General features: G+C 65.3%; 55 protein-coding genes and 1 pseudogene (2 of these 56 cut by a window edge). 20 read left to right on the forward strand and 36 right to left on the reverse strand.

Going from position 1 to position 56,841, the window contains the following annotated elements:
- Positions 1–1,448: the 3' portion of an MFS transporter gene (locus N539_RS15475; RefSeq protein WP_231462881.1), read on the forward strand. Its footprint begins 82 nt before the window's first position; only the last 1,448 of its 1,530 coding nucleotides appear in the window; its start codon lies off the left edge, out of view; its stop codon occupies positions 1,446–1,448.
- Between the two features lie 21 nt (positions 1,449–1,469).
- Here the strand turns inward: N539_RS15475 and N539_RS0104785 are convergent, their stop codons facing one another.
- From N539_RS0104785 to N539_RS0104815, 7 genes are all read right to left on the reverse strand, one after another.
- Complete coding sequence (locus N539_RS0104785; protein WP_051531504.1) at positions 1,470–2,279, reverse strand: glycoside hydrolase family 16 protein; 810 nt, start codon at positions 2,277–2,279, stop codon at positions 1,470–1,472.
- Positions 2,280–2,301: 22 nt separating this feature from the next.
- Complete coding sequence (gluP, locus tag N539_RS0104790) at positions 2,302–3,582, reverse strand: glucose/galactose MFS transporter (protein ID WP_231462882.1); 1,281 nt, start codon at positions 3,580–3,582, stop codon at positions 2,302–2,304.
- Positions 3,579–5,003, reverse strand: coding sequence for a glycoside hydrolase family 30 protein (locus tag N539_RS15480; protein ID WP_051531394.1), 1,425 nt, complete (start codon positions 5,001–5,003; stop codon positions 3,579–3,581). The genes gluP and N539_RS15480 overlap by 4 nt, the downstream gene beginning before the upstream one ends.
- Positions 5,000–6,493, reverse strand: coding sequence for a tryptophan halogenase family protein (locus tag N539_RS0104800; RefSeq protein WP_028969350.1), 1,494 nt, complete (start codon positions 6,491–6,493; stop codon positions 5,000–5,002). Before N539_RS0104800 ends, N539_RS15480 begins: the two co-directional genes overlap by 4 nt.
- A gap of 9 nt (positions 6,494–6,502) precedes the next feature.
- Complete coding sequence (locus N539_RS0104805; RefSeq protein ID WP_197018342.1) at positions 6,503–8,299, reverse strand: glycoside hydrolase family 3 protein; 1,797 nt, start codon at positions 8,297–8,299, stop codon at positions 6,503–6,505.
- Between the two features lie 185 nt (positions 8,300–8,484).
- Entirely contained in the window at positions 8,485–11,307 is a 2,823-nt protein-coding gene (locus N539_RS15485) for a TonB-dependent receptor (protein ID WP_231462884.1), read from the reverse strand.
- Positions 11,308–11,476: 169 nt separating this feature from the next.
- Positions 11,477–12,517 (reverse strand): LacI family DNA-binding transcriptional regulator, encoded by a 1,041-nt coding sequence (locus N539_RS0104815; protein ID WP_028969352.1) that lies wholly within the window; start codon positions 12,515–12,517, stop codon positions 11,477–11,479.
- A gap of 90 nt (positions 12,518–12,607) precedes the next feature.
- On the opposite strand from N539_RS0104815, the gene N539_RS0104820 reads away from it, so the two are divergent.
- From N539_RS0104820 to N539_RS18110, 13 genes and pseudogenes are all read left to right on the forward strand, one after another.
- On the forward strand, positions 12,608–14,158 hold the full coding sequence (locus N539_RS0104820) for a beta-N-acetylhexosaminidase (protein ID WP_028969353.1): 1,551 nt from the start codon (positions 12,608–12,610) through the stop codon (positions 14,156–14,158).
- Positions 14,139–14,964, forward strand: a pseudogene (locus N539_RS19160) (cupin-like domain-containing protein). Before N539_RS0104820 ends, N539_RS19160 begins: the two are co-directional and overlap by 20 nt.
- A 44-nt stretch (positions 14,965–15,008) precedes the next feature.
- A complete protein-coding gene (locus N539_RS0104825) occupies positions 15,009–17,186 on the forward strand; it encodes a beta-glucosidase family protein (RefSeq protein ID WP_051531506.1) in 2,178 nt (725 codons plus the stop codon).
- Between the two features lie 50 nt (positions 17,187–17,236).
- A complete protein-coding gene (locus tag N539_RS0104830; RefSeq protein WP_156029763.1) occupies positions 17,237–17,611 on the forward strand; it encodes a hypothetical protein in 375 nt (124 codons plus the stop codon).
- Positions 17,612–17,624: 13 nt separating this feature from the next.
- On the forward strand, positions 17,625–19,514 hold the full coding sequence (locus N539_RS0104835) for a glycoside hydrolase family 15 protein (protein WP_051531398.1): 1,890 nt from the start codon (positions 17,625–17,627) through the stop codon (positions 19,512–19,514).
- A 60-nt stretch (positions 19,515–19,574) separates the two neighbouring features.
- A complete protein-coding gene (locus tag N539_RS0104840; RefSeq protein WP_231462886.1) occupies positions 19,575–21,482 on the forward strand; it encodes a PQQ-dependent dehydrogenase, methanol/ethanol family in 1,908 nt (635 codons plus the stop codon).
- Positions 21,460–22,008, forward strand: a complete 549-nt coding sequence (locus N539_RS15490; RefSeq protein ID WP_037552132.1) for a c-type cytochrome — start codon at positions 21,460–21,462, stop codon at positions 22,006–22,008. Before N539_RS0104840 ends, N539_RS15490 begins: the two co-directional genes overlap by 23 nt.
- Complete coding sequence (locus N539_RS0104850) at positions 22,005–23,015, forward strand: cytochrome c oxidase subunit II (protein ID WP_028969358.1); 1,011 nt, start codon at positions 22,005–22,007, stop codon at positions 23,013–23,015. Before N539_RS15490 ends, N539_RS0104850 begins: the two co-directional genes overlap by 4 nt.
- On the forward strand, positions 23,012–24,946 hold the full coding sequence (gene ctaD, locus N539_RS0104855) for a cytochrome c oxidase subunit I (protein ID WP_028969359.1): 1,935 nt from the start codon (positions 23,012–23,014) through the stop codon (positions 24,944–24,946). Before N539_RS0104850 ends, ctaD begins: the two co-directional genes overlap by 4 nt.
- Positions 24,943–25,560, forward strand: coding sequence for a cytochrome c oxidase subunit 3 (locus tag N539_RS0104860; RefSeq protein WP_028969360.1), 618 nt, complete (start codon positions 24,943–24,945; stop codon positions 25,558–25,560). The genes ctaD and N539_RS0104860 overlap by 4 nt, the downstream gene beginning before the upstream one ends.
- Entirely contained in the window at positions 25,557–25,892 is a 336-nt protein-coding gene (locus N539_RS0104865) for a hypothetical protein (protein ID WP_028969361.1), read from the forward strand. The genes N539_RS0104860 and N539_RS0104865 overlap by 4 nt, the downstream gene beginning before the upstream one ends.
- Before the next feature lie 32 nt (positions 25,893–25,924).
- Entirely contained in the window at positions 25,925–26,761 is an 837-nt protein-coding gene (locus N539_RS0104870; RefSeq protein WP_197018344.1) for a cytochrome c oxidase assembly protein, read from the forward strand.
- A gap of 10 nt (positions 26,762–26,771) precedes the next feature.
- Positions 26,772–27,158: a c-type cytochrome gene (locus N539_RS18110; RefSeq protein WP_028969363.1), complete on the forward strand. Its 387-nt coding sequence runs from the start codon at positions 26,772–26,774 to the stop codon at positions 27,156–27,158.
- Positions 27,159–27,308: 150 nt separating this feature from the next.
- On the opposite strand, the gene N539_RS0104885 is transcribed toward N539_RS18110, so the two are convergent.
- From N539_RS0104885 to N539_RS0104905, 5 genes are read right to left on the reverse strand one after another with little or no spacing between them, the layout of a single operon-like run.
- Positions 27,309–27,539: a PRC-barrel domain-containing protein gene (locus N539_RS0104885; protein WP_028969364.1), complete on the reverse strand. Its 231-nt coding sequence runs from the start codon at positions 27,537–27,539 to the stop codon at positions 27,309–27,311.
- Positions 27,539–27,883, reverse strand: coding sequence for a PRC-barrel domain-containing protein (locus N539_RS15495; RefSeq protein WP_037552135.1), 345 nt, complete (start codon positions 27,881–27,883; stop codon positions 27,539–27,541). Before N539_RS15495 ends, N539_RS0104885 begins: the two co-directional genes overlap by 1 nt.
- The gene (locus tag N539_RS0104895) at positions 27,880–29,085 is read right to left on the reverse strand and encodes an NRAMP family divalent metal transporter (RefSeq protein ID WP_037552137.1); all 1,206 of its coding nucleotides are present in this window, start codon (positions 29,083–29,085) and stop codon (positions 27,880–27,882) included. The genes N539_RS15495 and N539_RS0104895 overlap by 4 nt, the downstream gene beginning before the upstream one ends.
- Before the next feature lie 16 nt (positions 29,086–29,101).
- Positions 29,102–29,446: a hypothetical protein gene (locus N539_RS0104900; protein WP_028969366.1), complete on the reverse strand. Its 345-nt coding sequence runs from the start codon at positions 29,444–29,446 to the stop codon at positions 29,102–29,104.
- A gap of 59 nt (positions 29,447–29,505) precedes the next feature.
- A complete protein-coding gene (locus N539_RS0104905; RefSeq protein ID WP_028969367.1) occupies positions 29,506–29,955 on the reverse strand; it encodes a hypothetical protein in 450 nt (149 codons plus the stop codon).
- A gap of 221 nt (positions 29,956–30,176) precedes the next feature.
- On the opposite strand from N539_RS0104905, the gene N539_RS0104910 reads away from it, so the two are divergent.
- Together N539_RS0104910 and N539_RS0104915 are read left to right on the forward strand one after the other, a co-directional pair.
- On the forward strand, positions 30,177–31,379 hold the full coding sequence (locus tag N539_RS0104910) for a S53 family peptidase (RefSeq protein ID WP_028969368.1): 1,203 nt from the start codon (positions 30,177–30,179) through the stop codon (positions 31,377–31,379).
- An 85-nt stretch (positions 31,380–31,464) separates the two neighbouring features.
- On the forward strand, positions 31,465–33,108 hold the full coding sequence (locus N539_RS0104915) for a type II secretion system protein GspD (RefSeq protein ID WP_156029764.1): 1,644 nt from the start codon (positions 31,465–31,467) through the stop codon (positions 33,106–33,108).
- A 58-nt stretch (positions 33,109–33,166) separates the two neighbouring features.
- Here N539_RS0104915 and N539_RS0104920 read toward each other — a convergent pair whose 3' ends face one another.
- Both N539_RS0104920 and N539_RS15500 read right to left on the reverse strand, forming a co-directional pair.
- Positions 33,167–33,328 (reverse strand): Flp family type IVb pilin, encoded by a 162-nt coding sequence (locus tag N539_RS0104920; RefSeq protein WP_028969370.1) that lies wholly within the window; start codon positions 33,326–33,328, stop codon positions 33,167–33,169.
- Between the two features lie 146 nt (positions 33,329–33,474).
- Complete coding sequence (locus tag N539_RS15500) at positions 33,475–35,442, reverse strand: transglycosylase domain-containing protein (protein WP_051531406.1); 1,968 nt, start codon at positions 35,440–35,442, stop codon at positions 33,475–33,477.
- A gap of 105 nt (positions 35,443–35,547) precedes the next feature.
- On the opposite strand from N539_RS15500, the gene N539_RS15505 reads away from it, so the two are divergent.
- The gene (locus N539_RS15505) at positions 35,548–37,014 is read left to right on the forward strand and encodes an ABC transporter substrate-binding protein (RefSeq protein ID WP_037552139.1); all 1,467 of its coding nucleotides are present in this window, start codon (positions 35,548–35,550) and stop codon (positions 37,012–37,014) included.
- Between the two features lie 2 nt (positions 37,015–37,016).
- A complete protein-coding gene (locus N539_RS0104935; protein WP_028969371.1) occupies positions 37,017–37,445 on the forward strand; it encodes a DUF4112 domain-containing protein in 429 nt (142 codons plus the stop codon).
- Here the strand turns inward: N539_RS0104935 and N539_RS15510 are convergent.
- Positions 37,442–37,978 (reverse strand): CAP domain-containing protein, encoded by a 537-nt coding sequence (locus N539_RS15510; protein ID WP_037552141.1) that lies wholly within the window; start codon positions 37,976–37,978, stop codon positions 37,442–37,444. The genes N539_RS0104935 and N539_RS15510 overlap by 4 nt on opposite strands.
- Positions 37,979–38,035: 57 nt before the next feature.
- Here N539_RS15510 and N539_RS17645 point away from each other — a divergent pair, with 57 nt between their 5' ends.
- On the forward strand, positions 38,036–38,548 hold the full coding sequence (locus N539_RS17645; protein WP_051531408.1) for an MAPEG family protein: 513 nt from the start codon (positions 38,036–38,038) through the stop codon (positions 38,546–38,548).
- A gap of 1 nt (position 38,549) precedes the next feature.
- Here the strand turns inward: N539_RS17645 and N539_RS0104950 are convergent, their stop codons facing one another.
- The 9 genes from N539_RS0104950 to N539_RS0104990 form a co-directional block, all read right to left on the reverse strand.
- Positions 38,550–40,676: a prolyl oligopeptidase family serine peptidase gene (locus N539_RS0104950; protein WP_197018345.1), complete on the reverse strand. Its 2,127-nt coding sequence runs from the start codon at positions 40,674–40,676 to the stop codon at positions 38,550–38,552.
- Between the two features lie 89 nt (positions 40,677–40,765).
- A complete protein-coding gene (gene nadA, locus N539_RS0104955; RefSeq protein WP_028969373.1) occupies positions 40,766–41,797 on the reverse strand; it encodes a quinolinate synthase NadA in 1,032 nt (343 codons plus the stop codon).
- Positions 41,794–42,516: a DUF4230 domain-containing protein gene (locus tag N539_RS15520; protein WP_051531409.1), complete on the reverse strand. Its 723-nt coding sequence runs from the start codon at positions 42,514–42,516 to the stop codon at positions 41,794–41,796. Before N539_RS15520 ends, nadA begins: the two co-directional genes overlap by 4 nt.
- Complete coding sequence (locus N539_RS0104965) at positions 42,501–43,346, reverse strand: MBL fold metallo-hydrolase (RefSeq protein ID WP_028969374.1); 846 nt, start codon at positions 43,344–43,346, stop codon at positions 42,501–42,503. Before N539_RS0104965 ends, N539_RS15520 begins: the two co-directional genes overlap by 16 nt.
- Before the next feature lie 34 nt (positions 43,347–43,380).
- Positions 43,381–44,256, reverse strand: a complete 876-nt coding sequence (locus N539_RS0104970) for a hypothetical protein (RefSeq protein WP_028969375.1) — start codon at positions 44,254–44,256, stop codon at positions 43,381–43,383.
- Positions 44,257–44,326: 70 nt separating this feature from the next.
- Positions 44,327–45,565: a glycosyltransferase gene (locus tag N539_RS15525; RefSeq protein ID WP_051531411.1), complete on the reverse strand. Its 1,239-nt coding sequence runs from the start codon at positions 45,563–45,565 to the stop codon at positions 44,327–44,329.
- 239 nt (positions 45,566–45,804) lie between these two features.
- Positions 45,805–46,119 (reverse strand): Grx4 family monothiol glutaredoxin, encoded by a 315-nt coding sequence (grxD, locus tag N539_RS0104980; RefSeq protein WP_028969376.1) that lies wholly within the window; start codon positions 46,117–46,119, stop codon positions 45,805–45,807.
- Positions 46,112–46,363 carry a BolA family protein gene (locus N539_RS0104985; protein WP_028969377.1) on the reverse strand — a complete coding sequence of 84 codons (252 nt, stop codon included), beginning with the start codon at positions 46,361–46,363 and terminating at the stop codon, positions 46,112–46,114. Before N539_RS0104985 ends, grxD begins: the two co-directional genes overlap by 8 nt.
- Positions 46,363–46,692: a DUF1476 domain-containing protein gene (locus N539_RS0104990; RefSeq protein WP_028969378.1), complete on the reverse strand. Its 330-nt coding sequence runs from the start codon at positions 46,690–46,692 to the stop codon at positions 46,363–46,365. The genes N539_RS0104985 and N539_RS0104990 overlap by 1 nt, the downstream gene beginning before the upstream one ends.
- Before the next feature lie 114 nt (positions 46,693–46,806).
- Between N539_RS0104990 and N539_RS0104995 the strand changes: the two genes are divergently transcribed.
- Positions 46,807–47,670, forward strand: coding sequence for an alpha/beta hydrolase (locus N539_RS0104995; protein ID WP_037552145.1), 864 nt, complete (start codon positions 46,807–46,809; stop codon positions 47,668–47,670).
- Here N539_RS0104995 and N539_RS0105000 read toward each other — a convergent pair.
- The 12 genes from N539_RS0105000 to N539_RS15540 all read right to left on the reverse strand — a co-directional run.
- On the reverse strand, positions 47,655–48,227 hold the full coding sequence (locus tag N539_RS0105000) for a hypothetical protein (RefSeq protein WP_028969380.1): 573 nt from the start codon (positions 48,225–48,227) through the stop codon (positions 47,655–47,657). The genes N539_RS0104995 and N539_RS0105000 overlap by 16 nt on opposite strands.
- 12 nt (positions 48,228–48,239) lie before the next feature.
- On the reverse strand, positions 48,240–48,896 hold the full coding sequence (locus N539_RS0105005) for a CoA transferase subunit B (protein WP_028969381.1): 657 nt from the start codon (positions 48,894–48,896) through the stop codon (positions 48,240–48,242).
- Complete coding sequence (locus N539_RS0105010) at positions 48,893–49,327, reverse strand: hypothetical protein (RefSeq protein ID WP_028969382.1); 435 nt, start codon at positions 49,325–49,327, stop codon at positions 48,893–48,895. The genes N539_RS0105005 and N539_RS0105010 overlap by 4 nt, the downstream gene beginning before the upstream one ends.
- Before the next feature lie 49 nt (positions 49,328–49,376).
- On the reverse strand, positions 49,377–49,703 hold the full coding sequence (locus N539_RS0105015) for a DUF5076 domain-containing protein (RefSeq protein WP_028969383.1): 327 nt from the start codon (positions 49,701–49,703) through the stop codon (positions 49,377–49,379).
- Positions 49,703–50,410 (reverse strand): CoA transferase subunit A, encoded by a 708-nt coding sequence (locus tag N539_RS0105020; RefSeq protein WP_028969384.1) that lies wholly within the window; start codon positions 50,408–50,410, stop codon positions 49,703–49,705. Before N539_RS0105020 ends, N539_RS0105015 begins: the two co-directional genes overlap by 1 nt.
- A 31-nt stretch (positions 50,411–50,441) precedes the next feature.
- Complete coding sequence (locus tag N539_RS15530) at positions 50,442–50,918, reverse strand: GlcG/HbpS family heme-binding protein (RefSeq protein ID WP_051531413.1); 477 nt, start codon at positions 50,916–50,918, stop codon at positions 50,442–50,444.
- A gap of 87 nt (positions 50,919–51,005) precedes the next feature.
- Complete coding sequence (locus N539_RS0105030) at positions 51,006–53,060, reverse strand: M13-type metalloendopeptidase (RefSeq protein WP_197018346.1); 2,055 nt, start codon at positions 53,058–53,060, stop codon at positions 51,006–51,008.
- Positions 53,061–53,106: 46 nt separating this feature from the next.
- The gene (locus N539_RS18730) at positions 53,107–54,084 is read right to left on the reverse strand and encodes a DUF3108 domain-containing protein (protein WP_197018347.1); all 978 of its coding nucleotides are present in this window, start codon (positions 54,082–54,084) and stop codon (positions 53,107–53,109) included.
- On the reverse strand, positions 54,068–54,619 hold the full coding sequence (locus tag N539_RS17650) for a hypothetical protein (RefSeq protein ID WP_051531416.1): 552 nt from the start codon (positions 54,617–54,619) through the stop codon (positions 54,068–54,070). The genes N539_RS18730 and N539_RS17650 overlap by 17 nt, the downstream gene beginning before the upstream one ends.
- A gap of 114 nt (positions 54,620–54,733) precedes the next feature.
- Complete coding sequence (pdxR, locus tag N539_RS0105045) at positions 54,734–56,209, reverse strand: MocR-like pyridoxine biosynthesis transcription factor PdxR (RefSeq protein WP_051531418.1); 1,476 nt, start codon at positions 56,207–56,209, stop codon at positions 54,734–54,736.
- A 13-nt stretch (positions 56,210–56,222) separates the two neighbouring features.
- Positions 56,223–56,522, reverse strand: a complete 300-nt coding sequence (locus tag N539_RS0105050) for an SCP2 sterol-binding domain-containing protein (RefSeq protein ID WP_037552148.1) — start codon at positions 56,520–56,522, stop codon at positions 56,223–56,225.
- A 73-nt stretch (positions 56,523–56,595) separates the two neighbouring features.
- Positions 56,596–56,841, reverse strand: the final stretch of a protein-coding gene (locus tag N539_RS15540; RefSeq protein WP_231462888.1) for an alpha/beta fold hydrolase. 714 nt of this gene lie beyond the right edge of the window; 246 of the gene's 960 nt are visible here — the last part of the coding sequence; its start codon lies off the right edge, out of view; it ends in the stop codon at positions 56,596–56,598.

The following is a 56,841-nucleotide window of genomic DNA, read 5'->3' on the forward strand; positions in this document are numbered from 1 at the left end:
TGCCGATCGGACCGGACATGGTGACGGGGATGGTCGCCATCATCGGCGGCATCGGAATTGCCGCCTACGGATTGCTTCCGCGCAACATCTCGCAACAGCTGTCGGCGTCGCAGGAAATCGTCGTTTCGCCGCCCGAGGATGCCCCACTGACGGCCGCCCATTGGGGACTGATGGCGGTACTCGTCATCGCTCTCATCATCGACATTATGAAGCCGGCAAGCCTCGGCTTTACCATTCCCGGGATGATCAGCGAATATCATCAACCCAAGGCGAGCGTGTCGATGGTCCCTTTCTCCGCGCTGATCGGAACCGTGGTCGGTTCAATCGTCTGGGGAACGCTGGCCGACATCTATGGTCGCAAGGCCTCGATCCTGCTCTCGGCCGTGATGTTCGTTGGCACCTCGATCTGCGGGGCCATGCCCTCTTTGTGGTGGAACGTCGGCATGTGCTTCATGATGGGCGCCGCGGCGGGCGGGATGCTGCCCGTCACCTACGCGCTTTTGGCCGAGATGATTCCGAGCAAGCATCGGGGCTGGGCGCTGGTATTGGTTGGCGGCCTGGGCGCGGTCGGCGGCTATTTCGCGGCGAGCGGCCTGTCGGCGTTGCTCCAGCCGATTTTCAGCTGGAGAATCCTGTGGCTTCTCAACCTGCCGACAGGCCTCTCGCTCGTCCTCCTCGGGGCGTTCATTCCGGAATCCGCCAAGTTCTTGCTGGCCCGCGGTCGCCGCGAGGAAGCGAGAGCGATCATGCAGCGATTCGGCTCGACCGCACGCCACGCCCGCGCGGCCGAACAGCTCGCGCTGCAGAAAGGAGCAGCGGTCGCGCTCACCGGCCGAGCTTTCATCGGAAAACTGTCGGCACTCTCGCTCGCGGCGATCTGCTACGGGCTGATCAACTTCGGCTTGCTGCTCTGGCTTCCCGCGGATCTGGTGTCCCGGGGATATAGCGTTGAAATCACCAGCAAGCTCCTCGCCGAATCCGCCCTCATCGCGTTCCCGACCGTCTTTGTCGCTGCTTTCGCCTACAGCCGGCTCAGCTCGAAATGGTCGGTCGTGGGCGCGATCGCGGTGACGATCGTTGGCTTGCTCGGAGTGCTGCAGCTCGAATTCCTAGGCAGCGGGAGCCCGGTCGTTCCCGTGGCGCTTCTGATCGTCGGCACCAATGCGCTGATCGCCATGCTCCTCCCCTACACCGCCGAAAGTTTCCCGCTGCGCATCCGCGGCCGCACGACCGGCACCGTCGCGGCCTGCAGCAAGGCCGGCGGGGTGATCGCGCAGTTCTTCGCGATCCTCGCTCTGGTCCCGCCGCTTTTCCTCGTCTCGCTGATCATCGTCGTGCCGACCGTTGCTGCTCTGGCCTTGCTGGCATGGTTCGGCCGCGAAACACGCGGCCGCGATCTCCGCGACCTCGACCCCGACGGCCACACGTTCGCCGCAACCGGAATGTAGCGGCGTAAGCGAGACCGGCGATTACTGCGCTTGCCACACGCGTACGTAATCCACCTCCATCCGCTGCGGCATAGCGGCATCGTCGATCCCCTTCTGGCTCGCCCAATCGCCACCGATGGCAAGGTTCAGGATGAGGTCGAACGGGGCGTCGAACGGCCACTCCGCCTTTCCGTCCGCCGGTTGCCGGCGGTGACGGAGGATGCCGCGGCCATCGACGCCGATGGTGATCGAATCCGGGCGCCAGTCGAGCTGGTAGCGATGGAAAGCGCGGCAACTGCTCGGCACCAGCCGCTGCGCGCTCCGCTGCGTGCCGATCCGGTGGTTGTAGGCCAGGGTATGGAGTGTCGAGTAAATCAGGTTCGGCTCGGCCCCCACCTGCTCCATGATGTCGATCTCGCCATCGTCGGGCCATTTCGTCATCGGCTGGCGAAGCATCCAGATCGCCGGCCAGGTGCCCGGCGCGCACGGCAGCTTGGCGCGGATTTCGTAGAAGCCGTAGGTCCAGGCGCGCGTCGAGACGATCTTGGCGGACGTGTAATTTTGCCCGCCCCAGTCGGGGAATTGCCGGGGGGCTTCGTGGCGCGCTTCCATGATCATGGCGCCATGCCGGACCTGCAGGTTCCGGCCGGGCGAATAATATTGCTTCTCGTTGTTGAACCAGCCGCGTTTGTTGAAGGCGGTGTCATAGCGCCATCGGGTGAGCTCGAGCGTGCGGCCGTTGAACTCGTCTCGCCAGACGAGGCGCATGTTCGCCGGCCGGCGGACCGGTCCATCGTAGGTGGAGTTGGTTACGGTGAACGGCGACAAAGCGGCGAGCGCCAGGGCCGGCATCAAGATCACGTCGGTCTCCCCTTCATGGGATCGGCGAGCCCTGGGCGGGCAATAGCACGGCGGGACCGGCGCGCCCCTCACGCGCCGCCGCCGCGAACAGCGCGATGAATGCATAACCAACCAGCGGGACCGCGAAGGCAGCAGAGAGCCCGAAGCGGTCGGCGAGTGCTCCAACCGCCAGCGGCAACAGCGCGCCGCCGAAGATCGCCACGCACAACAGGCCCGAAGTCGCGCTCTGCGACACGCCGGACCGCTCCAGCGTGATGGTGAAGATGGTCGGGAACATGATGGAATTGAAAAAGCCGATCGCGAGCGCGGCATAGCCGGCGACGGGACCGTGGCCCGTAAGGACCGTCACACACAAGGCGGCAGCCACGACCCCGCACGTTCCCAGCAGTCGATCCGCACGCATTCGGGTTAGCAGCACCGTCCCGACGATCCGGCCGCACAGCGCCCCGCCCCAATAGAAATTGGCCAGGTACCCGCCGGCAACCTCGAACGGCAGGCCAAGCACCTGCGGCTGGTTGAGGAAGTTGATCATGATGCTTCCGATCGACACCTCGGCGCCGACGTAGAGACCGATCGCGACCGCGCCGAACACTGCCCAGCGCGACCGCAGCGCCTCGAACATCCCCGCCGGCGCGGGGCGCAGCTGATCGGGCGCGGCGCTCGAAAGGCGTTTTCGCAACATCGCGAACAACAGCAGCAGCGACATCAGCAGCGCCGCCATGATCACATAAGCGCGATCGACCGAGCTGAGGATCGTAGCGCGGTTCGGCATTCCACCCGCCTGTCGCGGAAAGCCGCCCAGCATCACGAGCGAGCCGAAATGGACCCCGAGCACAACGCCGAGCGAATTGAAGGCTTGCGCGAAGTTCAACCGGAAATGCCGACGGTGCGGCGGTCCGAGCTCGGCGGCGAGCGGGTTGGCCGCGACCTGCAGGCCGGTGAACCCCGCCGCCAGCACGAACAGTGCGGCGAGGATTGGCAGGAAGCTGTTGGTATCGGTGCTGAGCATCACCGCGAGGCAGCCGACAATCATCACCGCCAGCGAGCCGAGGATCGTGTCGATCGAACCGATCCGGCTGCACAGCCAGGCCGCGGGCAAGGACAGCAGCCCGTTGGCGAGGAACGAAACGATCTGGGTCAGCAGCGCCTCGGTATAATTGAGGCTGAAAGCGGCGCGCAAAGTGACGACCAGCGGATCGTTGTTCGAGGTGATGAAGCCCCATGCGAAGAACAAAGTGGTGACCGCCGAGAACGCGAGCAGCGACCGCCTGCTCTCTGGCGCGAGGCGCGTCACCGGCCGCCTATGCCGCCCCAGCGCAAGGTCGCGACCGATCCCACGGCGAGCGGCACGACATACCGGCTGCCGTCGATCGCCACGCTGACCGGACCCTCGCCCGAGTTGCGATGCAGGATGGCGACGCGGCTCCCGTCTCGATTGACGAACGCCGCCGCCTCGACCCCGGAGTCGCGCTTGGTGGCGGCGACGCGGTAGGCGCCGGGAAGCACGAAGCGGCTCGCGTGACCGAGCACATAATATTCGACGTTGCGCGTGATAGCGCCGGTCGCCGGGTCAATCGTGACGACGCCCCGGCAATCGGCGCAGCCGCCCTTGTGGGGCCCATGCGCGGGATCCAGCACAAGATTCCACAGCAGCACCCCGCGCGACCAATTGTTGGCGCCGCCGATGATCAGCTTGTCCGTCATCCAGCCAAGAGTCTCGTCGAACTTGGGCTGCCATTCGCCGCCCGAGCATTCGGTGAACCAGGTATCCTTGTCGGGAAAGGCGTCGTGGACCTGCGACTGGGCCGGGACATCGCCTTCGTAGCAATGCCAGGCGACGCCCGCGACATAGCGCCTGGCGACCGGGTCGGAGAGCACCGTCCACGGCATCTCCGGATTGTCCCAATTGTGATCGTAATCGAGGATCTGGGTTTTCAGCCTGCGCGCGCGCAGCGCCGGGCCGACGAAGCCGCCGATGATCTTGGCGCGATCGGGCGAATTGACCCGCATCCCGGGATAGGAATCGGGCTCGAAGTCGGGCTCGTTCTGGATGGTCAGCATCGCGACCGACACGCCTTCGCGCTCGAATCCCTCGACGGTGCGCGCGAGATAATTGGCGAATGCCGGATAATATTGCGGAAGCAACTGCCCTTGGATCAGGCTGCGCGTCGTCTTCATCCACGCCGGCGCGCTCCACGGGCTGATCATCACCTTGAGCTCGGGGTTGAGCGCCAATGCCTCGCGCACCCGCGGAAGCACATATTGGCGCGCCGGCGCGATCGAGAAATAGCGAAGCTCGGGATCGGGCGCGTTCCCGGGCGTATCGTCATAGCTGTAGTGGGTGCGCGAGAAGTCCGACGCTCCGACCGTCAGCCGAGTGAAGGACAGGCCGAGGCCGCCGTCTGCCCGCCCGAACAGCTCGGCCATGATCGCTTTGCGCTTGTCGTCCGGCAGGCGAGAGAAAAGCTCCGCCGACGCATCCGTCATCGCCGCGCCAAACCCCTGCATCCGCTGGAACCGGCGGGCGGCATCGATGGTGACGGTTTCGTCTCCCGTCGCGGGCCCGGTGGGCGCGACGATCGGTTGCGGCGCCAGCTTTTGCGACTGGTCGGCGGTCGTCAGCCACATTTCCGCGGGGGCTTGAGCCGGCGGCGCAATGGATGTGCAGCCGGCCGTTAGCACCAGGCCGAAGAGCGCGGCCGCGATGCGCTTCATGCGACCGGCTCGGCCGGGCAATATTTGCTCACATACTCGTCGTGCGAGGGCATGACGTCGAGGCACCGATCGATCGTCGCGGCGATATTGCCGAGGAATTGCTCGATCTCCAAATCGCCCTTGATCGCGACGAGCGGGTCGTAGCCGCGCGGAACGAGCCCCTGGCCGAGGAACACCTGGATCCAGCTTTCTTCGCCGAACAGCTCGTGGTTTTCGCGGAAGATGCGACCGTTGGAGCGCCAAACGTCGATCTTGTTCGTCAGCGTTTCGGGCAGCTCCATGTTGCGGCAATATTCCCAGAAGTCGCCGTCGCGCTGGTTCGCCCAATAATGAAGCACGATGAAGTCGCGCACGCGCTCCCATTCGAAATCCGATTGGCGGTTGAATTCGTCGATCGTAGCCTGGTCGGTCTTGCCGTCGGGGAACAGCCGAACGAGGCGGATCGCGGCGGATTGCACGAGGTGGATGCTGGTCGATTCGAGCGGCTCGAGGAACCCGGCGGCGAGGCCCAGCGCGACGCAATTGCGGTTCCACATCTTCTTGCGCTTGCCGCTGGTGAAGCGAAGGCGGTTGGGATTGGCGAGCTGCTCTCCGTCGAGGTTCGCGAGCAGCAGCTTTTCCGCCGAGTCGTCGTCGATATGTTTGCTGGAATAGACAAGGCCGTTGCCGGTGCGGTGCTGGAGCGGGATCCGCCATTGCCAACCCGGATCGCGCGCGGTCGATCGCGTGAACGGATGAAGCGGCTCGGTCCTCTTGCACGGAACGGCCATCGCACGGTCGCACGGCAGCCAGTGGCTCCAGTCCTCGTAGCCAGTCTTGAGAGTCTGCTCGATCAAGAGGCCGCGGAAGCCCGAGCAATCGATGAAGAAGTCGGCTTCGATGACCCGGCCGTCTTCCATGGTGATCGAGGCAAGGTCGCCATTCTCGGCGGTCTGAACGTCGACGATGCGACCCTCCGTCCGCTTGGCGCCATGCTGCTCGGCAAGCCCGCGCAGATATTTGGCATAGAGCGAGGCGTCGAAGTGGAAGGCATAGACGATATGGCCGATCGGGGATTCCGCCATCTCGATTCTGGGGTGCATGAACTTGTCCGCCCGGGCGGCAGCGGTGTTGATCGAAAAGTCGCCGAAATCGCGAGCCCGCCCAAGCTGATTGGCGCGAAGCCAATATTGATGGCAACGCAGCCATTCCCAGTCCTGCCCGATGATCCCGAACCCGTGCTGGTAGCGCTCGCCCTCCTTGAACCAGTCGACGAACTCGATCCCGAGCTTGAAGGTCGCCTGGGTCCGCTGCATGAACTCGACTTCGTTGAGATCGATCAGCTCATTATATTCCTTGATGACGGGGATGGTCGCTTCGCCCACGCCGACCGTGCCGATGGCCTCGCTCTCGACCAGCTCGATGTCCCACAGGCCGCGGAACAACCTGCCGAACAAAGCGGCGGCCATCCACCCGGCCGTGCCGCCCCCGACAATGAGAATCTTCTTCATCGGCCCGGATTACCGGCTTTCGGGCGGGCAAGCCATTGTCGGCGGCGATTCGGGCAACGGCCCGAGCCGCGCGGGACGAGTTAGCGATAGGCCATAGCCCCGCGGGAATCGGTACCCGCCCTGTTGCGGCAGGCAATCGCCCGCCGGCCAGTCGAACGACAGGCGGCCGGTGAAGTCATAGGCGGCACGCCCGTCCGGGGCCGCGAGCAACACGTCGGCAAGGCCCAGGCCCTCGGTGCCCGGAAGGAAGGCGGCGACGAAGGCATCGGAGCGATTCATGAGGTCGTTCGCCGCGACGGGCCGGCCGGAAAAGAGAAGCGTGACCACCGGCACACCCTTGCCGCTGACCCGGTCGAGAGCGGCCAGATCTTCCGGATAGCGGCTGGAGTGGCGCAGCGAGGCCGGGAAGACGATGTCTCCGGCAGTCTCGGCATAGGGCTTCTCGGCGGCGACCATGACGATCCCGCTGTAGCGGCTGACGTCGACGCCGGTGCCATCGGCGCTATAGTCCACATTCGTCGAACCAAGCGATTTGCGCAGCGCCGCTAGCAGGGAGTCGGCATTGGGAAAATCCGATGTCTTGGTATTGTCGCCCTGCCAGGTAAGCGACCATCCGCCGGACTGCATCGGCAGACTGTCCGCGCCCTTCCCGACCACCAGGATGCGGCCGCGCTTCAGCGGAAGCGCGCCATCATTCTTCAGCAGGACGAGCGATTTGCGGACGGCTTCGCGCGCGAGCTCGCGGACCGACGGCGACGACATGACCTCCGCGCCCGGATGCGGTCCAGCGGCGGGCGACCGATCGAACAAGCCGCTACGGAGCTTCACCGCGATGATCCGCGCCGCGGCCTCGTCGATCCGGCTCATCGGGATTCGGCGGGCCTGCACATCCTCGATGGTCCACGCGATGAATTTCTTCCAGTCGTCGGGGACCATGGCGAGGTCGATCCCGGCATTGATCGCCTGCGGGCAATGCCAGTTGGTGCAGCCCGGAACCTGGCCGATGCCGTTCCAGTCGCTCACCACCAACCCCTCGAAACCAAGGCGTCCCCTCAGCACGTCGGTGTTGAGATAGGCGTTGCCGTGCATCTTGCCCCAGGCGCGGCCCGTCGCGGTGTCGGTGAAGCTCGAATAGCTCACCATCACCGTCTGCACGTTGGCGGCGAGCGCGCCGTAATAGCCCGCTGCATGGGTGCGGTAAAGGTTCGCTTCCGTCGTCTGGGTTACGCCCTCGTTCTGGCCGTGAAAGGTGCCCCCGTCGCCGAGCCAATGCTTGGCTGTGGCAAGCACCGACGTTGCCGAGCCGAGCTGGCCTTGAAGACCGGCAACCATCGCTTCAGCATAAGCGCGAACTTCTGCCGGGTCGGAACTGTAGCTTTCGTAGGTCCGGCCCCAGCGCGGGTTCTGCACGACTGCGAGGGTGGGCGCGAAGGCCCAAGTGATACCGGTCGCGCGGATCTGCTCGGCAGTCGCGTGGCCGATTCGCGCCATCAGCGCCGGATCATGCGCCGCGCCAAGACCGATATTATGCGGGAAAAGCGTTGCCCCATAGACATTGTTGTGTCCGTGAACGGCATCGGTGCCCCAGATGACCGGCACCTTCACCGCCATGTCGGTCGACATCGACGCACGGTAATATTCGTCCGACAGCTTGAGCCAGTCGTCGACGCTCCCGTGCATGTTCATGCCCGGCCACGCGCCGCCGCCGTTGAGAATCGATCCGAGATAATATTTGCGCACATCGTCGGGCGTGACCGAGCGGATGTCGGCCTGGGTGATCTGACCGACCTTTTGCTCCAGTGTCATTCCGGCGACGATCTGGCGAGCGCGCGCGTCTATTGTGGCCTCGGACGGCAACGCTATCGGAGCGACAGCTCGCGGCCACAGCGCGGGAGCCGTCTCACACGATGCGAGCGCTGCGCCCAGCGCGCAAACGATCACGCGCGGGCGCATGCCCATCGCCTTTGTCAAAACCAACATTTTACGCAGTCCTAGAAGTGATAGCTCGCGCCGAGCAGCCACGATCGCCCGTATTCCTCGTACACGTTGAGCGTCTGGACCCCGCCGGTGGGGGAGAATTCGCGATAGGGCGAATTGAGGATGTTGCTGACCTGCAGCACAATACCGAGACCGTTGAAACGCGAGCCGGGCTGGAAGGTGTAGCCAATCTGTCCGTCCATTTGATCGTCAGCCCCGATGAATGGGAAGCCCAGGTTGGTGAACAACGAGACGACCTCGCCCTTGAAGGTGGACCGATGCCGGTAGGACAGGCGAGCCTGGACACCATTTTTCTCATAATAGCCTGTGGCGTCGTAGACCCACTTCGAGAAGCCGGGCAGGATCCGATCGGGGAGACTGTCCTGCGCCTCCTTCTTCAGCTTGTAGTCAGTGTAGGACACGCTCCCGGTCGCGCCGAAACCATCGAGCACCCTAGAAAGCCGGCCGAACTCGAACGCGCCACTTACTTCGACGCCGCCGATCCACCCGCCCTGGCCGTTGGCGGGTACGTCGATCTCGCCGATCGGACTGACGATGACGCCTGGCGGAATCTTGGCCAACTCGGTCGCCGGTGGCGTGAAACCTGAGAAGTCGGCCGTCAGCGCCTGGTTATAAATGTAATTGTCCAGCCACATGTAGAACCCGTGGACGGAGAAATAGCTCGCCTTCCCGCCATACCATTCATAGCCAACGTCGAGTTCCTTGGCGCGCCACGGCTCCAACTGTGGGTTGCCGCCACCGGCGGACCACGGGTGAACTTCCTGGCCCGCGACGCACGGCGGCTGCACATTTTGGCAAATTCCGCCATTGAACCCTGGCACGAGATTCGCGCGCATATCGTCCATCCGCGGTCGCGCCATGACCTTGGCCAAGGCGAAGCGGACGCGGTTCTGCCGGTTCAAGTCATAGTAAAGATTCAAGCTCGGCAGGATATCCGTGTACGATGCCCCAGCGCTCACGTCCTGGAGTTGAATTGCCGAGCCATCGCTGGGGGCAAAGATCCGAAGGCCGCTAGATGTTTGCTTCTGCCGGACAACCTGGACGCCGACATTGCCGTGCAACTCGCCAGAATCGATATTCGCCTTGGCCTTGAAGGTCGTGATGCCTTCCTTGATGTCCCATGCCTTGTCGAAATGGTTCGCATCCTCGAGCTGGACGACGTCGTAGTAATTTCCGCTGCCGACCAGCTTGTCGACATCGATCCCGAGTATGCTCAAGTCTCCCGCGAAGCCCAGCGACGTCGGATCGTTCAGGAACTGCGGATCGACCAATACCTGCTGACGATTATTCTTCAGGAACAGGTCTAGCTCGGTGACCGTCTTATCCTTGTGGCGGTGGGTATAATCCACGCCCGCTTCGACGCTGCTGATGAAGTTCCCAAGGGGCGACGCTTCGAAGTCCTGACGGATCGTCGCATCGCCCGACGCCAGCCTCTCGCGGATGTGTGGCGTCTTGATATGTCCTTCGGAGCCATATCCGCCCCAGCCGCCGCGATCGCCAAGCGACACCTTGCTGGCGTCGGCATAGTCGAATTGGCCATTCGACAGGGTGTTGAACCCGTCGAGCGGGATCAGGCGATCGAAACTGTCGAACACGCTCGCCAGGTGAGGACCGACCCCATAACCGCCGAAAATTTCCGTATCCTTATCGACGCGCTTGTTGGACGAATATGACAGGTCAGCGAGCAGATGCGTGCGCTCGGCCAGCCGGAAATCGTTGTTCAGGCCCGCCGAGAACAGATGGTCGGTCCGGTTGACCGCATTCCATCTAAGAATCGGAACGACGTTGTTGACGTGGTCGGCAACGGAGAACGTCAAACCACCCTTGTCCTGGGTTTCGCTAACGTTGAACGTCACGGGATCGCCGTTGAACGGCGTCGTCGAACCTTCCTCGCCCGTCGTGAGCGTCTTCTGTTTGAAACGCGAATAATAGAGATCGAGTATTGAATGGACCGCATCGCTCGGTTTCCATTCGATGGCGCCGGTAACGCCGTCGCGAATGTCGCGCGAATTGCTGGCGCGTATTTCGTCACCCTGCAGGACCTGGATGCCGTCGCCTAGATCGGAATAAAACCAGTTCTTGGTGTGGTTGACGTGGCTTGGCGAGTCGAGATGGGCATAGCTCACCATCCAGCCGAGCGTGCCGTCCTCATTCTGGTCGATGTAGCTGGCGCTGCCCCGCCAGCCGTATTTGGAAAAGTCCTTGTTCCGGCCGCCGCCCTGATCCCATTGCCCGCGCAGGTTCATCGCAACCGCGCGCTTGCCAAATTCGAGCGGGCGAATGGTCCGAAGATCGACCGTGCCGGCAAGTCCCATACCCGAGATACTCGCATCGGGAGTCTTGTAGACCACGACCGAGGCCATGAGCTCTGAAGGATATTGGTCGAACTCGACCGCTCGGTTGAAGCCCGAGCTCGCCTGCTGGCGACCGTTCAGCAGAACCGTCGTGAAGTCGGGCGAGAAGCCGCGGATCGACACAATCTCCGCACGCCCCTTGACGCGCTGTGCGGTGATGCCGGGGAGACGCGCGATCGACTCGGCGATCGAAACGTCGGGCAGCTTGCCGATTTCTTCGGCCGATACGGCCTCGACGGTGCCGCGCTCGCGGCGCTTGATGTTGATCGAATTCTGGAGGCTCCCACGGAAACCGGTAACGACAATCGCGCCGCTATCCGTCGGGGTAGCCGCCGGTTGTTGGGCATTGGGCTCGCCAGGCGTGGTAGCATCCGCCGGTGCCGGTGGCGGCGGCGCAGGCGCGTTCGGATCCGGCTGATCCGTGGTCGCCTGCGCCAATGCTGCCGATGGTAGCCCGAGCACCAGTAATGACGAGCAACAGCCTCCGGCCAAAAGCAAGGCACGGCGCGAGCGCGGCGAGTGGAACAAATTTTCTCTCCCCAGTTCGGCCACGTCCGCCCGAGCATTCACGGCCTCGCTTCCATACCTCTATGGAAGCGCTTCCATTTGGTGCTTGAAAGCCACGCCCCTGTCAAGCGGTCCGGAAAGGATTGGGGGCGGCGGTCGACTCCCGCACGATGAGCTCGTGCTCGACGCATTCGTAATGCGGCGCCGGATCGATCTCGAACAGCAAATGGACCGCGCGCTCGGCGAGAAATTTGATCGGTTGCCGAACCGTCGTCAGCGGCGGCCAGATCACCTCCGACATCGGGGTGTCGTCGAAGCCGGCGACCGACATCGCCGATGGGATTTCGAGGCCGGCGCGGTGAAGCGCCAGCATCGCCCCCGCCGCCATGTCGTCATTGGCGCATGCCAGCGCCGTGACCGATCCCTGCTCCCGCAGCAGCCGCTCCGCCGCCTCGACCCCCGAATGGAAGGTGAAATCGCCCGTCGCGGTCCATGGCTCATGATCGATCCCGGCAGCGCGAAGCGCATCGAGGAAGCCGTCGTAGCGAAGCCCCGCGGACTGGTGGTCCGGAGGTCCTTTGACAAAACCAAAGCGGCGGTGGCCAAGCGCCAGCAGATGGTCGCCAATCGTCCGCCCGGCCGCGCGGTCGTCGATGCCGACGGCCGGAACGATCGAGCGCCCGCGCTCGCCCGCCGAGATGGCGACCATCCGCACCCCGACGCGCTGGGCGCAGGCGAGAAGGTCGAAATCGTCCGACATCGGCGGCGATACGATGATGCCCGCCGGGCTCTCATGCTCGAGAATCGCCGCAAGAAGGCGCGACGGCTGCTGCTCGCCGGCCGGATCGATTGCGCGCGTAACGAGGTCGAAACCCAGCGACGAGCAAGCCCGCAACGCCCCGAGTTCCAGGCCGGCATTGTAAAAGCTGTTCGGCTCGCGCTCGGGGTTGTGCGCGTGGATGAGCATGATCTGCGTGCCCGATCCGCTGGCCAGCGCGCGCGCTTGGCGATTGACCGAATAACCGAGCTCTTCAACCGCGCGGCGAACCCGCTCGCGCGTTTCGGGGCGGACGTTCTGGACGTTGTTGAGAACCCGCGACACGGTGACCCGCGCGACGCGGGCCGCCTTGGCAACGTCGTCGATGGTCGAGTTCCGCCTGCTCATGCGCGTGAGCTTGGCAAGCCTTTCATCCGTTCGCAACGGCTGACGTGCGCGCTTGCCAGCAGCGGAAATGCCTCCTTAAAACGAGCACGAATGGAAGCGCTTTCATTTGCCCTGCCGAGGATGCCGTTCGCGCGAGGTCTTTTGATCTTTCTCGCGCTGTGCGTCCCCGCTTGCGCAGCTTCGGCGCGCCCGGCGCTGATTCCGCTGCCGGCGCAGATTGCCTGGCACGACGGAGCCGTTCGGATCAACGCCGACACGCGCGTTGAAGCCCGCGGCGAAGCCGCGTCGGTTGCAGCCAATCTGTCCAGCCAACTCGGCCTGAAGCAGGGTGCGCGAGGCGGTTCGCGAATCCGGCTTACGCTCGTCCCCGCCAGCGTCGTCGCCAGCCCCGAAGGCTATCGCCTGCGCGCGGCCGGCAAAGACATAGCGATCGAAGCCTCGGATCCGCGTGGCTTGTTCTACGGGGCCCAGACGCTCCTGCAGCTGGTGGAAAAAGGCCCGGGCGGAGAGCGGACCGTCCAGGCTGTGGAGATCGACGATGCTCCGCGCTTCCGCTGGCGGGGGCTGACGGTCGACGTGGCCCGGCACTTCTTCGGCAGGGAAGCGCTCATCAAGATCATCGACGAAATGGGCGCGTACAAGCTCAACGTCCTGAAACTGCATTTGACCGACTATGAGGGGTGGCGGTTCGAAGTCCCCGCCTACCCCAGGCTGACCGGCATCGGCGCGCTGGTCGACGGGCAGCCGCGATATTTCACCGCTGCGGATATCCGCGAGATCGTCGCTTACGCCGCCGACCACCACATCATCGTCGTCCCCGAGATCGAGATGCCGGGCCATGCCGGAGCTGCCGCCCGCGCCTATCCTAAATATTTCAACAAGGAAGGCTCGGCCTTCAATCCAGCGAATCCTGAGACCTACGACTTTGTCCGCAGCATCCTGACCGAGGCCGCCCGGCTGTTCCCGGCGCCCTACATCCACTTCGGCGGCGACGAGGTCGGGGACGAGGTGTGGAACGGGATGGCCGACGTCGAACGCCTCAAGGCCGAGCAGAACTTAAAGTCGACCGACGACGTCGAAGCCTATTTCGGTCGCAGGGTCGTGGCCATCATCGAGAGCCTCGGGAAGCGCCCGATGGCGTGGGACGAGCAGGTCGACGCCAATGCGCCAAAGAGCGTGGTGATCCAATGGTGGCGGCGGGACAAGCCGGAGGTCCGGGATGCAGCGGTCAGGAACGGCTACGACCTCGTCGCGTCGCCCGCCGACCAGCTTTATTTCGATTATCCCCAGGGGCCGGGCGAGCCCGGCGCTCCGTGGGAAGGAAACAAGGGCGGCCCGCAGTCCATCGGCAAAATGCTCGCCTGGGAACCGGTGCCGGATGGTTTCACCCCGGATGAGCAGGCGCACGTGATCGGCATCGAGGCGGCGGTGTGGACCGAATTCATCGCGACCGAGCGCTATCTCCAGTTCATGACCTTCCCGCGCGTGCTCGCGCTCGCGGAAATCGCGTGGCGGCCGAAGGGCCCCCGCGACGAAAGGGAATTTTCGGACCGGCTGGCCCCGCACATCGACGCCTTGCGCGCAAAAGGGATCAACGCCCGCCGGGGCGAAGGGGACGCCTATGAGTTCATCACCAACTGAAACGCTCGCGCCCATTGCGGAGCGGGCGGCGACGACCCCGAAGCAATTCCGCGCGGGGATCGTGGCTGGCGGCCAACCGGCCGTGCTGCGCGAGATCGCGCGCGACTGGCCGCTGGTCATCGCCGCGCGAGAGGGCGCGGACGAAGCCATGTCGCTGCTCGAGGCGAGCGCGAGCGCATCCGAGGCCAACGTCCTTCGAGCCGATCCGGCGCTGGAAGGCCGGTTCCACTATGCAAAACACGATTACTCGATGAACTTCATCCGCGGGCAGGGAAATGTTGCCGGGATCCTCGCGGGGCTCCGTGAGCAGGAGAAGAGCTATCGGCCGTTTGCGATTGCAGCGCAGGGCCTGGATGCAGAACGCTTCTTCCCCGGATTCGCCGCGGCACACCCGATGCCGTTGGTGCCTCCCGAGGCCGCGCCGCGCGTGTGGATCGGCAATGCCGCGAAGGTCGCAACCCACCACGATCCGATCGACAATGTGGCGGTGGTCGCTGCGGGCCGGCGGCGCTTCACGCTGTTCCCGCCGGAGGCCGAGCCGAACCTCTACAGGGCCGAACCATCCGACCCCCGCCGGGGCGGCGATCAGCATGGTGCACGTGACGGCGCCCGACCTCGATCGATTCCCGCGCTTCGCTTCGGCGCTGGAGGTCGCGCAAGTGGCGGAGCTTTCGCCGGGCGACGCAATCTTCATTCCTCGCGACTGGTTTCACCACGTCGAGGCGCTCGATCGTTTCAACGTGCTCGTGAACTATTGGTGGGACGCGCGCGAGGACTCCGCGCCGGCGCGGGAAGGAAGGTCATGAAAAAGGGGATCGCGGTGCTGCTGCCGGTGGCATTGTTGCTCGGCATGCCCGGCCAAGCGGCGCAGCCCACCCCTCCGGACCGGCCGTGGCTCAATCGGGACCTGCCGCCGGAGGCGCGAGCGCGCGCCGCCGTCGCCGCGATGACTCTCGACGAGAAACTGAGGCTGGTGTTCGGCTTTTCCGACCAGGCGCTGACCGAGGTCGCCAAGGTTCCCGACGACGTGGTTTCGCCCGAGCTGAAGACCTATGTCGTAGGCCACCTGGTCAAGGGATCGGCGGGCTTCGTCCCCGGCGTTCCCCGCCTCGGAATTCCCGATCAGACCCAGACCGATGCGTCGATGGGCGTGCGCAACAGCTTCATCCCAAGCACCGCTTTGCCGTCTTCGCTCGCCACCGCCGCAAGCTTCGATCCGGCGGTGCCGAGGGCGGGCGGCGCGATGATCGGCGCCGAAGCGCGCGCGACGGGTCACAACACCATGCTGTCCGGCGGGATCAACCTCGCCCGCGAACCGCGCAACGGCCGCAACTTCGAATATGCCGGCGAAGACCCGCTGCTCGCCGGCACGATGGTCGGCGCGCTCATCAACGGCATCCAGTCCAACCGGATCATCTCGACGATCAAACATTATGCCGTGAACGACCAGGAGACGCTGCGCACCTCGCTCGACGTCACGATCTCTGCCGCGGCCATGCGGCAGTCGGACCTGCTCGCCTTCGAGCTCGCGATCGAGAATAGCTCCCCCGGATCGGTGATGTGCTCCTACAATTTGATCAACGGCCGTTGGGGCTGCGAGAACGACTATCTGCTGAACACGGTGCTGAAGCACGATTGGGCCTACAAGGGCTTCGTCATGAGCGACTGGGGCGCGGTCCATTCGACCGTCGGCGCGGCGAACGGCGGGCTCGACCAATTCACCGGCTTCTGCTGCAAGGACGACAAGCCGTGGTTCGCGCCGCCGGCGATAAAGGCGGCGCTGCAATCGGGGGCGATTTCGCAAACGCGGCTCGATGACATGGTTGAGCGGATACTGTGGGCATTGTTTGCCAAGGGCCCGGTCGACGACCCGGTGAAGCCTATGCCGATCGACTACGCGGCCAACGCCGCGGTTTCGCAAAAGGCGGCGGAAGAGTCGCTGGTGCTGCTCAAGAACGACGGCGACCTGCTGCCTTTGCGCGGCGTCAAATCGATCGCGGTGATCGGCGGCAACGCCGACAAGGGCGTGCTCGCCGGCGCCGGATCGTCAGATGTGACCCCGGTCGGTGGCGCGGTGATGATCGACACCCACACCTACCTGCCGTCGCCGCCGCTCGACGCGCTGAAGCGCGAGTTGCCACGGGCGCGAATATCGTTCGATCCGGGCACCGACCTCGCGTCCGCCGCGGCGCTGGCTGCGCGGTCGGACGTCGTCATCGTCGTCGTCACCCGCCACAACAGCGAAGGGTCGGAGGCCAGCCTCGAGATGGTGGGCAACCAGGATGCGCTCGTCGCCGCAGTGGCAAAGGCCAACCCGAAGACCATCGTCGTCGCTGAAACGGGGGGTGCGATCTACATGCCGTGGGTCGGCCAGGTGCCGGCGATCCTCGAGGCCTTCTATCCGGGCATCCGCGGCGGCGACGCGATCGCGCGGATCCTCACCGGCAAGGTCAATCCATCCGGCCATCTGCCGATCAGCTTCCCCGCCTCACCCGGCCAGCTCGCGCGGCCGGAGATCGCCGGGCTCGGCCAGCCCGACGGGACGCCGGCCGAAGTGCTCTACGATGAAGGCGCCGCGATCGGCTACAAATGGTACGACGTGAAGCGCTACAAGCCACTATTCGCCTTCGGACGGGGGCTAAGTTACACGCGCTTCGCCTTGTCGGACCTGAGAGCGCAACCCGACGGCAAGGGGATCAAGGTCAGCTTCTCGATCCGCAATGTCGGCAAGCACGCCGGCAAGGGCGTCGCCCAGGTCTATGTTGCGCCCGCGGATTGGGTGAAGGCTGGCTGGGAGGCGCCCAAGCGACTTGGTGCGTTCGCAAAGGCGTCGTTGAAGCCGGGCAAGGCGACCCAGGTCGACCTGATGATCGATCCGCGCCTGCTCGGCACCTATGAAGCTGCGGGCAACAATTGGCACAGGAAGCCCGGAACATATCGAGTTCTGCTCGGGCAATCGTCCGATGATCAGATGCGAACGGCCGACATAGATCTGCCTGACAATCTTTGGAGCGCGTCCAAACAATAGGCGGCGGTTGGTGGTGGCGGGAGGGCAATCGGAACTCTATGGATACAATCATGCGAAGCCTTCTGCTGCTGGGACTCACCGTACTCGTTGGATGCAGCCGCCCGGTTGTCCCTCCTGGCGCCGATCTCGCGCAAACGCTCGCCGGCCGCGTTGCAGGTCCGCCGCAGAGCTGCGTGTCGACCCAGTCCGCGAGCAACCTGCGCGCGATCGACGCGGCAACGCTCGGCTACGGCTCTGGGTCGACAGTCTACGTCAACCGGCTTGGCGGCCCCTGCCCTGGACTCAGGGAGCTGAGCACGATCATCGTCGAGGTCCATGGCGGCCGCTATTGCCGCGGCGATCATTTTCGCGCGGTCGAATTGACCGGAGGCATCCCCGGACCGGTCTGCATCCTTGGCGACTGGGTGCCGTACCGAAAGCCGTAGCTCGATAATGCCAATGAATGCGCTCCGTCGGGTCATCAGAGGCGGAGTGCGCCTCATTGCGGCTGTCGGCCTCGGGCTTGCCTCGTGCGGACCCGCAGCAGCGTCTCATCTCGTCACTGGCAACGGATTCGGGTTCGCGGTCGTCGCGCCCGAGATTGGCGTGGCGACCAAATTCTATGCTCACCCGCATAGCTTCACCGTGCCCGACCCGGCCAATCCGCTGAGCGAAGGGATCGAGACGGCCAACTTCATCAAGGCGCTCGGCTACGGCCAGGCCGGGCAACGGCGCACCACCGACTATGTCGACGACACGCACGTCATCCGAATGCGTTCCGCCTCCGGCAACGCGGATTATTTCATGCCGTTCGGCCTTGCGCGCCCGGCGCTGATCATCAGCCTTGAAGCAGCGACGCCGTGGCGCGTCGAATGGAACCGGCCGATAAGGTCACAGCGTCGGCTGGCGTCCGGGACGATGCTGCTGCGTTTCGAGGGAATCGATGAACCGCTGCTGCTGGTCCCGCTGGCCGCGACGCGCAGTGCGCCAGCGAACCAGCAGCTGGCTGCCAGCTCTGCGTGGGCATTGATTGCACTCAAGGATGAAAGCGAAGCCGCTGCCGCCATTCGCGAGGTCGGTCGCTGGCGCGCAAACCTGTCCACTCGGGTCCTGGTCAAACGTGAGCTCGCGCAGTTCGAGCGGTGGCGGGCAAACCCGTCCGTAAGGTTCGTGAACGACAAGGAGCGCCATTTGTGGCGGCAGAGCGAGACGATGCTGCGCATCGCCCAAAGCCGCGAGCCGAACCGGCCGGGCCGCTATGGCAACGGCCTGATCGTCGCCGCCTTGCCCGATGTCTATGCGACGCCCTGGGTCCGCGACATGGCCTGGGCCACGGTGGCGTTGGCGAGGATGGGTCACCGCGCGGAGGCACGCGCCGCTTTGCTCGCGTATTTCAATGCACGCCCAACCGGCAAAATGCGCGCCGAGGTCCATGGCGCCGACTATCAGGTCTCGGTCGTGCGTTACTTCGGCAACGGCGAGGAGGAGCCTTTCTTCACCCAGGAGGGCGCGACCAACATCGAATATGACGACTGGGGCGAAGTCCTGTGGGTGCTCGGCGAGTATCTGCGCAGGTACGATGACCCGGCACTGCTGGAGACCGCGACCTATCGCGGACGGCTGTACGAAAGCGCGCGCGATTTCATCGTCCGGCCGCTCCTGGCCAACACCGAGCCCTATGGCGGGGGGCGGATCGTCGCCGCGGATACCTCGATCTGGGAGGAGCGGCAGAAGGACAGGAAGCACTTCGCCTTCTCCACCGCTTTGGCGATCGTCGGGCTGCACAATTTCGCCGAGGTCGCGCAGCGCGCCGGCGACCAGGCGGCAAGAAACAATGCGCTCGCCCAGGCAGCGCTGCTCGAGACGGGCTTTGCCGCCGCCTTCATCCGCGACGGCAAGCTTCGCGGAACGCTCGAGGACGGCGTGAAGAACGACATCGACGGCGCGTTGCTGCCGATCATCAATTTCGGCGTGGTGCGCGACGCGAACGTGATCCGCGACACGGTGGATCGGATGGAATTGCTGAAGGTCGCGTCAGGCGGCTACCGCCGCGTTCGAAGCACCTACACCGATCCGAAAATCTTCGAATATTGGTACGAGCGCCAAGAGTTCCTGTTCGTCGACCTGCACCTGGCGCAGCTGTACCACGCGCTCGGCCGCAAGAGCGACGCCGACGCGATGCTGCAGCGGATCGTGAACAAGGCCGCGGCCGACCATAACATCATCCCGGAAATGTATGTCGCCGTCCCCTGCGCGCTGTTTCCCGGCAAGATCGGCGATCCCACGGGGGCGTTGCCGATGGTCGGGTACGGCGCAGGTGCGTACGTTCTGCACCTGCTCGATCGGTAACCCTCAACTCACTATCATATATCAGAAGTCGGAACCCGCGCGCGTGCGGGAAACTTTCGCATGGCTATGGCCGTTTTGGTCAAGCGGGCGGTTGTCGGCGTGCGCGGAGTTTTAATGCGGCGAATCCTGGTTGGGGTCATCGCGGTCGTCATTCTCATTGCAGCGGTCGCTGCGGTGATCTGGACCCGCAAGCGGACCGCGACCGACGCGGACGAAGTTGCCCCCCCGGTAAACGCTGCCAAGGCCATCCCTGCCCCTTCGGCGTCACCCCCCGATGACGGCAATTGGGCGATGCCGGGCAAGGATTATGCGGCGACGCGGTTCAGCGGCCTGCATCAAATCACGCCGGCGAACATCGGCGCGCTGAAGGTCGAATTCACTGTTTCGACGGGCACCACCGAGGGCTTCGAAGCGCCGCCGCTGGTGGTCGACAACACCATGTACGTGGTGACGCCGTGGCCCAACAATATCTTCGCACTCGACCTCACCAAGCCGGGTGCGCCGGCGAAATGGGTGTACAAGCCCAACCCGGCCGCCGCCGCCAAGGGCGTCGCCTGCTGCGGGCCGGTCAATCGCGGCGCCTCCTACTGGAACGGGCGGCTGTTCCTGAACCTGCTCGACGGCAACACGGTCGCGGTTGATGCCGCGACCGGTAAGGAAGTCTGGCGGACCAAGCTCGGCGACATCCAGAAGGGCGAGACCATCACCATGGCGCCGCTCGTCGCCGAGGGTAAGGTCCTGGTCGGCAATTCGGGCGGGGAGATGGGCGTCCGCGGCTGGCTCGCCGCGCTCGATGCCGGCACCGGCAAGCTCGCGTGGAAGGCGTACAGCACAGGACCCGACAAGGACGTGCTGATCGGGTCCGGTTTCCGTGCGCCCTACGCGCAGGACCAGGGCCGCGACCTCGGTGTCAAAAGCTGGCCTCCGGACTATTGGAAGATCGGCGGCGGAACGGTGTGGGGCTGGCTCAGCTACGACCCGCAGCTCAAGACCATTTATTACGGGACGTCGAACCCGGGTCCGTGGAATGCCGAGCAGCGGCCGGGCGACAACAAATGGACCGCCGGGGTCTTCGCGCGCGATATCGGCACCGGCCAGGCGCGCTGGTTCTATCAAAGCACGCCGCATGACGTTTACGACCACGACGACATCAACGAGATCCTGCTGGTCGACTATCCGATTGGCGGCGGCCGGCGGATCCCGGCGCTGATCAGGCCGAGCCGGAACGGATTCTTCTACGTGCAGGATCGCCGCACCGGCCGCGTCCTGTCGGCCAGGCCGTACAGCTTCCTCAACGTCTATAAGGGCGTCGACTTGAAGACGGGCCGGATCATTCCCACGCTCGGCATGGAACCGGCGCATGGCCGCGCGGTCCGCAACATTTGCCCCGCCGCGCCGGGCGCCAAGGACTGGAACCCGTCGGCGTTCAGCCCGGTCACCGGCCTCGTCTATATCCCGCACCTCAACCTGTGCATGGACATGGGCGTCAAGAACGCCAACTACATCGCAGGCACCCCCTTCGTCGGCGCCGACGTGAAGATGTACGCCGGTCCCGGCGGCAATCGCGGCGTGTTCACCGCGTGGGACCCAGTCGCCCAGCGCAAGGTCTTCGAGATAAAGGAGGACCTGCCGCTGTGGAGCCCGGCCCTCGCAACGGCTGGCGGACTTGTCTTCTACGGCACCATGGACGGCTGGTTCAAAGCGATCGACGCGCGCACCGGCAAGCTGTTGTGGCAGTTCAAGACGGGCAGCGGAATCATCGGCCAGCCGATCAGCTACCGCGGGCCCGACGGGCGGCAGTATATCGCGGTCCCATCGGGCGTCGGCGGCTGGGCCGGCGCGATTGTGTCGGCGAAGCTCGACGCTCGTGATCCCACTGGAGCACTCGGTTTCAACAACGCCGTGAAAGACTTGCCGAAACGCGTTTCGGCAGGCGGAATGGTCTATGTGTTCGCGCTTCCGAAATAGCTTCGCCGCCATCGCGGCGCTCGCGCTGCTCGCCGGCTGCGATCGCGAGAACAGCGATCCGCGCGGCAAGCCGTTCGGCGAGACCGTGCCGAGCGCGAGCCCCGACACGGTGTTCCCGGGCGGTGGCAAGCCCGGCCCGCTCGATCCGCGGGCGGCGGCCTATGAGCGCAATGCCTTTGCCTTGTCCCAAGGGCAGCAGCTGTTCGGAGCGATGAACTGCGCCGGCTGTCACGCCCACGGCGGCGGCGGGATGGGCCCGGCGCTGATGGACGCCGAATGGCGTTACGGCGGTCGCATCGACCAGATCGCGACGAGCATCGCGCAGGGCCGGCCCAACGGCATGCCGGCGTGGGGCGGCAAGCTCACCGATCAGCAGATCTGGCAGTTGGCGGCTTACGTCCGAAGCCTGTCCGGCCAGGAGCCCAAGGACGCGGTCAGTGCCCGCGCCGACGAGCTGAGCAATACGCCGCCCCAAACGCAGACCAAGCGGGAGCCGGTCCTGCCATCGGATTCCGCGCAGCAATGACCCGCCGGGGGCTCAGCGTCGGCGGCGTCCTCGCGCCGTGCCTGATGGGCTGCTCCGGAATCCAGACCGCGCTCGGCGGGTCGGGCGCGGACGATGCGAGCTTCGTCCGCCTGTTCGCGATTTTCCTTGGCGTGTGCGCGGTGATGTACGTGTTGGTGATCGCCGCTCTGGGCGGAGCGCTCGCCAACCGCCGCGGGCTCCGGACGGTGGACAACGGGGCCCATCACGAGAGCGCGCCGTGGCTGCGCTCGGCGCTGATCGGGTGGATCGTGTTGATCGGGCTCGGCCTGATCGGACTGACCCTGGCGAGCTTCTTCGCCGACCGTTCGGCGGCCGCGCGCGCCAAGACCGCTCAGTTCACGGTCAAGATCGTCGCCAATCAATGGTGGTGGGACGTCATCTACATGACCCCTGACGTCTCTCAGATCGTCCACACCGCGAACGAACTTCACCTGCCCGTCGGCGTCGAAGCCGAGGTCCAGCTGGAATCGAACGACGTCATCCACAGCTTCTGGGTGCCGAACCTCGCCGGCAAGCAGGACCTGATTCCGGGGCGGATGACCGACATCCAGCTGCTTCCCCAGAAGATCGGCCTCTACCGCGCGCAATGCGCCGAGTTCTGCGGGATCCAGCACGCCAACATGGCGCTGGTCGTCACCGTCGAAAGCAAGCCCGACTTCCTGCGCTGGATGGCGCAGCAGCGACGCCCGGCGTTCGCACCGACAACGCCGCTCGAGCTAGCCGGCTACCGCTACTTCACAACCCGCGAGTGCAGCAGCTGCCACAATGTCGCGGGGACTCCGGCCAGCGGCCAGATCGGGCCCGATCTGACCCATCTCGCGAGCCGCCGCACGCTCGCCGCGGGCGCGCTGCCGATGAGCTCCGGCAATCTCTACGGCTGGGTTGCCGACCCGCAATCGCAGAAGCCCGGAAACAAGATGCCGACGATCGGGCTCGCGCCGAACGACCTGCACGCCGTCGTCGCTTATCTCGAGAGGCTGAAGTGAGCCGCCCCGCCAAGAAGCATCCGCGCGAAGTTCACGATGGGCCGAAGCTCACCGGCGCAGAGCTCGAGGCCCGTCTCACGGCGACCTGGGCTCGCCCCAAGGGCGTGATCGGCTGGCTCGCGACCGTCGACCACAAGGAGATCGGCCGCCGCTACATCGTCACCGCCCTCGCCTTCCTCGCTGCCGCCGGGCTGCTCGCCTTGCATATGCGGCTGCAGCTGATGCTGCCCGACAACGACCTGATGACTCCGGGTGAGTTCAACGAAGCCTTCACGATGCACGGAACGACGATGATGTTCCTGTTCGCGGTGCCGGTGATGCAGGGCGTGCAGATCTATCTGACGCCGATCATGGTCGGAACGCGGGCGATCGCGTTCCCGCGGCTGACCGCGTTCAGCTATTACATGTATTTGTTCGGCGGCCTGTTCCTGTGGGCCGCGCATTTCCTCCACTTCGGGCCGGACAACGGCTGGTTCAATTATGTGCCTTTGTCCGGCCCGCAATACGGCATCGGCAAGCGCTCGGACGCCTGGGCGCAGACCATCACCTTCACGGAGATCGCCGGGCTCGCGGTCGCGGTGACGCTGGTCGCGACGATCCTCAAGCAGCGGGCGCCGGGCATGACCCTGGCGCGGATGCCGATCTTCGTCTGGGCGACGCTGGTGACCTCGCTGATGGTCATCTTCTCGATGCCGTCGGTGGCCCTCGTCTCAGGCCTGCTGCTGTCCGACCGGCTCGTGGGCACGCAATTCTTCAACCCGGCCGAGCACGGCGACCCGCTGCTGTACCAGCACCTGTTCTGGTTCTTCGGCCACCCGGAGGTCTACATCATCTTCCTGCCCGCGACGGGCTTCGTCAGCGAAATCGTCTCGACCTTCTCGCGCCGTTCGATCTTCGGCTATCCGATCGTCGTCCTGTCGCTCGTCGCAACCGGGATCCTCGCCTTCGGCCTGTGGGTCCACCACATGTTCGCGACCGGCCTGCCGCGCGTCGGCTACAGCTTCTACACCGCGGCGAGCATGTCAGTGTCGATCCCCACGGGGCTGCAGATCTTCTGCTGGATCGCGACCATCTGGGAAGGCAGACCGCGACTGCAGGTCCCAATGCTTTACGTCATCGCATTCATCATCACCTTCGTCATCGGCGGGCTAAGCGGCGTGATGATTGCCGCCGTGCCGCTCGATCTCCAGGTCCACGACACCTACTTCATCGTCGCCCACTTCCATTATGTGCTGATCGGCGGCTCGGTCTTCCCGCTGCTCGGCGCGATTACGTACTGGTACCCGAAATTCACCGGGCGCCTGATGTCGGAGCGGTTGGGCAAGATCTCTTTCTGGACCATCTTCCTCGGCTTCCAGCTGGCCTTTTTCCCGATGCACATCGCGGGGCTGATGGGCATGCCGCGCCGGGTCTACACCTACCCGGCCGGCATGGGCCTGGAGCTGCCGAACATGCTGTCGACGATCGGGTCCGGGGTCGTTGCGATCGCCGTTTTGCTGTTCGTGATCAACATGGCGGTGTCGTTCTGGAACGGCCTGCGCGCCGGGCCCGACCCGTGGGATGCGCCATCGCTCGAATGGGCGACCGCGTCGCCGCCGCCGTGGTACAATTTCGCGCATATCCCGGTGGTCGACAGCCGGACTCCGCTGTGGGACGCGGGCGACAGCTTGCCCGTGGTTCACGGATTGCGCGTCGACGATCGCGAATTGCTGCTGACGACGGTTGTTTCCGCGGCCCCCGACCTGCGCGAGCCTAGCGCGACGCCGAGCATATGGCCGTTCGTTTCCGCGGTCGCTGTGGCTGTTTCGTTCATCGGCTCCGTCTTCAGTCCTTGGGCGCTGGTGTTCGGGGTTGTTCCGGTGGGCATCGCGCTGACCGCCTGGTTCTGGCCGAAAACGCCTGAGCCGTCTGCGGAGCCGATGATCACATGAACCGCCCGCCCGCCTTCAGCGAGGACGTCTCCGGCCTCCCAGATCACGCCTTCAGCTATCGCAGCCTGACCTGGTGGGGCGTGATCGACTTCATGATCATCGAGGGCCTGTTCTTCGCCCTTATGATCGCGGCTTACTTCTTCCTGATGAGCCACGAACAGCATTGGGCACCGGAACCGATCGACCCGCCGGGCCTGGTCGCCGGCAGCCTGTTCACTCTCGTCATGCTGTTGAGCGAAATTCCCAACACGATGGTCAAGCGCGCCGCGACGGAAATGGACATCGTTAAGGTCCGCCGCCTGCTATTATTGATGTCCGCGATCGGCGGAGCGTTGCTCGTCATTCGCGGCTTCGAGTTCAATTCGCTGCATGTGCTGTGGTATTCGAACGCCTACGGCTCGGTCCTGTGGGGCCTGCTCGTCCTGCATACGACCCACGTCGCCACCGACCTCGGCGACACGATCGTACTCGCGTTCCTCATGCGCACGGCCCACGGCGAGACCCCGCGCCGGTTCATCGATACCGACGAGAACGCGCTTTACTGGCGCTTCGTCTGGATAAGCTGGCTCCCGATCTACGCGCTCATTTACTGGGTGCCGAGGCTGTTCCGATGAAACGGTCGAGCGAGTTCGCCGACCTGATACTGCCCTGGGCCGGGCTGATTACCGGCGTCGTGTCGGCCGGGTTCGCGCACCAGTTCGGCTCGGAAGGCGTGTTCGACCGGTGCATGTCGTTCAGCCCCGGCCCAGTGCTCATTGTCTCGGTCATTACGATTGCGGCGACCGTCGCCGGCGCATTTGTTTCCTGGGGCGTGCTGCGCAAGGATTCGGAAACGCCGGCGCGCAAGGTCGTGGCAGCAATCTCGGTCGGCGCCTCGGCGCTGTTCGTCCTCGCGATGATCCTGCCGATGATCGCGGCCGTGGTGATCCCGCCATGCTTCGAATGATCCGTCCGCTGCTAGCCATAGTGGCGCTGGCCGTGGCCACCGCAGCGTCGGCGCACGGCGGTGAGCACGGCGAGCACGTCGGCTGGACCTTCGACCCGTGGGTGACGGTCCCGCTCGCCGTGCTTCTGCTGGTATTTCTAGTCGGCCGCGAGCGGCTTGGCCGGCGGTCGACCAAGTCCCCGCCGGGGCCGTGGGCCTTCCTAGGCGGCTGGACCGTCCTCACCTTGTCGTTGGTCTCGCCCCTGCACCAAGGCGGTGAGCAAAGCTTCACCCTGCACATGATCGAGCATGAGCTGATCATGCTCGTTGCCACACTCCTGCTCGCCGCATCGCATTCCGGCGGTATTTTGGCCTGGGGACTGCCCGCTCCCGCACGCCGCTGGCTCGGCGGCAGCTGGAAGGCGCCGCTCTCGACCCTCTGGCGCCGCCTCACCGATCCGATCACCGCGACCGTCGTGCAATCGATCGTGATGTGGGCGTGGCACGCGCCGGCGCTGTTCGATCGGGCGCTCGACAGCCGCGGCTGGCACATCGCGCAGCATATGAGCTTCATCATCGCCTCGCTGCTGTTCTGGTCGGCGATGCTCAATCCGCGGCGCGGCGGCTATTTGCTGTCGGCCGCCTGCCTGTTCGTGACATCGCTCGTCGAAGGCGCGCTCGGGGCGCTGATGGCGCTGTCGCAGAGCCCCTGGTACGCCGCTTATGCGGCGATGGGCATGAGCGGCATCGGCGTCGACCCGACCACCGATCAGCAGCTGGCCGGCCTGGTGATGTGGATTCCCGGCGGCGCGGTGCATGGCGCGGCGGCGGTATGGCTTCTCTATCGGTGGTTGAGCAGCGAGGGCGGCCGTGCCGTACGTTTCCGCTAGAGCCAGCTCCGTGGCACTCCTCGTCGTCGCGGCCGCGATCTTCGCGGCGGGCTTCTTGTACAACAAGGTCGACGATCGCCGCGATCTACGCGCGCACGCCGCGGCGACCGTCGACGGCGACCCCTCGCGCGGCGAGGCGATGTTCATCGACTATGGCTGCGGCTCCTGTCACAGGTTGAGCCATGTCCGCAAAGCAAGCGGGATGGTTGGGCCGACCCTCGACGGCATTGCCGAGCGCGCGATCGTCGCCGGCAAGCTGAACAATTCGCCGGAAAATCTGCAACGGTGGATTCGCGACCCGCAGGCGGTGACCCCGGGAACGGCGATGCCCGACCTCAACGTCGGGGCGCGCGACGCCCGCGACATCTCGGCCTTCCTCTACACGCGGACCGGGTAGCTGCTCACCAGATGTCGTTGATCGTTGCGGCGACCGTCAACAGGCTGGTCAGCACGACCGCGACCAGCGCCCACGTCGCCCAGCTGGGCCACAGAAGGTCGCTGGACGGATGTTTCATGCGTGTTCAAACGCGAACCGGCGCCGATCGTTTCAGCTAGGCGATCCATCGGAGATGACGACAGCGTCGTCGCCGATCCGGCGGACCTGCTCCCACGGCACGCGTCGGCCCCCGGTCCGCCCGGTCCACCGCTCGAGAAAGCTCGCCGGTCCGCACATCAGGGCGGTCACTCGGCCAGCGTCGCAGTGCACTTCGTGGACGTGGCCGAACGTCTTGCCGTCGGGCGAGCGCACGATTTTGTCGCGAAGGTCGGACAGGCGCATCAATATGCTCCCTTGCGGGGGATCCAGCGTGCGGCGCGCTCCTCGCTCCTCGAGAGGCCCAGCTCCTTCGCGGGAACCTTGAGCTGCACCGCCGGGCCGATCGTGCGGATGGCTCCGAACGGGACCTTGGTGAGGCGATCCCCGGCGACGAAACGGACCACTCCGGCCGCCCAGCCCGGCAGTCGGCCGGCATAAGCGCCGGGCCCGACCAGCAGCGCGGTCAGCTTCGCCGCCTTTCCGCTAAGCTCGACATCATCGACGATCCCGCAATACTTCCCGTCGCTGTCGATCAGCGGGAGGTCGAGCAGCTCGCTGACCAGCTTGATCCGGCCGTCGGGCTTCATCCGTTCCCTCCGGACGTCAGGAAGTAGAGGGGCAAGGCGGCCAACGCCGCGATCGTCACGATCCAGAAATAGAGCCAGCCCAGCGTCTTTGCGACGGCGCCGTTGGCATGCTGGCCCATGACCTTGCGGTCGCCCGACAGCAGCAGCAGCGGCAAATAGGTCAGTGGCAGCACCAGGATCGAGAAGAGCACGGCGAACTCGACCAGGGTCATCACATCCACGCCCGTCAGCACGATTCCGAGCGCGAGGACGAACAGCGCGATCCACGTGACGGTGAAGCGGGGCGCCTCCCACGGCTTCTTGTGGCGGCCCCATTTCCAGCCGAAGAACTGGGCGATGGAGTAGGCGTTGGCGAGGCACGTCTCGACCGCCGCCCCGGCGATGGCGAAGAACATTCCAAGGAGCGCCAGGATCAGGCCCCATTTGCCGAACGGGATCGCGGCCTCAAGCGCTGCGCTTCCCGGGATCGCGGGATCGACATTGGCCGGGCCGAACAGCTGCGCAGAATTGGCGAGGATCGAGATCGCGAGGAGCGAGCCGAGGCCCATGCCGACGATGCTCGTTACGCGGTTGGTCAGGAGGTCCTTGGGCGACCATTGCTCCTCGATCCCGCCGGACGAATAGAAATAGACCTCGTACGGAAACATCACGGCGCTGATGATCGCCACGGTGAAATAGGCGAAGGTCAGCAGCTCCTTCGTGCTGAGGCCCTGCGGCACCTGCGGCACGAAGCCCTTGGCGATCTGATCCCACGGTGGATGGATCGCCACCAGCGCGACCGCGAACACGATCATGAACAGGCCGAGGAGGCCGTAGCTTCGTTCGATCCATTTGAACGGCAACACCCAGATCGAGACGATCAGCGCGAGCGTCAGCCCGGCGGCCGCCACCAGATATGGCGCGCCCGTCAGGTAATTGAGCACCAGCGCGATGCCGCCGATCTCCGCCGCGCAGGTAATGAGGTTGCTGATCGCCGAAGCCGCGAGAACGATCAGGCCAAGCTTCAGTCCGAGACGGTGCCGCATGAGGTTGAACACCGGCTGCTTGGCCACCGCCGCCACGCGCCCGCTGATCTCCGAGAAGGTCATGATCCCCACCGTGGAGAAGGCGAACACCCAGATCAGCGCATAGCCGAACGTCGACCCGGCCCGGGCGGCGAAGACGAGCTCGCTGATGTCGACGAAACCGCCGACGGCAGTCATGATCCCCAGCGTCAGCTCAAGTGGATTCAAGGCCGTCCTCGATCCGCTTCAGCGCTTCGCTGTGCGAGCGTAGTTGCTGCGGCGATGCGTCCGCCGGCTCGGCGAGGAGCAACTGCATCTCGGCTCCGTAGGCCGAGTTCGGCTCGGTCAACGATGAAGCAGCGGTTTGCAGATTGTCGTGCAGCCAATAATGCATCGACCGCGCGTACTTCGGCGTCACTCGGCGGGCCTGCGCCTGCTCGTTGATCAGCGCCCATTCCGCGCCGATCGACCGCGCTTGCTTGATATATTGAAGGTCGGCGGACCGGCCCGACGAGCAACCCGCGACGAAGAGCAGAAAACCGAGCCAGACGGGCCGCATGGAGCCACAACTTCAGCGAGAAGATGGCGTTCCGTTCGAAGCGTGAGCGCCGGAGTGAACTAGCCCCGCTCGCCCGGCGCTGAGGGCGGCGGCGGCGCGCTCTGGGTCAGCCGCGGGGCCTTTCCGGGGATCGCCCTGCGCGGCGGCTTGGCCGTGCGCGCCGGCGTTTTTGCCAATCGCGGCGAACCCTTCACCAGCTTCGCCGGAACCGGGCGCAAGACGGTGTTGCGGATGCAATTGTCGAAGCCGGCCCAATCGACGCGCAACCGCTGCCTCCCCGCGTTGCGGTTGCACATTTGCAACCGCCACAGCGGCGGCTGCGTCTGCCTCACATATTTGAGCGAGCGCTTCATCGCCTTGGTCTGCGACTTGATGCATTGCTGCTGCCACTGGCAATTGATGCCGATGTTCAGTGTTACCAGATCGCCCAGCGGCGGCCGCGCAGCCGCTGGTGCGGACGCAAGCGCGGCGCACAATCCAACGATTCCAAAAGGAAGCCCCCACCTCATCGCGCCTATCGATGCCATTGCGCGAGACAATGGGCAAGTTTGGCAAGCACCGGATCAACCACGCTTGGTGTATTAATCGTAAATTGTTGTTTTTACGATAAATTGCACGTGAATTCGGGTGAACCGAGCAACCTTGTCGGCAAACCGTCGCGCTGTTGGTTGCTTTTTTACCTTTAGTTGCCACTGTCCTGGTTTAGTTTGCGTATTTTGGGAGGGTTTTCATGCGCTTAGCTAAGTTGGCGACCATCGTCGCGATGGCGGGCCTGCCGGCGTTTTCGGGCGCGATGGCAGCCGCTCCGCTCGCAAAAATCGAGCGGTGGGGGAATATCTACACGAGGAACGCTTGCACCCAGGCCCCCACAACGGGTCAGGCGCGTTGCTTCTCCAAGGTCGTGACCGATTCCCAGGGGGTCATCCGGCCCGGCAAAACTCAGGCTCAGCTGCTTCTGCCGCGCGCCGTTCCGCAGGGCTTTGGCCCCGCCGACCTGCGCAGCGCCTATAAGGTCACGGGCAGCGGCAGCTCCGGCTACACCATCGCGATTGTCGACGCCTATGGCTATGCGAACGCCGAGAAGGACCTGGCGACCTATCGCGCGCAATATGGACTGCCCGCCTGCACCACCGCGAACGGCTGCTTCAAGAAGGTCAACCAGAGCGGCTTGACCAGCAGCTATCCCCGCGGCGACACGGGTTGGGCGCAGGAGCAGGCGCTCGACCTCGACATGGCGAGCGCGATGTGCCCGAACTGCAAGATCCTGCTCGTCCAGAGCAAGGACAGCTATCTCAACAACCTCGCCGCAGCGGTGAACATGGCTTATCGCCTCGGCGCCAAGGCCATTTCCAACAGCTATGGCGGCGGCGAGACCGGCACCGCGAGCTACGAGACCGCATACAACCATCCCGGCGTCGCGATCACCGTCAGCTCGGGCGACTATGGCTATGGCGTGCAATTCCCGGCCTCCTCGCCGCACGTGACAGCGGTCGGCGGCACGAGCCTCAGCCGCTCGTCGACAACCCGCGGCTGGAACGAAACCGTGTGGAACGGCGCCGGCAGCGGCTGCAGCAAGGTCTATGCGAAGCCGACCTGGCAGAAGGACGCGCTGTGCGCACGCCGCACGGTCGCCGACGTCTCGGCAGTCGCCAATCCGAGCACCGGCGTGGCCGTCTATGGGCCGACATCCTCAACCACCAGCGGCTGGATGATCTTCGGCGGCACCAGCGTTGCCGCCCCGGTGATCGCTGGCATCTACGGCGTCAACGGAACTGCCGACGCAACCAACGCCAGTCTGTATGGCTCGACGTTCCACTTCGACGTCACCAGCGGCAGCAACGGCAGCTGCGGCGGAACGTATCTGTGCACCGGCGCGGTCGGCTATGACGGCCCGACCGGCCTCGGCACACCGAACGGCGCCAGCGCTTACTGACGCACTTGATCAAGAATGGTGCGGGCGTCGTTACGGCGCCCGCACTTGCTTTTTGGGGCAATCCCGGTTTCGTTGAACTGATTTGATGACTCGCTTCCTCCTGCTGTTTGAACCGCTGAGCCGCGCCATCGCTGCTCACGTGGCGGTGGCATTCCTGCTGTTGTTCGCGGCGCCGGCTGTCGCGGCCGCAGCACAGACCCGTCCGCAGCCGGTGCCGGTCGCGCTGACCAACGTCCGGCTGCTCAGCGAAAGCGCCGACGAATCCCGCTTCGAACTGGCCTTCGATCCGACCGCTACCAGCTTCGCCCCCATTGCCAGCCAGCCGACTCAGCCTTCGATTGGGTTCGCGCTTGCCAGCCGGGGGCCGCACGCAGTCCAGCCCTCCGGAATGAAAGGCCTCGTGCGCGGGATCAGCTTCGAGCAAGCGGACACGGTGCTCATCATGCGCTTCGCCGTCGGCCAGGCTGCAAGCCTGTCGGCCGTCCAGACCGGCGGCCGGACGGTCGAGATCACGGTCACCACCGGCAAGGCCGCGGCCAAGGATTATGGTGGTGCGGGCGCGCCCGCAGCCGCCGGCGGCCTCCCTCCGGCTTACGCCCCAGCCGTGGGCGAGGATGGCTACGAGCTGGTGCTTCTCAAATATGCCGACGTGTCCGAAGTCGTCGGCCTGCTAACCGACGGGCTCACGGTCAAGTCCAACGACGTCTTCATCCCGAGCGAGCCGGGCTTCGGATCGAACAGCCTGACGGGGCAAAATTACAACCCGCAGCCGTCGGCGCAGGCGCCGGGCGGAAGCGACGAGCCGCTCGGCCAATCGGTCGACGCTTCGATGGGCATCGACCGACGGCTGAACGCCATCTGGCTCAAGGGCTCGCCCGACCGAATCGCGCGCATGAAGCAGATGATCTCGAGGATCGACATCCCGGTCGACAGCGTGGTCATCGAAACCCAGTTCGTCGAGTTGACCGAGCGGGGCGAGAAGGCCCTCGGCATCGATTTCGCCAACGCCAACGGGCAGATCGGCCTGGTCACCTTCCACTCCGGCGAGGCGGTCATCCCGGGGGTCGTCCAGGGCTGCAATGCGGACGGCAGCAATTGCTCGGGCCACGTCACCAGTGCCGGTTTCCAGGCTGCGCTCTATGCCCAGATCAGCAAGGGCAACGGGCGGATCGTGTCGCGGCCGCGAATTGCCGCGCAGAGCGGCTCAACCGCCAAAATCATCACCGGCGATGCGATTCCGATCCTGACCGCAATCACCCTTTCGGGCGTCAACGGCGTGTCGCAGCAAGTGCAATATGTGAACGTCGGCGTCACGCTGCAGATCGCGCCGCGGGTCAGCGGCGACGGGTTCGTCTCGAGCCATGTGTTCTGTGTGGTGTCGAGCGTGACCGGGGTCAGCCAGGGCTATCCGACGATCAGCCAGCGCGAGGCCGAAACTTCGGCGACCGTGCGCGACGGTGATTCATTCGTGATCGGCGGGCTGACTCAGGACGAGAACACCACGACCAAGACCAAGGTCCCGCTGCTCGGCGACCTGCCCATCGTCGGACAAGCGTTCCGCACCGATCGCAGCACGAAGATAAAGACCGAGCTCTACATCGTCGTGACACCGCGGATCGTCCATCGCGTCGGGACCCGGCCGGGAATCGTGCCCGCGAATGCGCCGCTCTACGCGCCGACGACGCAGACGACGATCCCGATCGCTCCCGAAGCCCCGCCGCAGCGCTGACAAAGAAAAACGGCGGCGCCTTTCGGCACCGCCGCTTCCTTCGCCTTGGCGAATCCGATTAGTTCAGGCTGTTCGAGACGTTGTTGAACGTCGTGTTCAGCTTGTTGCCGATGCCCTGCATCGCACCAATCGCCGCAACGGCGATCAGGGCCGCGATGAGACCATATTCAATGGCCGTCGCGCCCTCGTCGTTGTTCAGAAGCTTCAAAAACTTGGTCATCTCAAGACTCCCAAAGGCCCGTGCAAACACTCCCCCACCTGCGATTGCACTCCTGCAGGTTGATCGGTTTTTCGGACTTTTGGGTTGAGAAATTATTAAGCTCAGGGGTTACCTGACGTTAACGACGACTTGCCGCCGGCCATCTGTCAGCGAGCGAAGACTTCCTCGATCTTCCTGGCGAGGTCGCGAAGGTCCTTGGTCCCGTCGCTCCATTCGGGCGGTAGCGGACTCTTGCGCTCGCGCCTGGGCACCTGGAATCTGGCCGGCAGGTCGGGACCACGCTGGTGATCCACGGCGAGCGCCGAGGTCATGAAATTGCGCCAGATCTGCGCCGGCACCGTGCCGCCGCTGATCTTCCCGAGCGAGCCGTTATCGTCTCGGCCGACCCACACCCCGACGACGAGGTTCCCGGCGAACCCGACGAACAGCGCGTCGCGATTCTCCTGCGAGGTGCCGGTTTTCCCAAAGGTCGACACGGCGAGCGCGGCGCGATGGCCCGTTCCATTGTTGGCGGCGGCGTACAGGAGGTCGAGAACCGGAACCCAATCGCGGCGCTGGTCGAGCGCGCCCTGGCTGCGGAACAGCGCCGAAAGGCCTTCCGGCTTCGGCGCTTCGGGAAGCCCGTGAGCGAGGATCGGGTAGCGGCCGCTGGCGACCGCGGCGTACGCCGATGTCAGCTCGAGCAGGCTGACGCCGGCCGTGCCGAGCGCGAGGCTGGGTTTGTCCGGCAGCGGCGTGGTGATGCCGAGATCGCGCGCGGCGCGCATCACATTGCCCCGGCCCGCTGCTTCCGACAGGCGCACCGTGGCGGCGTTACTCGACCGGGCGAACGCCTCGCGTACCGTGATCTGGCCGCGATAAACGCCGTCGCTGTTGACTGGCGTCCAACCATCGATGGTGATTGGCTTGTCCTCGATCAGGCTGTCCGGAGTCCACCCCGCGCGCAGTGCGGCAAGATAGACGAACAGCTTGAATGCCGAACCGGGCTGGCGCCGAGCCTGAGTCACGCGGTTGAACGGCGAATCCTTGTAGCTCTTGCCGCCCACCATTGCGACGACGGTCCCGTCGGGGCGCATGGCGACCAGTGCCGCCTGGGCGTTGCCGATCGCCCCCCGGCCGACCGCGCGGACGGCGAGCCGCTGAAGGTTCGCGTCGAGGGTCGTGCCCACCTTCACCTCGCCGAAATCCGAGTCGAACGCTTTCTGGGCGTAAGGCGCGACCCAATCGGCGAAATAGGTGCCGGCCGGAACCCTGGCGGATTGCCAGACCGGCCGCGCGAGCACCGTCCGTTGCGCCCGCGCGGGGCTGATGGCCGCGGTGTCCGCCATCGCTTTCAGCACCAGCTCGGAACGGGCCTGAGCCAGCTTCAGATGCTGCGTCGGCGCGAGCCGCGAAGGCGCCTGCACCAGCCCCGCCAGCATCGCCGATTGGGCGAGGTTCAAATGCTCCGGGTCGCGGTTGAAATAGTGATGCGCCGCCGCGCGCAGGCCATAGACCCCGTCTCCGAAATAAACGCTCGAGAGGTAGCGCGAGAGGATCTCCTGCTTGGTCAGCCACGCCTCCAGCCAGAAGGCGATGATCACTTCCTGCGCCTTGCGCTTGATCGTTCGATCGCCCGACAGGAAGTTGGTCTTGGCCAGCTGCTGGGTGATCGTGCTTCCGCCCTGGCGCACCCCGCCGCCGCGCATGTTGGCGACCATCGCCCGGCCGATCCCGCGCGGGTCGATGCCCCAGTGGCGATAGAAGCGCCGGTCCTCGATGGCGACAAACGCGGCGGGGGTGAGCGGGTTGAGCCTGGTGACGTCGACCGGCGCTTCCTTGACCGCGCCGCGGCGCGCGATCGGGCGGCCGTTGTCGCTGAGCAGCAGCAGCGCCGGATCGTCGAGCGGCTCAAGCGCGCGCGACAGAGGTGCGGTGAGCACCAGCCAGATGAGCGTGAGAAAGAGGATGCCCGCAATCGAATAGAGGGCGATCGGCCACCATCGCCGCTTTGGCTGCGTTGTCTCGTTCGCCTCGGCCGATGGATCGAAGCCGGAGTCGTTCGCGACGAACAGGTCGGGCAGTTCCTCGACGTTAACGCCCCCGCGACTCCAGATACCGTCCCTCTCGGCCACCTTCTTCCTCGCGCGGCGTTCGACAACTGCTTTACCTAAGTAAGACAGTTGGCGGGATATATCCAGATGCTTGCTGAATGGGTCATTGCGGCTAAACGGACGGCCATGCGGCGCTTGCTGGCACTGCTGGTAATCCCTGCGCTGGCGCTGGCGCCCGCGGCTTGCCGGCCGAGCGCGAAAGGCGCGGTCAAGGTCGTCGTGATCGGCGGCGACCCGCGCCTCGCCGATCCGGCCCAGGGCCCGCTGGCCGCGCCGACTGCCGTTCTCCTGCAGAATGTCGCGCAAGGCCTGGTCAGGTTCGACGCGGTCGGCAACATCGTTCCCGGCCTCGCCGAACGCTGGAACGTCAGCGACGATGGTCTCAGCTACATCTTTCGAGTCGCCGCGGCGGACTGGCCGGACGGGCGAAAGGTGACTGCTCAGCAAGTCGCGCGATTGCTGAAGCGTCAGCTTGCGGCGCGCAGCAAGAACCCGCTCAAGGACCCGCTCGGCGCGGTCGAGGACGTGGTCGCGATGACCGACCGGGTCATCGAAATCCGGCTGATCGCGCCCCGCCCCAATCTCCTGCCGCTGCTGGCCCAGCCCGAATTCGCCATCCTTCGCGACGGCCGGCTCGGCACCGGGCCGTTTGCGGCGAGGCCCGCCAGCGACGGACACGGCGTTCGCCTGACCCGCGAAATCACCTCGGGCGACGAGGAATCGGCGCGGCGGGAGGACGTGCTGCTCGCCGGCGGCAAGGCCGACAGCGCCGTTGCTGACTTCATCGCCGGCAAGTCCGCTCTCGTGCTTGGCGGCACGTTCGCCGACTTGCCGCTGGCGCAGCGCGCTCGGGCTCCGCGCGGAAGCCTTCAGTTCGATCCAGCCTCGGGCCTGTTCGGGCTGGTCCCGCTGAAGTCTGGCGGCGGCCTCGACGATCCCGAGCTGCGCCATTTGCTCAGCCAGGCGATCAACCGCGATCGCCTCGTCGCGGCGTTCGCGGTTCCCAATCTGGCGCCGCGGGTCACTCTGCTCGAGCCAGGGCTGGATGGCATGCCGGCGCCGGTCACCCCGGCGTGGACCGGCACTCCGCTCGGCGACCGCCTGCCGGCGCTGCGCGCGCAGGCCGACCGCATGTTCGGCGCCGTGAACAAGCCGACGATTCACCTGGCCCTGCCGGAAGGCCCCGGCGCCGAGCTGTTGCTGCGCGCGCTGGTGCTCGACTGGGGAACACTCGGCTTCAAGGTGGAGCGCGCCGCGAGCCCGGACAGTGCCGACTTCGCCATCGTCGACGAGGTCGCGCCGTCGTCGTCAGCCGCCTGGTTCGTCCGCCGCTTTCGGTGCGGGGCGGCGCCGGTCTGCAATTCCGACATGAACGAGCTGCTCGAATCGGCGCGGAGCACGCCCATCCCGGCGCAGCGCTACGCTTTGCTCGCCCAGGCCGCCGGCATGATCGAGGAGCGGCAGCTGTTCATTCCGATCACCGCGCCCATCCGCTGGTCGCTCGTTTCCAGGCGCATCCAGGGCTTCGCGGGGAACCGCTTCGCCCGTCACACGCTCACCGGCCTGGAAGACAAGCCGGGCAGCGGAGACTGACAATGACCATCACGGACAAGGAGAAGCGCCGGTTCCCCGGATTCGGCTCGGATCCTCACTCCGTGCGCCGACGCGTCGAGGCGATGGAGCAGCTCCTCGAGCGGGTGTTCGTCATCCCCGGCATCAACCAGCCGATCGGCCTCGACGTCATCCTCGACCTCGTTCCGGGCGTCGGCGACGTCGCCGGAGCGGCGCTCGGCAGCTACATGGTATGGGAAGCCCGCAACCTCGGCATGACCAAATGGCAGATGGGGCGGATGGCCGGCAACGTCGGATTCGACTTCCTGCTCGGCCTGATCCCGTGGGTCGGCGCCATCCCCGATTTCTTCTTCCGCTCGAACAGCCGCAACCTCAAGATCATCAAGCGGCATCTCGACAAGCATCACGCCGCGACCGCGACGATCGAGGCGCAGGCGACCCGCGCGCCCTAAGGGACTCGGCGCCCGTCGATGTTGCCTGCGGGCGAATAGCGGCAAACCAGATAATCTGCGGCCCGGTTCGAACCGAGCGCGCAGCCGATGCGCGTCGTGGTCGGCCAGATCATCTGGCTATAATGGCCGACCGCGGCCCAATTGCCATTGCGGCTGACACGCGGAAACACGCCGCGCACGAACATCGCCTTCTCCGACACCCACGAGCCGATCATCTGCTCGAGGCTGTAGGCGCCCCGCGTGCCCATCCACAAATTCTCGCCGGCCCCGCCCCGGCTCGCGCGATCCGAATGGGCGAACCTGCCGGTCAGCGCGAGGCCGCGCGCGTAGCTCGCCGCGCCGGCTTCCAGCATCGGATCCCACGTTAGGGGCGCCGCTCCCACCGCCGCGCGCTCACGATTGTGGGCGGCAACAATGCGCGTCGCGAAATTGTTCGAATTGGCAACTTGAGTCCGAGTCGCTAGCGGCGCGGCCGCGGCGCAACCTGCAAGTTCGGCGAACGCGATCGCACTCAAGAGCTTGAAACTATCCATTCGCGGCTCCTCCGGTCGTGCTACAATGCGCGAGTGCGCTTTTCAGGGGAAAGCCTCATGACAAAAGATCAACGGACCGTCCTCGTCGGCGCGTTGAGCGGGATCATCGGGATGATCCTGCTGGTGTGGCTGCTGTCGCGGCTGATCCACCCTCCCTTCATCGACGATCAGGCCGCCGCCCGGCTCGCTTATGCGCTGAAGTGGGCGGTGGTGGCGGCCGTGCCGTTCTTCGCGATGATCGTCGTCGTCGGCAACGAGCGCTTCCTCAGCGAAGCGATCGATCCGACGCTCCATAAGGAAGATGCGAAGATGCAGGTCAACGGCCGGGTCGCCGACAACGCGCAGCAACAGCTGCTGCTGTTCGTGATCGGGCTGCTCGCATTGTCGGTCAGCATGCCGTTCGAGCGGCTGAGCTTCGTCCCGGCGCTCGCGATCACCTTCGTCATCGCCCGGATCATCTTCTGGATCGGCTACCGCATCCACCCGCTCTATCGCGCGCCCGGCTTCTCCTCGCTCGCCTACATGAACTTGTTCATGTTCGTCGCCGTCTTCTGGCTGTGGCTGCGCTGATTTAGCGGCCGCGCTCCCCTGGCCGGGACGCAGGCGCTCCGCCAAGCTCGCGATCGAGGTACATCAGCAGCATCGCCGAGCGCTTGGCATCTTCGGCATTGTCGGCTCCAACCGAATGCCCGCCCTCCATATATTCGTGGAAGTAGACGCGGTTGCCATATTCGATGAAGCGCGCCGCGGCTTTCCTCGCGTGCCCCGGATGGACGCGGTCGTCCTTGGTCGATCCGTAGATGAACACAGGCGGGTAGCGAACGTCCTTTCGCATGTTCTGATACGGCGAATATTTGGATAGATAAGCCCACTGCTCAGGCTTGTCCGGGTCGCCATATTCGTCGATCCAGGATGCGCCTGCGAGCAAGTGCGAATAGCGCTTCATGTCCCACAGGGGCGATCCGATGATCGCGGCCGAATAAAGATCCGGGCGCTGGTTGAGCGCAGCGCCGAGCAGCACCCCGCCGTTCGACCGCCCGGAGATCGCGACCTTCGACGCAACGCCGGTGTGCTTAACGTCCTCGGCCACCGCGTGAAGGTCGTCAAAGCTGTTCTGCCGTTTCTCGCGCAGCGCCGCGTCATGCCACCGCGGCCCATATTCGCCGCCGCCGCGGATGTTGGCGAGGACATAGGCATTGCCCTGCTCGACCCAGAACAAAGCAAGCGGCCCGGCGCGGTACGGCTGGCCGGTCAGGTACCCAGGCGTCTGCGCGACGCGAAACCCGCCATAAGCGTGGATCAGCGTCGGCACCGGGCCCGCGGTCCCGCGCTTCGTGACGAGGAAGTAAGGCACGCGCGTCCCATCCTTCGAGGTCGCGAAGCGCTGCTCCACCTCATAGGCGCCGGCGTCGAACCTGGCGGGCAGGCTCTGCACGGCCGCCGGCGATTCATTGGGCGTGAGCGCGTAAAGCGTCGGCGGGGTCAGCATCCCTTCGACGGTCGCGAAGGCGAGGTCGCGGTCGTCGCTGGTCTGGAGCAAATGAATGGTGCTGTTGCCCGGCAGCGGGATCGCCTTGCTGCCCCACGCGGCGCCTGCGGTACGCGGCCACAATACGACCATCTTGCCCGAGACATCGTCGAGCGCCTTCACCCACAACATGCCCTTCGAAGCCGCGACTTCTTCGATCGCCTGGTGCTCGTTCGGGACCATCACCACCTCGGGCGTCGCCGAGCGGCCCGCGGCGATGTCCGCCATCGGCCAGGCGACCAGTGCCCCGGCGGGAATGTTGCCGAGCGGCTCGTTGAGGGTCGCGATCAGCCGACCCGCGACGATGTCGTTGACGCTCGCCGTGTCGGGCACCGGGGTTGGCACCGCGGTGCCCTGCGCGGTCACCAGCAATACGTCATTCTTCCATGTCGACTTCGAGCGGTTGACGAAGCTCCACCGTTGGTCGCCGTCGACATAGGTGAAGGGTGAGCTGCTGACGTCTTCAGCGGCTGCCGTGAACACGGTCTTGGCCGAAGCGAGCGGCGTGCCGCGGGCCCACAGTTTGACGATCCGCGCGTAACCCGAGCTGGTCAGCGTCCCCGGACCGAAATCGGTTGCCACCAGGATGTGGTTTGCATCGGCCCAGCTGGTGTTCGTCTTGGCATCGGGCAAGCTGAACCCGCCGGCGACGAACTTGCCCGACGGGATGTCAAACTCGCGCACCACGTCGGCATCGGTCCCGCCCGGGCTGAGGGACACCAGGCAGCGGCGGTACACCGGCCCCAGGCAGTTGGCACCATGCCACACCCAGCTCTTGCCCTCGGCCTTCCCCAGCGCGTCGACATCGATCAGCGTGCGCCACTGCGGCTTGCCGGCGGCGTAGGTTTCGAGCGAGGCGATGCGCCACAGCCCGCGCGGGTTCTTCGCGTCGCGCCACAGATTGGTGACCTGGTTGCCGAGAACGTCCTCGGGCTCGGCGATCTGCTGCTCGTCATCGAGGATGGCGAGCGCGCGCTTGCGATATTGCTCGAACGTCGGCCCCGTCGCGACCAGCGCTTCGGTCGCTGCATTCCACTGCTTGACCTGCGCGACCGCTCGCGGCCCGTCGATGTCCTCGAGCCACAAATAAGGATCGTCGCTCGTCGCGGTTTGCGCGAGCGCCGCGCCCCCGAGAACCGCCGCCGCCACGGCAAGAATAAGCTTGCGCAAAATCGGGCCTCCGTACGTTTCAGCCGGTGCCGTGGAAGGCCCCGCCGTGATCGTCAACGCATCCTTCGACGAACGGGGGAATGGGAACCTCAGTCGCCGCTGATGCGGGGGTCGATGTTCGCCGGGTCGTCCACGATCGGCGTGCCGACGTCGCCCTGCCCGACGGTCCGCCCCGCCATTTGCAGCATCCGTTCCAGCGGCACGCGCGCGCGGTCCATGATCTCGAGCGACAGTTCGATCCGGGGCTCTAGGTCGCGCAGCGCGACGTAGAGCTTCTCGAGCGTGTTCAGCGCCATGTACGGACACATGTTGCAATTGCAGGCGCCGTCGCCGCCCGGCACTCCGATGAAGGTCTTGTGCGGCGCCGCTTTCTCCATCTGGTGGATGATATGTGGCTCGGTCGCGACGAGAATCGTTTCCGCCGGTGAGGTCAGCGCGAAATCGAGGATCGATTTGGTCGATCCGACGTGATCGGCATGGTCGATGATGTGGGGCGGACATTCAGGGTGCGCCGCGACTGGCGCGCCCGGGTGCTCGGCCTTGAGCTTGAGGAGCTCGGTTTCGGAAAAGGCCTGGTGGACGATGCAGATGCCGGGCCACAGCAACATGTCGCGGCCGGTCTTGCGCGCGAGATAGCCGCCGAGATGGCGGTCGGGGCCGAAGATGATCTTCTGGTCCTTGGGAATCTGGTCGAGGATCACCTTTGCCGACGAGCTGGTGACGATGATGTCGCTGAGCGCTTTCACCGCCGCCGAGCAATTGATGTAGGTCAGCGCGATATGATCGGGGTGGGCCTTGCGGAAGGCTGCGAACTGGTCGGGCGGGCAGCTATCCTCGAGGCTGCAACCGGCGTCCATGTCGGGCAGGATGACGGTCTTGTCGGGCGACAGGATCTTTGCCGTTTCGGCCATGAAGCGCACGCCGCAGAACGCGATCACCTCGGCATCCGTCGCCGCCGCCTTGCGTGACAGATCGAGGCTGTCACCAACGAAATCGGCGAGGTCCTGGATCTCCGGCTTCTGGTAGTAATGCGCAAGGATCACCGCGTTACGCTCACGCTTGAGGCGAGCGATTTCGTCAAGCAGGTCGACGCCTTTGAGGCTGTGCGGCTGTGCGGTCATTTGCTTCCCTGCGCGCGGCGGCGCTCAGCTTCCTCGATTGCCTGGTTATATGGGGTGGAAAGGTCGAGGTAACTAGGCTCTTCGCTGCCTTCGGTCGGGAAGCGCGCGACCACCTTCACGTCCTTGAAGCCGGCGGCGAGCAGCGGCATCGCGAAGCTGCGCTCGACCGCCTGCCGCGCCGCCTGGCGCGCGAGCCGCATCGGCACCTCGCCGGTCGCCTGCTTGCGAAGGTCGGTGACGGCCCGGGCGCGGTTGGTCTGGTCGAGCTGCTGGTTGGCATTGGTCAGCGCCGACAGCACGCCGTTCCCGCCATATTCCTTGACCGCGTTGATATCGACGTCAGGCCCGGCGATTTCGATCTCGGGCAAACGCACCTGAAGAACGTGGCTCGATCCGTCCCACCTGACATCATTCGGCTGGAGCTTCGATAGATCCAGCTCGTAGCGCACGTCCCCGGGCAGGATCAGGGTTCGCTCGGAGCTGACGAGGCCGCCGAGCCGCTGCTGCTCGCTGCTCACCACCGACACATAGCGCGCGACGAAGGCAATCAGCCGGTTCTGCGCCCGCATCGATTCAAGGCTAGCGCTGGCGATAGTCTTCGGGTTGGGCCCGCCGAGAATCCAGTCGGCAACGCCGGCGGTCATGCCGACGATGACCCCGAGCACCAGCGCGACAATGATCGCGAGAATGGCGATTGGCTTGGTTAGACGGCTGTCCATGACTCTCCGTCGCGTTCAACGAGACCGCGCCGCTCGAGGTCCACGAGATGGGCGAACACCGATCCGCCCGCGGCCACGACGAGCCGCGGATCTAGGCCCGGATAGGCGCTGGCGACGATGTCCGGGATGGGGCGCGGTTGTTCGCCGACGATCTTCAGGATCTGCTTCTCGCGCTGCATGCGGTGGCCGATCAGGTGACGCACATATTGGCCGGGATTGGTCACTGGCGGTCCATGCGCCGGGTAATAGATGCGATCGTCGCGGTGCCGGAGCCGGTCGAGGCTCTGCATATAGGCCGCCATATCGCCGTCGGGGGGCACGACGACCGTCGTCGACCAGCCCATCACATGATCGCCGGTGAACAGCGCGCCTTCGTATGCGAAGCAAAGATGGTTCGAGGTGTGGCCGGGCGTGGCGACCGCCGCAACTGGCTTGCCGTCGACCTCGATCACCTCGCCGTCGGCGAGAACGCGATCCGCTGCATAGTCCCCGTCGAAGCTGGCATCCGCGCGCGGCCCGACCGTCTCCAGCGCCAGTGGAGCGCAGCCGACGATCGGTGCGCCAGTCGCCTGCGCCAGCGGCCTTGCTGCAGGACTGTGGTCGCGGTGGGTGTGGGTGCACATGATGGCCGCTACCGGCCGCCCCGCGATGGCCGTCTCCAGTGCGTCGAGATGCTCGGGCAGATCCGGCCCCGGGTCGATCACTGCGAGCTCCCGCTCGCCGATCAGATAGGTCTGCGTCCCGTAGTAGGTGAACGCCGATGGATTGTGCGCAAGGACCCGCCCAATCCCGGGCTCGAGCTGTTCCAACTTCGCGTAGGGCGCATCCACAGCAGCGCTCCTGCCATGACCCGAGGGGCGTTGGCTAGCAGTGCAGGTCGTACGGCCCGAGTCGGTCGACCACTTGCCCGGCATCGTTCGGGCCCTTTGCTCGGCGGACGACTTCGATCTCCACCTCGCTGTTGGCGACGCCCTGGCAGACGCCAGCCGGAAGCGCGAACCGCGTCGACTGACCGGCCCGAAGCTGGGCCAGCTTCACTTCGGCGCGTTCATCGCCCCGGCGAAGAAAGCGAAGACTGGTGTCGCTAAACGCCTCGTCGGCATGAATCGTAAACAGCGAGTTGGTAATGATTTTGCCGCACCTCCCGACGTCCTTGGGGTCATCGGTGGTCGAGCATTCGAGGGTCATGCGGGGAGCGGGCACCGAGGGTAGAACTGTTCCGATGGCGCCTGCCGCCGCGACCACCGTCGGCGCGGGCAGCGGCGGCAGTCCTCCATAATCTTGCGACAATGGGCGAGCGGCAACCGTCGCGGCGCCCGCAGCAGCGCGCGGCGCGAGCGCGGCCAGCGGCGACGATGCCGCGGGCGGCGCGACGATGCTGGGCGACGGCGCCGAGTTGGCGATCAACGCCATGCTGTCCGGATGCCCCAGGCGCTCGAGCTCCGCGTCGATCGCGGTCACGATCTGCGCCCGCGTCTCAGGCGCCATTTTATCGTTCGCCTTGACCTTCGCCGCGGCGTCCCTGAGCGTGACGGTCCACGCCGCGTCGCTCTGGCCTTTGGTGCCGCACAGCTTGACCTTCGACTGATGCGGCGTGCCGCCGACCACGGTGTCGACCACCGTCTCGAACTTATGCGCGTCGCAATCCTGGAGCAGCTTTTCCATCTGGGCCGTCGGTGCGTCCGAACCGGCTGCGGCCGGCGCCTCGGCCGCCATTGCCAGGAAAAACAGCGGAATCATCAAGGCTTGTCCCCATTTACGCGTGCGGCACCATCCTTCGATACCACCAAGTGAATGCGTCTTGAACCGGCTAAGCGGCGAGCGGAGCAGTGGCCGGCGCGGTCGCGACCTCGCCCGTCCGATGCGCCATGGCCGCCGGGTAAACGCGGCCGAACAGCGCCTCCATGCTATGCTCCCAGCTGAACTGAAGCGCATGGCTGCGCGCCGCCTGGGTCATCGCCGCTTTATCCGCGTGAAGGACGTCGAGAATGTTGGCCGCCATGGCCGCGACATCCCCGACCGGTCCCAACCGCCCGACTTCGGCGGTTACGCGGTCGATCATCGCCCCGGCCGCCACACCGACCACCGGCAGCCCCGAGGCTTGCGCCTCGACGATCGACACCCCGAACGTTTCGTCGGCCATGCCCGAAACGTAGATGTCCGCGCTCGCGAGCCAGCGCGACAGCTCGGCGCGGTCCTTGACGTAGCCGGGCATTATGATGCGCTCGTCGCCGAGCGCAGCGATTTCGCTCTTCAGCGGCCCCTCGCCGATGAGGGCCAGGCGAGCGCCGAGCGCGCGCGGCAGGCGGCGGAATGCGTCGGCGACGACGTCGGGCTTCTTCTCCCCGTCGAGACGGCCGACATAGATCAGCAGCGGCTGGCTATCGCTGAGGCCGAGCTTGGCGCGCAATCGTTCGTCGCGGCGGGTCGGACCGAACTCGCCGACTTCGACGCCGAGCGGCACGACCTCGACGGGATCGATGCCAAGGCTCCTGAGCTTGGCTGCGCCGCCGTTCTCGCTCAGCGTAAACACCGCGTCGAAGCGGCGGTAGAGAATGCCGCAATAGGTATAGCAAATCTTCGCGCACAGCTGGGCGAGCGGGTTGGTAATGAACTTGCGGAACGGCCGCTCGACGTAAACCGTCGGGAAGTCCGTCATGTACGCGGCAACCAGCGCCGTCTCGGGATAGCGCTTGCGATGGGCAATCGCCGCCCACGGCAGGACATAGGCATCCTGGCACTCGATCAGGTCCGGGCGGAACCGCTCGAGCGCCCGACGAACCGCGCCGGTTCGCAGCAGCAAACGGTAATTGGGACTTCCGGGGACATGCGGCGAGGCGATGGTGACGGTCACCGCGCGATCTTCCTCGATGACCTCGTCGCTCGCGCCTGGAATGATCATCAAATGGCGATGCGGGGTGGAGCCGAGGATATGTCGCCGCTTGTGCAGCAAATAGGTGCGCACGCCGCCGCCGACCTCGGACCAGCTCTGGGTGAGATCGCAGTATAGCTGCGGCGCCGAAGCACGGATTCGCTCGGGTCGGTTCACTTGCCTGTCAAACCTCGAAACGGCCGGGAAGTGCCAACGGCCGTAAGGCTCGCTTCTGTCGGAATATTTTACGCAATCCGGTCGATCCCTTTCAGGCATTTTCGCTAAAACCGCAGAAATCTGCCGTTTATTCGAATTGGCACGCCCATTGCTACTATGTTTGCGTCCACACTTGGTTCCACGCCACGAAGGGGCGGTGCAGCGGTTCTCTGGTCCAGCTGCTCCGCCCCTTCCTCTTTTTAGGCTTCGGCCCCCAGCAGCTGCTGAAGCTCACCGCTCTCGAACATCTCCATCATGATGTCGGAACCGCCGACGAACTCGCCCTTCACGTAGAGCTGGGGGATCGTCGGCCACTCGGAATAGTCCTTGATCCCGGCGCGGATCTCCTGGTCCTGGAGCACGTCGACGGTCTCGTATTTGGCGCCGAGCCGGTCGAGGATCGCGATTGCGCGGCTGGAAAAGCCGCACTGCGGAAACAGCGCGGTGCCCTTCATGAACAGGACGATGTCGTTCTGCTTGACGAGGTCGTCGATGCGGCTGGTAGCATTAGTCACCGATAGTCTCCGTGTTCGGCACTGCGGTTTCGAGCTGCAGTGCGTGAAGCTCACCCCCAACGCGCCCCCCGAGCGCGGCATATACGGCCTGATGCTGCTTGATCCGGCTCAGTCCGGCGAAGCTGTGGCTGACGACGCGCGCGGCATAATGGTCGCCGTCGCCGGCGAGATCGCGGATGGTCACCTCGGCGTCCGGGATGGACGTCTTGATGAGTGCCTCGATCTCGCTCGCCGCCATGGCCATTATAGATTGGTGCTCTCGATGATCTGGCGCCGCGCCTCGATCTCCTTGTTGCGGAGCGCTTCGGCGAGCGTGTCCTCGTCGCACTCGACGCCGGCGCCGGTGAGGTCTCCGAGCACTTTGCGGATCACGTCATGGTCGCCGGCCTCCTCGAAGTCCGAGCGAACCACGTCCTTGGCGTAGGATTCCGTCTCGGCCTCGGATAGGCCCATTTGACGTGCCGCCCACTGGCCGAGCAGCTTGTTGCGCCGGGCGGTGATACGGAACTTCATTTCCTCGTCGTGCGCGAACTTGGTCTCAAAGGCGCGTTCGCGGTCGTCAAACTGGGTCATGCGATCCCCTTGGTCGTTGCGAGGGCGAGATAGGAGCGCCGCCTGCTTCCGTCCAGCGGCGATGGACAGGAGCGCCGCCGCCGCTACGCTTCGCAAAAGAAACGGGGGATTAAGATGCGCGCACTGGCACTAGCTCTGATGATTGCTTTGGCTCCGGCCCAGGCAGGCGCCGCCACGTCGGCGGGCTCGGCCATCGCCGATCCGCCCCGCGACGCCCGTTACCCGTCGGCGAACAAGCAGCTGCTGATCCCTTCGCACGGCGTCGGCATGAACGCGCTGCTGTTTCAGGCGTCGGGGAAAGGTCCGCATCGCACCGTCATCTTGATGCACGGGCTTCCAGGCAACGAGCGTAACCTCGACCTCGCCCAGGCGATCCGCCGCGCCGGCTGGGACGTGCTGACCTTCACTTACCGCGGCGCCTGGGGCTCGCCGGGCGATTTCTCGATCGCCAATGCGGTGGAGGACACGCGCGCGGCGCTCGATTTCGCGCGCTCGCCGGAGGGCGCGAAGCTCGGCATCGATCCACGGCACATCGTGCTCGCCGGCCATTCCATGGGGGGTGCGACCGCTGAGCTGACGGCGGCACGGGTCCGTGGTCTCGATGGGCTGATCCTGCTCGACGCCTGGGATATCGCCGCCGACGCGCGCTCGATGAACCGGGCGGAGATGATTGCCCAGTCGGACGACTTTGGAAATTCGCTCCATAATGCGACCCCCGAGAGTATCGCGGATGAAATCATCGACCGCGGCCGCGAATGGGATCTGGTCGTGGGGGCGGCGCGGCTGCGCGATACGCCGGTCCTCACCGTCACGGCGAAACACGCCGGGGCGGCCCAGAACCGTCCCGTAACGGCGGCTATGCGCAAGGCCGGGAACCGGCGCGTGGCGGCGATCGAGATGGATACCGACCATCCCTTCTCGGATCACCGGATCGCGCTTGCTTCAGCTGTCGTGCGCTGGCTTCAGGGCCTCCGCTGACCTCCGAGCCACCGGGTCCAGTCGACGCGCATCAGCAGGATGAGCCCTACAATCACCAGCAGTTGCACAGCGATTCCGAGTGGGCTGGTGAGTTGACCCCGGAAATCGTCGAGAAGCCTATTTGCGCTCAGCTGGCGAGCCGTAAAGGCGTAGAGCGTGTAATAGCCGAGCCGTCCGACGAAGAATGCCAGCGTGCACGGCCACAGGGGAACGCCGATCAACCCGGCCGCTTCGAATAGTTGCGCTGACGGGACGGGCGCAAAGACGAACAGTAACAGCCCGATCAAGCGGTTCGCGGGCCGGCGCTCGACAAGCTCGCCCGCCGCGTCGAGGTTCTTGCGCAACCGAGCCGGAAAACGGTGCTCGAAGATCCTGGTCGCGCGGGCGAGCACGTGACGTCCCAGCGCGGCCGCGATCGCGGCGGTGACCACCAGCAGCGGCATCGGCAGGCTCGTGTTGACGGCATAAAGCGCGATCACCGGCCACGTCGGCGGCGTGAATGCGGGCGCCAGGTGAATGGCGGAGACGATTAGGAAAAGAAGCGCCAGCTGGCCCATCGAGGCCCGGCTTCAGTCTTCGTACTTGGCCGTGGTCTTCTCACCGACTTCCTCGGGCGTCACGCCGGGCGCCAATTCGATCAGCTTGAACGGGCTGTCGTGATCGACCCGGTGGAACACCGCGAGGTCGGTGATGATCAGGTCGACCACGTTCTTGCCGGTCAGCGGCAACGTGCATTCGGGGATGAACTTGGGATCGCCGCCCTTCGAAGTATGCTCCATCACGACGATGATCTTCTTGACTCCGGCGACGAGGTCCATCGCCCCGCCCATCCCCTTGATCATCTTGCCCGGCACCATCCAGTTGGCGAGATCGCCGTCCTGGCTGACCTCCATCCCGCCGAGCACGGCGAGGTCGATATGCCCGCCGCGGATCATCGCGAAGCTGGCGGCGCTGTCGAAATAGCTGGTCTGCGGCAGCTCGCTGACTGTCTGCTTGCCGGCGTTGATGAGGTCCGGGTCGACCTCGTCCTCGTAGGGGAACGGCCCGATGCCGAGCATCCCGTTCTCGCTTTGCAGAGTGACGGTCATTCCCGCCGGCACGTGGTTCGCGACGAGCGTCGGAATGCCAATGCCGAGATTGACATAATAACCGTCGCGCAGCTCCTTGGCCGCGCGTTGCGCCATCTGGTCGCGAGTCCAGCCCTTGGTGATCGTCTCCGTGGTCATTGCGCTTTCCATTCCTCTCCGATCGCCACGAGCTCTTCGAGCGATGTGGTTGTACGGCCGTCGAGACGCTGCATCAGATATTGAAAGCCAGGGCGCATGTCCGGGGTGATGCGTTCGCTAGATTCATCGGATTCTTGCCCAACATGAATGGGAAATTTCGCGACTTTGTGCGGCTCGTTGCTCAGCGTCATGAACGTCCTGAGAAGATCGGCATCGTTTCCGGGCTTCATGCCAAGGAGGCCGAGGGTTTCCTGAACGTCGTACTTATCCCGCGGCTCGACCATTTGGCTGCTCGGCCACACCGGGACATCGAATAGCTCGAACACGCTACGAATTTCGCTGACCAGGTCGCTGACCAACGACGCGTATCGGGGACCAGGATCGATATCGATCGATCCGTCCGCGGGAACCAGCGGGAGCGGAATGGTCAACAGCTCTTCTCTCACGCCGCCACACGCCAGCGCATTCCTTCAGTCGCCATCAGTTGGGCTTTCCCTCGGGATCGATCTGGCGCGGCTCATCGGTTGGCGAGTCCCGTTCCGCATCGAAGCCCTCCCAAATCCGGCCGAGCGCATGCTCCTCGCTGATTCCGGCGGCATGCGCATAGGCCTTGGCCCCGTGCCGGATCGCATCGACCATCGCCATGCCGAAGACAAACGGGTCCGCGCCGATCGCGCGCGGTTCGATGAGGCAGGTCAGCCCTTCTTGCTCGCCATTCCACATGCGCAGGAATTCCTGCGAGCCCCGCAGCCAATCGAGCGCCGATATGTCGATCTCACCCTGGTTCGCTTTTCCGCTCCCGAACATCACGCCGCCTCCCTCTCGCGCACGGTCTTGAACTCGATCCTTTTCTCGTAAGGGCCGCCGAGGATCAGCCGGTTCACGTAGATCGACGGCAAATGCACGCAGTCCGGATCGAGGCTCCCGACCGGCACGATCTCCTCGACCTCGGCAACGCAGACCTTGCCGCAGGTCGCCGCTGGGAAGTTGAAGTTGCGCGCGGTCTTGCGGAAGATAATGTTGCCGGTCTCATCCGCCTTCCACCCTTTGACCAGGCTCAAGTCGGCGAAGATGCCGCGCTCGAGCACATAGGTCTCGCCGTCGAAGTCCTTCAGCTCCTTGCCCTCGGCCACCTGGGTGCCGACGCCGGTCTTCGTATAGAATCCCGGGATCCCCGCGCCGCCTGCGCGCATCCGCTCGGCGAGCGTGCCCTGGGGCGCGAACTCGACCTCCAGCTCGCCGGCCAGGAACTGTCGCTCGAACTCCTTGTTCTCGCCGACGTAGGAGCTGATCATCTTCTTGACCTGCCGCGTGCGCAACAGCTTGCCCAGGCCCTCATTGTCGATGCCGGCATTGTTCGAGGCGATCGTCAGATCCTTGATCCCGCTGGCGACGACCGCGTCGATCAGCCGCTCGGGGATACCGCACAGGCCGAAACCGCCGGCGGCAATGGTCATGCCGTCGCGAAGCAGCCCTTCTAGCGCGGCGCCGGCATCGGGATAGATTTTCTGCATGCCGCGCCAATAGAGGCGGTGCGGCGCTTGCTCAAGGACGGGCGGAGCGCAGTCCCGCGGCGGCGATCCCGGCGGCGACGCAGGCGGCGTCGTCCTCCGGCGCTTCGCCCGAGGCTCCGGCGGCACCGAGCCGCGTCCTGCCGTCCGCGCTGTAGATCGGAACGCCGCCGGCAACCGTCACGACATGCGGCGCAAAGGCGAAGCCCGGCGTGCCCTTGGCTCCCTCGACCATGTCGGCGGTCGAAAAGCCCCAGGCGGCGACCGCTTGCGCTTTTGCCAGCGCGAAATCCATCATGCCCGAGCCGTTGCCGTCCATTCTCAGGGCCGCGACGAGGTGACCGCCGGTGTCCACAACCGCGATGGCGTGGCTCTGCTTCTTGCCCGCCGCTTGCGCCGCGCAGCCGTTGACGATTGCCTGCGCGGTCCTGGCATCGAGGAGCGGCGGGGTCTGCGATTGTGCCGGTACGGCGGCCACAGCTGCGGCAGCGATCATCAGGATGTAGCGCATAACCCCTCCCTCGTGGCGCAACCAACTGGCCCTCAGCGGGGCACGGACACAACAACGGATCGACGAAGGGGCGAAGTGGCGGACGAGCTACCAGAGTCGCACGCGGTCCCCGGCAGGAAGGTAGAGTTTGTCGCCGGGCCGAACCCCGAACGCCTCGTACCATTCGTCGACGTTCGGCAGCGGGCCATTGACCCGCATCCACGGGATGGCGTTGCTGCCCTGGGTCAGCTGGTTGCGGACGGCGTCGTCGGTGAAACGTGCGCGCCAGCTCTGCGCGCGGCCGAGGAAGAAGCGCTGGTCGCCGGTCAGGCCGTCGACGGTCGGCGCGGGTCTTCCACCCAGCGATGCCCGATAAGCATCGAGCGCGATCTCGAGCGCGCCGATGTCCGACAGCGCTTCGTCGCTCAGGACCTTGCCGCGCGGATGCACGCCGGCCAGCGGCTCGAACGCCGAATAGCGGTCGGCGAGCATTCCGCCGATGGCGTTCAGATGCGCGAGCTCGTCAGGCTTGAGCCAGTCTCTCAGCTTTCCCGAAGAATCGTACTTGGCGCCGCTCAGGTTGAACGCGTCGATCATCTTCGACGCGACGATCGTCCCGACTGCGCCAAAATTGACCGCATCATCGGCGGCGGCATCGAAGAAGGGCGGCTGGAACAGCGCCACCGACACCTCGGCGGCGTTCGACTGCGGGTCGTAAGCATATTGCGGATACATCGGCGGAAGGAGCCAGCGGGAACGATCGAAAGGCCGATCGAGCCGCTTGGCCAGCTCGCGCCATTCGTAACGTGCAGCTTCGTGGACGTCGGCGTAAAGGCCGTTTCCGCGAATGCTCAGCCCGACATAATCGTCGAACCGATCCGGATAGCCGATGCGGATCTGCATTGCGGCGACCTTGCGCCGCGCCTCGGCCCTCGATTCCTCGCTCAACCAGGTGGCGCGCGCAAAACGCGCATCCAAGGCGGCACGCAAGGCCTCTGCCATGGCTTTCGCCCGCCCATTGACTTCGAGCGGAACGAACCGCTCCACATAAATGGCGCCAAGAACGTCCGGCGTGATCGCCTCGACGAGCCTCTCGGCGCCGTCCTTGCGGTTGCGCGCCGCCAGTGACGGCGTGTTGAGCACATTGGTGCGGAATGCGACCTTGGCCGCGTATAGGTCCCTGCCGAGCAGCGCGGCGTTGTAATCCGCCGCTGCGAACGCCTGGCGGGCGCGGAGCATTCGAACATCGGCTGCTCCGAACAGCGCGGCCATTCGCCGGAATGCGCGCGGATCGTCGATAATCATTCGTTCGGGCGGAGCGATCCCGGCGCCCGCGAAATAGGACGCCCAGCCGAAGCCTGGCGTGAGACCTCTCAATTCGGCGTAGCTGACCGCGTGATAGGCCTGCGCGGGATCGTTCAGTTGCTCGAGCGGAGTCCGCACCGCCGCGATGTTCGTCTCGAAGGCGAGGATTGCGTCGGCGCGTGCAGCCGGTTCGGCCCAGCCGATCAAGCGCAATATCTGCTCGATATAGGTCCTGTACTTGGCGCGAATGTCCGCGACTTCCTCGGCCGAATAGTAACTGGGATCCGGCAGCATGATGCCGCCCTGCGAGAGATAGAGTGCGCTTTGCTCAGGGTGGCGCGCGTCCTGCGCGACGTTTATCAGGAACAGGCCGCGGCCAAAGCCATCCTGCATGTTCGCGCCCCGAAGAGTCTCTGGGCCCTCCATATGACCCATGATGCCGGCGAACTCGGCCCGTGTTTGCGCGGCCCGAATGATGCTGAGCTCAGGCTCCAGCGGTGCCAGGCCAAGACACTCGATCGCCGCCTCGTCCAGATATTCGCGATAGAGAGACGCGGCCTTGCGCAATGGTGCGCTCTGCGTGCCCGGCGCTGCCGCCGACAGCTCATCGAGGATCGCCGTGAGACGCGCCGGCGCGGTGGTCCGAACGTCCCGCCAATAGGACATGAAAGGATGCTTCACGTCCGGCGCGGCGCGCGCCACCCAGGCTCCGTTTTGGTAGCGGTAGAAGTCGTCGCCCGGCCGCACCGACCGGTCCTGGTCGGACAAGTCGATCCCCCACGTCCCGATCGCCGCCGCACGGGCGGGCACCGGCACAATCGCAAGCATCAGCGCGACGGACCAGAATATACGTCTCATTCTCACCTCTTCTGCCTGTGCGGCGATCGGGACCGTGCGCCCTGCTTCACTCGAGCATTTCGAAGGTCTGCTCGAACGGATTGCCGGGTACGGGCGGGATGGTGAACCGTATGAGGTAAGGCGGCGCCTCGCTGATCCAGAATCGCTGCACGCCGCCTTGTGGGTCCGGACATTCCACAATCCATGCTTTGATGAAGCCGCGACTTCCCGCCTTGACTGACTCGCGGCCCACCACTCGGAAGGGAAGGGTTTCATAGCCTTTTTCCGCGTCAAAGAATTCAGGCATGACTCCCGAATAACCAAGTTGCAGACGCTGAGCCGCGAAAAAGGTCGGCCACATTCCGCCCGTAAAATCGAATGCCGGGGTCAGTGTTTCGAATGTCTTCGTCTGCACCTGACCTCCCGGATCCTGGCTACGTACCTCCACGTGTTTCCCGTCAAAAGTCAGGGTCTCTTTGGACCCGTCAAAATGGACATGTTCGCTTTTGACTGGCGCCAAGGTCGCCGCATCCAAGACATTGATGTCGGCGATGTACCCAGCGATTGACAGGTCTTTCCTGCGGAAACCCAATGTTCCGGCGGTCCTGATAAGTACTTTCCGGCCGTTTAGATCGTCCAGGCGGAGCTGCTGCGTCCAGATGCTGCCCTCAATAGTTTGGCCATCGGCTCCTCGAAATGTCACGCGCCATGCCACGCGATAGGGTTGGAGCCGCGCACCCAAGAGGGTGCCATCTCCAATCGACATCGTTGGCTGCGCCAGAGGAGCAGCTGGAATTGGGACGCGCGGAGATTCCGGTGAACCACTAGCCAGCTGCCCGTATGCACCCGCGGGAGTCATTAACGCGCACCACCCCCAGCCTGCATTGAAGCTCTTCCAGCATTTGCGCAGCATGTTCATAAAGGCGACCCGGCCTTCGACTCTCGAGCGAGACGTTCGCACACTCCACTTCGTCAGGAGGAGTGTCGCTGAAAGTGACGCTCGCGTTTTCATTTTCAGCTTCTCGATCTCAAAGTTTTTGACCATGCGAGACGTAGACGGCGTCGAAGCCCGTGTGCCATGCGACGCCGTCGCGCGAGACCTGGATTTCCTGGTGGACCCGCCCGCCCGGCAGGGCGGTCAGGATCGTGCGGTCGTAATAGACGGCGCCGCTCTTGCCCTCGATCTCGCCCTGGAAGGTCGTGCTGGTCGGCGTGTGGGCGCGCAGCACCTTGGCCTTGATGCCGCCCGGAAGGCCGCTGTTGTCGGTAACCCAGGTTTGCGTCCACAGATCCTTGCGCGCGTCATAAGCGAATAGGCTGAAGCCGTCGCCACCATCGCTGCCGCGCCAACGCTCGGTTATTCCACAACCGCCGAGGACGCGCTCGACCCGGTCGGTGCCGTCGAGCTCGGAACCGGCATAGACGTCCCAATCGCCGAGCCAGAAGTCGAGGTTGCGGGAAACCTCGGTGGCGCGGCATGGAGTCGGTTGAGGGGCGACCGGCGCCGGCGCTGGAGGCGGCGCACTTGGGGCAGTCGCCAGGCCGTTGGCGACCATTGCCGCGAGCAGATACACGAGCATCCGGGCGCCCCTCCTTCCTGGACTACGCTCTCAGGGAGACGCGGCCCGGTTGATGGCTAGGACGGCCCGCAGGCCTTATCCAATATCCACTTTTGCAGGTCGGGAGGTAACCAGTCAGCCGCGCTGCGCGCTCCGCAACAGGCCGATCAGCCGTTCGAGCGCGTCGCCGAATTCGGCTTCGGCCCAACCCGCATAGCCGAGCAGGAAGCCGCACTCGCCAGTTCCCGCTGCATACTGGCCCGACAGCGGCAGCAGCACGAGGCCCTCGGCCGCGGCGCGCTCGGACAGCGCCACGTCGCTAATCCGCTTTGCGATCGCGTCCGCGAGCCGGACGGTGACGTGCATTCCGACCTCCTGCGGCAGCACGTCGACGAGGTCGCCGGCCTCGCGCTGAAGCGTCTCGACCAGCACCAGCCGCCGGCGCGTGAGATTGGAGCGAAGCGCGCGCAGGTGGCGCGCGAATGCGCCCGTCGCGATGAATTCGGCAAACGCCGCCTGGGCCGGGGTCGGGACCAGGCTGTAGGACGTCCGCCGGCATTCTGCGAGCCGCGCGATGAGGTCTGCCGGGCCCGCGACATAGCCGAGCCGCAAGCCGGCGAACGTAAGCTTGGAGAAGCTCCCGAGAGTCAGGACGCGGGCCGCGGGATCGAGGCTGGCGAGCGACTGCAGCGGCCGTCCGGCGAAGCGTATTTCCCCGTCATAATCGTCGTCGAGGACGATCGCTCCGGTGCGCCGCGCCCACTCGAGCAGCGCGAGGCGCCGCGGCAGGCTGAGCGGCATGCCGAGCGGAAACTGACGCGTCGGCGTGACCAGCGCCAGCGCGGCATCGGGCGCGAGGCGCTCCCCTTCCTCGATGCGCAGGCCGTCCGCGTCGACCGGCACCGGCACGACCCGGATTCCGTTCCGGCCGAGGACCTGACGCGACGTGCCGAGTCCTGGGTCCTCGACCCAGCCGTCAACCTCACCGTCCTTGCTCACGGCGCGGCCGACGAGCGCCAGCGTATCGACCATGCCCGCGGTGATCATCACCTGGTCCGGTCCAAGCGCCACCCCGCGGAGCGCGCGGAGATGCTCGACCAGCGCGCTCCTCAGCGCCGGCAGCCCGAGCCAGTGCCGTTCGAGCGCGGAAGCCTGATGGCGGCGCCAGCCACGGCCGAGCATCCGGCCCCAAAGCTGGCTGGGGAACAGCTCGACGGCCTGCCACGACGGATCGAACGGGCGCCCGGTCGCGCTCCAGATCGAATCCTCCGGGGCGTCGATCGCCGCCGCGATTCCCGGCGTCGGGCTCGCCTGCGGAAGCCGCAGCTGCGCAACATAATGTCCCGAGCCGAGCCGCGTCTCGAGGAACCCTTCGGCGGTAAGTTGACCGAAGGCCTCCAATGTCACGGTGCGCGACACCGCGAGCTCGCGCGACAGCTTGCGGGTCGACGGCAGCCGCGCGCCCGGCGCGATCCGCCGCGTCAGGATCAGCTCGCGGAGGTGATGGTAGAGCTGCCGGACGAGGGGCTGCGCGCCTTTGCGGTCGAGCGTAACCGAAAGCAGCGCGATCGTTGCGTCGCTTTCGGGCGTCCCGGACACGCGCTCATCCATCGGTCGGGATGCTTCAGCCCTTGAGCTTGGCGAGGACGCCCTGCAGCTGCATCGCGTTCGACATGTCGCCTTCGACCTTGAGCTTGCCCATCATGAACGCGGTCATGCCGTCGAGCTGGCCGGCAGCCAGCTGCTGCCAGTCGTCCCAGCCGACGCGGATCGTCGTCTCCGCATCGCCATCGTCCTCGCTGACCTGGCTCGCCGCACCGTCGAGCATGACGGCGCCCTGATCGCCGAAGTCGATCTTGACGCGCTTGCCGGGCACCCACGCCTGGCCTTCCCGCATCCTGGCGATCAGTTCCTGCTTGGTCATCGGCCTCGTTCTCCTCGCCCGACCGCCTAGCGGCGGCGGGCAGAGGACGCAATTCGAGCCATTTGACCTCGGTCTATTGTCCGATTGGGGGCGGGCGCCGGTAGATCAAGGGAACCGCCCTCTGGCGCCGAACAGGATCAAGCGCGAGCACCAGCCTCGCGGCCTCCGGAGATCGCTCGTCGAGGAGGAAATGGCCGCCGCTGAACATGTGGACCTGCGCGGCAGGATCGGCGTGCTTGTAGCAATCCGCGTCGTCGGGAGAATAGACCGGACTATCCTTGCCCCACAGGATGAGGAGTGGCGGCCGATGCGCCCGCAG

This window comes from Sphingomonas sp. URHD0057 (genome assembly GCF_000620665.1).
Classification (GTDB): Bacteria; Pseudomonadota; Alphaproteobacteria; order Sphingomonadales; family Sphingomonadaceae; genus Sphingomicrobium.

Bases quoted from the DNA above. Each gene is read 5' to 3' on its own strand.
- N539_RS0104785 (WP_051531504.1), bottom strand. From the start codon at position 2,279: ATGCCGGCCCTGGCGCTCGCCGCTTTGTCGCCGTTCACCGTAACCAAC.
- N539_RS0105020 (WP_028969384.1), bottom strand. From the start codon at position 50,410: ATGCAGAAAATCTATCCCGATGCCGGCGCCGCGCTAGAAGGGCTGCTT.
- N539_RS0104985 (WP_028969377.1), bottom strand. From the start codon at position 46,363: ATGGCCATGGCGGCGAGCGAGATCGAGGCACTCATCAAGACGTCCATC.
- N539_RS0104915 (WP_156029764.1), top strand. From the start codon at position 31,465: ATGACTCGCTTCCTCCTGCTGTTTGAACCGCTGAGCCGCGCCATCGCT.
- N539_RS0104995 (WP_037552145.1), top strand. From the start codon at position 46,807: ATGCGCGCACTGGCACTAGCTCTGATGATTGCTTTGGCTCCGGCCCAG.
- N539_RS0104990 (WP_028969378.1), bottom strand. From the start codon at position 46,692: ATGACCCAGTTTGACGACCGCGAACGCGCCTTTGAGACCAAGTTCGCG.
- N539_RS15505 (WP_037552139.1), top strand. From the start codon at position 35,548: ATGCGGCGCTTGCTGGCACTGCTGGTAATCCCTGCGCTGGCGCTGGCG.
- nadA (WP_028969373.1), bottom strand. From the start codon at position 41,797: ATGACCGCACAGCCGCACAGCCTCAAAGGCGTCGACCTGCTTGACGAA.
- N539_RS0104840 (WP_231462886.1), top strand. From the start codon at position 19,575: ATGGCTATGGCCGTTTTGGTCAAGCGGGCGGTTGTCGGCGTGCGCGGA.
- N539_RS0104900 (WP_028969366.1), bottom strand. From the start codon at position 29,446: ATGCGGCCCGTCTGGCTCGGTTTTCTGCTCTTCGTCGCGGGTTGCTCG.
- N539_RS18730 (WP_197018347.1), bottom strand. From the start codon at position 54,084: ATGGTCAAAAACTTTGAGATCGAGAAGCTGAAAATGAAAACGCGAGCG.
- N539_RS15520 (WP_051531409.1), bottom strand. From the start codon at position 42,516: ATGGACAGCCGTCTAACCAAGCCAATCGCCATTCTCGCGATCATTGTC.
- N539_RS15490 (WP_037552132.1), top strand. From the start codon at position 21,460: ATGTGTTCGCGCTTCCGAAATAGCTTCGCCGCCATCGCGGCGCTCGCG.
- N539_RS0104905 (WP_028969367.1), bottom strand. From the start codon at position 29,955: ATGAGGTGGGGGCTTCCTTTTGGAATCGTTGGATTGTGCGCCGCGCTT.
- N539_RS0104835 (WP_051531398.1), top strand. From the start codon at position 17,625: ATGAATGCGCTCCGTCGGGTCATCAGAGGCGGAGTGCGCCTCATTGCG.
- N539_RS0104970 (WP_028969375.1), bottom strand. From the start codon at position 44,256: ATGATTCCGCTGTTTTTCCTGGCAATGGCGGCCGAGGCGCCGGCCGCA.
- N539_RS0104920 (WP_028969370.1), bottom strand. From the start codon at position 33,328: ATGACCAAGTTTTTGAAGCTTCTGAACAACGACGAGGGCGCGACGGCC.
- N539_RS17650 (WP_051531416.1), bottom strand. From the start codon at position 54,619: ATGCTCGTGTATCTGCTCGCGGCAATGGTCGCCAACGGCCTGGCGACT.
- N539_RS0105030 (WP_197018346.1), bottom strand. From the start codon at position 53,060: ATGAGACGTATATTCTGGTCCGTCGCGCTGATGCTTGCGATTGTGCCG.
- N539_RS0104850 (WP_028969358.1), top strand. From the start codon at position 22,005: ATGACCCGCCGGGGGCTCAGCGTCGGCGGCGTCCTCGCGCCGTGCCTG.
- N539_RS15510 (WP_037552141.1), bottom strand. From the start codon at position 37,978: ATGGATAGTTTCAAGCTCTTGAGTGCGATCGCGTTCGCCGAACTTGCA.
- pdxR (WP_051531418.1), bottom strand. From the start codon at position 56,209: ATGGATGAGCGCGTGTCCGGGACGCCCGAAAGCGACGCAACGATCGCG.
- N539_RS0104800 (WP_028969350.1), bottom strand. From the start codon at position 6,493: ATGAAGAAGATTCTCATTGTCGGGGGCGGCACGGCCGGGTGGATGGCC.
- N539_RS0104935 (WP_028969371.1), top strand. From the start codon at position 37,017: ATGACCATCACGGACAAGGAGAAGCGCCGGTTCCCCGGATTCGGCTCG.
- N539_RS0105050 (WP_037552148.1), bottom strand. From the start codon at position 56,522: ATGACCAAGCAGGAACTGATCGCCAGGATGCGGGAAGGCCAGGCGTGG.
- N539_RS0104815 (WP_028969352.1), bottom strand. From the start codon at position 12,517: ATGAGCAGGCGGAACTCGACCATCGACGACGTTGCCAAGGCGGCCCGC.
- N539_RS0104860 (WP_028969360.1), top strand. From the start codon at position 24,943: ATGAACCGCCCGCCCGCCTTCAGCGAGGACGTCTCCGGCCTCCCAGAT.
- N539_RS0104820 (WP_028969353.1), top strand. From the start codon at position 12,608: ATGGAAGCGCTTTCATTTGCCCTGCCGAGGATGCCGTTCGCGCGAGGT.
- N539_RS15495 (WP_037552135.1), bottom strand. From the start codon at position 27,883: ATGAAGCCCGACGGCCGGATCAAGCTGGTCAGCGAGCTGCTCGACCTC.
- N539_RS0104910 (WP_028969368.1), top strand. From the start codon at position 30,177: ATGCGCTTAGCTAAGTTGGCGACCATCGTCGCGATGGCGGGCCTGCCG.
- N539_RS0105015 (WP_028969383.1), bottom strand. From the start codon at position 49,703: ATGTTCGGGAGCGGAAAAGCGAACCAGGGTGAGATCGACATATCGGCG.
- N539_RS15530 (WP_051531413.1), bottom strand. From the start codon at position 50,918: ATGCGCTACATCCTGATGATCGCTGCCGCAGCTGTGGCCGCCGTACCG.
- N539_RS17645 (WP_051531408.1), top strand. From the start codon at position 38,036: ATGACAAAAGATCAACGGACCGTCCTCGTCGGCGCGTTGAGCGGGATC.
- N539_RS0104830 (WP_156029763.1), top strand. From the start codon at position 17,237: ATGCGAAGCCTTCTGCTGCTGGGACTCACCGTACTCGTTGGATGCAGC.
- N539_RS0104825 (WP_051531506.1), top strand. From the start codon at position 15,009: ATGCCCGGCCAAGCGGCGCAGCCCACCCCTCCGGACCGGCCGTGGCTC.
- N539_RS0104865 (WP_028969361.1), top strand. From the start codon at position 25,557: ATGAAACGGTCGAGCGAGTTCGCCGACCTGATACTGCCCTGGGCCGGG.
- N539_RS0104885 (WP_028969364.1), bottom strand. From the start codon at position 27,539: ATGCGCCTGTCCGACCTTCGCGACAAAATCGTGCGCTCGCCCGACGGC.
- N539_RS0104805 (WP_197018342.1), bottom strand. From the start codon at position 8,299: ATGACACTGGAGCAAAAGGTCGGTCAGATCACCCAGGCCGACATCCGC.
- N539_RS0105000 (WP_028969380.1), bottom strand. From the start codon at position 48,227: ATGGGCCAGCTGGCGCTTCTTTTCCTAATCGTCTCCGCCATTCACCTG.
- N539_RS0105005 (WP_028969381.1), bottom strand. From the start codon at position 48,896: ATGACCACGGAGACGATCACCAAGGGCTGGACTCGCGACCAGATGGCG.
- N539_RS0104895 (WP_037552137.1), bottom strand. From the start codon at position 29,085: ATGACTGCCGTCGGCGGTTTCGTCGACATCAGCGAGCTCGTCTTCGCC.
- N539_RS15480 (WP_051531394.1), bottom strand. From the start codon at position 5,003: ATGAAGCGCATCGCGGCCGCGCTCTTCGGCCTGGTGCTAACGGCCGGC.